Genomic DNA, 57671 nt, shown 5'->3' with positions numbered 1-57671 from the left:
GTGATCTTCAGCCGATAAAGCGCGCCATGATGTTCGATGCCGATCTCGTGCTCACCCTGGAACAGCGTGTTGCTGGAGAGCGTTCGCACCGCCATTGGGATCCGATCAAACCGGGTGGAGGCATCATCGGAGCGGCGGGTGCGATAACGAAAATCGTTCGGATTGTGCGTGTTCATCTGGGATCGATCCCTTTCCTGTGCCGGGCATCTGGCTAGGCGTTGCGCTATTGCCGATTCATTTCTTGACTCGAATAATCATGTTTACTAGTCAGTGCAATACCGGAGTAATCGAGTCAACATTTAAACCCCGGCCATGATCAAAAATGCGAGCCAGCCCCAAGCCAGCCAGCGCGCAACCTGGAATTTGGAGTTGGGGCATGGGATTGATGAATTGGGAATGGCGCGGCCGGGCCGCGACCAACGGCGGAGCGGCTTTGTTGGCGAGCGTGGCGGCGATCGCCCTGTCCGCGCCATCAGCGCACGGGCAACAGGCGGCGCAGCCGGCGGCGGGACAGCAGGCTGATCAGTCGAAAAAGATTGACGAAGAAAAGGCCGCACCGGCAGGTGCGACGCTCCTCGACAAAGTTCTGGTCATCAGCCGCACCGGTGAGACCGCGATCGAATCGCTGGCCTCGGCCAGCCATGTCGGCCAGGAGCAGCTTGATCGCCGCATGGCGACGACGCCGAACGAGATGCTGCTCGGCATTCCGGGTGTCGCCGCTCAGGCCGACGCCAGGCGCGTGAGCACCAGCATCAACATTCGCGGCCTGCAGGATTTTGGCCGTATCGCGGTGATCGTCGACGGGGCACGTCAGGATTTCCAGCGTTCCGACCATGGCACGCAATCGACCTTCTATATCGATCCCGAGCTGGTCAAATCCGTCGATGTGATCCGCGGTCCCGTCGCCAACACCTATGGCTCGGGCGCCATCGGTGGCGTCGTTTTCTTCGATACCAAGGACGCCGAGGATTTTCTCAGACCCGAGGAGACATGGGCAGGCTCCGTCACCGGACGCTATGAGAGCAATGGCAAGGGCTGGACCACCAGCGCCACCGGCGCTTATCGCTTCAATGAGAACTGGGACGCATTGGCCAACATCGTCTACCGCAACTATGATGACTACAGGCATGGTGGCGGCGACGCCGTTAAGGGCACCGGCTTCGACGTGCTGAGCGGCCTGCTCAAGACCACCATCCGGCCGACCGACAACAGCGAGCTGAAGCTCGGCTGGGTGGGCTCAAGCGATGGCTGGAACGAAACCAGTGGCGGCGTCCCGGTCAACGATGTCGACCTGAAGTCGAACACCTTCACGGCCCGCTACAACATCACGGATGAAGACAAGAGCTGGCTCGACCTCCATATCAACACGTCGTACAATAAAACCAATCTCGATCTGACCAGCCTTGTCCCGCAGAACCGCTTCGATCCGGCGACCGGCCTCCCCATTGTCTTGCCGGCAGGGTCGCAATCGACTTTCGACGTCGGCACAACGGGCATCGATATCTGGAACACATCGCGCTTCGAAACCGGCGGGATCGCGCACGAACTGACCTATGGCGGCGACTGGGTCGGCGACAACGTCAAGACCGGTGGCGCGGCTGGCGGCGACAGCTTCTACACGCCGTCGGGCAAGCGCAACGTCTCTGGCGCCTACGTCCAGGACAAGCTCACCTGGGACTGGCTCGAAGTCATCGCCGGCCTCCGCTACGACAGCTACAGCCTGAAGGACGATACCCACGAAACGTCGGGCGACCGGGTTTCTCCGCGCGTGACCGTCGGTGTTTCACCCTTCGAGACCGCCGGCCTCGCGGGTCTCCAGATCTACGGCACCTATGCGGAAGGCTACCGCTCACCGTCGATCACGGAGACATTGATCAGCGGCAATCATCCCGCGGGAGTGAGCTTTCCGTTCCTGCCCAACCCCAATCTGCACCCTGAGACCGGCAAGACGACCGAGTTCGGCGTCAACTACAAGCAGAACGACATTGTTGAGGCCGGCGACGCGCTTCGACTCAAGGCGGCCTATTTCAACAACAATGTCGACGACTTCATCGATGGCGTGACGCTGTCGCCGTTCGCTCCCGGCAGCGGCTGCCCGTTCGGCCCCGGCATCCCGATCTGCTTCCAGTATCAGAACTTCGCCAAGGCCAAGATCGACGGCTTCGAACTGGAAGGCGTCTATGACGCGGCCTGGGGCTATGCCGGCCTCTCCGCATCGTTCATCGATGGTCGTACCATATCCTACAAGGGCGCCGAGGCCGATCTTGCCACGATCCCGTCCTCGCAGGCGACAGCCCAGCTTGGGCTGCGCTTCCTCGAGGACAAGCTCACCTTCGGCGGCGAAGTGCAGTACAACGGCAAGCCGAAGGGCAATTTGGTGGCCAAGGATTACACGCTGGTCAACGCCTTCGCCAGCTATCAGGCGACCGACGCTTTGAAGGTCGATTTCCGTGCCGACAATCTGTTCGATGTCAAATACGCCAACCCGCTGAACGGCAGCACCACGGTCGCGGTCTACGAGCCGGGCATCACGCTGAAGCTGGCCGCGACGATGCGGTTCGGAGGCTGACGACCATGACGACGACATCCCTTCGTCTGCTGACCTCGACGCTGGCGATGTCGCTTGCGACGGTTCCGGCGTGGGCCGAAGGGTCCGCGCCGGGGCCTGTCCTCACCTTGGAGCTCAACGCCGCTCAACCTTCCGACAAGGGCTGCCGGCTGACCTTCCTGATCAACAACAATCTCGGCGCCGACCTCTCCAAGGCGGCGTTCGAGATCGCCCTGTTCAACGAAGCCGGCGTCGTCGACCGGCTGACCGTGCTCGACTTCAAGGACCTGCCGTCCGGCAAGACCAAGGTGACGCGCTTTGATCTGGCCGGCGCGGATTGCGCCAAGGTCAGCCGTGTGCTGATCAACAGCACGACCGAATGCGCGGGCGCCGGTGTCGAGCCCGCCGCCTGTATGCGCAAGCTGAAGACCGACACCAAAACCAGTATCGCTTTCGGCGTCTAAGGCATTGGGACTGCATCCCTTGTTCGGGCAAGACACCGTGGTCCGGCCGCTGGCCAGCACCGGCATCCCGCCATTTGGGGCAAGCGATCTTGATTTGACTTTTGCCCGTTGGTCGCTGCAATTTCCGGCCCGCCACATGCAGGAAATCAGTCCCCTCCCCGACGCTGGCAGCGAACTGGCGATAGCGCCGGCCGAGCGGCTTGCATCCGCACGGCCAGCCCGTAACGGCAAATGGCCGGCAGCCATTATCGCGTCCTGCCTGCTCCATGGCGCAGCGGCGGCATTTTTTCTGATGTCGCCGTCCGGCATCTTCAATTCGAGGGATGCGGAGCAATCGGAAGGCAGCGATCACACAGGCGACAAGGTGGCCGGCAGCGCGCTGGACAAGGACCCGGCGGCAATGAACGTCACGCTGGTGCCGAACCCGCAACCGGCCAGGCCCGAACCGGCAAAGGCTGTCAAACCGGTGCCGCCGTCAAAACCTCCGCAGCCGCCCAAAGAAGTTGACCAAACCCCCAAACCCACCCAGGATGCAGCCAAGCCGCAGCCTTTGCCGGAACCTGTCAGGCAGCCGGTGGCAACGCCGGACATACTGGCAACGGCGACCCCTCGCCCGGATAACAGCGTGGCTGCCAGGACCGAAACGCCGGCACAGCCAAGCGTCCAGGCCGAAAGCACCCAAATGCCTGTCGCCGTTCCAGACCAGCCACCGATCCCGAGCGCCCGGCCAACTGCGGCAGCCGCCTCTGCGACAGCGACGGATGAGAGAAGCGGCACGGCCGATGGCCTGGACCGGCTGGCGCAGACCGCCAGCAAGGGCAAGAGACAGAAAGAGGCAGGCAGCGCCACGGAAGACAGCTACCGGGGCGACGTCTTCAGAAAGCTCGGCAGCGTCAATCGCACGCTCCCGCCTTCGCTGCAACTGACCGCACGGAACAATGCGGTTGTCGCATTCGTCATAGGCAGGAAGGGCAACATAGATGAGTTGCGCATCCTGGAGAGCTCGGGGTCGGCGGCTTTCGATCAGGCCGCGCTCGGCATCGTGCGCAAGGCCGCTCCCTTCCCCCCAATTCCGGCACGAACTGAAAGCCCAGGTTTGGAGTTCGAGGTTGGAATCGGCCCATTTTGAATGGCACGGAACTGCGACGACTATCGCCCATCCGCATGAAAGGACCCCCGTGTACATCGCCATGAACCGCTTCAAGGTGCGGAACGGATCGGAGGCCGATTTCGAGGCCGTGTGGAAGAACCGCGATTCCAGCCTCGCCGAAATGAAGGGATTCCGGGAATTCCGTCTGCTGCGCGGCGCGCTCAACGAGACCGAGGGCTACACGCTTTTTGCGTCGCACACGGTGTGGGCCAGCCAGGACGATTTTGTCGCCTGGACCAGATCGGAGAATTTTCGTGCCGCCCACAGGAATGTCGGCACGACCAAAGTCCATTATCTCGGCCACCCGCAATTCGAGGGCTTTTCCGTCGTCGAAGGCGCCTGACGACGCCAATGCCCGGGAGGCAGCGCCGGCTCAGGCCGCCGCGAGCAGGCTTGCATTGCCGCCCGCCGCCGTCGTGTCCACGCAGACGGCCCGCTCATGCGCATACGCCGCCGGATAGAGCACCTCGCTGACCAGCGGAACGATCGGCCCGCTGCGCTCGGCAATGACCTTGCGCACGATGCGCGCCGCTTCCGGCGTACCGGAGAACGCGACGACATCGACGCGCAGCGAACGTGCCTCGACCGGATCGGGCCGGCCATCGATCGCCGCCAGAGGCAGGCCCTTCCCAGTCAACGCGGAAAGTGCCGCGGGAGCTCCCGGCGCCACGGCCAGCACCGCATTGCCGGCGGCGAGCGCCTGGATCGTCTGGGCGAGCAGCGTATCGCCATCTGGACCGAGACACAGCACCCGCCCGCGCGGCGACAGCGACAGCGTGTTGGCCTCGCCGGTCGGCCCGGGCAGATCGACCTGGCCGAAATCGATAGCAGCGGCAGCCCCGATGGCTGCAGCGCCCTTGCCGCGCAGATGCTTGCGCAGGATGGCGATCCGGTCCGGCCGGGTCGACCAGCCGCCAAGCGTCGGATCCGGCAGATTGTCGGCGAGCTCGGTCGCCGTCACCTTGTGACCATCCTGAACATGAGTGCCGGCCTCTGCCGCCTTGCGGAAGCGCCTGAGATAGTGCGGCCCGCCGGCCTTCGGTCCCGTGCCGGATAGCCCCTCGCCGCCAAAAGGCTGTGATCCAACCACGGCGCCGATCTGGTTGCGGTTGACATAGATGTTGCCGGCATGGATGCCGTCGACGAAATGCTGCGCGCGGCCCTCGATGCGGGTGTGGAGGCCGAAGGTCAGGCCATAGCCCTTGCGGTTGATGGCGGCGATCACGGCGTCGATCCCGTCGGCGTCGAAAGTGGCGACGTGCAGCACCGGCCCGAACACCTCGCGCTCCATCTCCTCGATGCCCTTGACCCGGAAGACATGCGGCGCGACGAAGCGGCCGTCCTTCGGGACTTCGAGCTTGGCGATCAGCCGGCCCTCGAGGCCCTTCTTGATGCAATAGTCGCGGATCGAGGCCTGCGCCTCGTCATCGATGACCGGACCTACATCGGTCGAGATCAGCCAGGGATCGCCGACATTGAGCGCTTCCATGGCGCCCTTCAGCATCTCCAGCATCTTCTTCTCGACGTCCTTCTGGACATAGAGCACGCGCAGCGCCGAACAGCGCTGGCCCGCGCTCTGGAAGGCCGAGGCCAGGATATCGCGCACCGCCTGTTCGGGCAGCGCGGTTGAATCGACGATCATGGCGTTGAGGCCGCCGGTCTCGGCGATCAGCATGGCGTCCGGCGCCGCGGTCTCGGCCAGCTGCTTTTCGATCAGCTTGGCGACTTCGGTCGACCCGGTGAAGCAGACACCGGCAATGCGCGGGTCGGCGGTCAGCGGCCCGCCGACCGACGGGCCGTCGCCTGGCAGAAGCTGGATGACGTCTTCCGGCACGCCGGCCTCGCGCAGCAATTCGACGGCGCGGAAGGCGATCAGCGGCGTCTGCTCGGCGGGCTTCGCGATCACCGAATTGCCGGTGACGAGTGCCGCCGCGATCTGGCCGGTGAAGATGGCGAGCGGGAAATTCCACGGTGAAATGCAGACGATGGCGCCCCGCGCCTCGGTGCCCGCTTCGGCATTTGCCGCCTCGGCGGCGTAATAGCGCAAGAAGTCGACCGCCTCGCGCACCTCCGCCACGCCGTCCGCCAGCGACTTGCCGGCCTCGCGGGTGGCCAGCGCGAAGAATTCGACCGCATTGGCCTCATAGAGATCGGCGGCGCGACTGAGGATGGCGGCGCGCTCAGCGACGGGACGCTTGGCCCAGGCCGGCTGCGCTTCCACCGCGATGCGCACGGCGGTCGAGACCTGCTTGGCGGTGGCCTCATGAACCGTGCCGACCACCTCGTCAGGCTTCGCCGGATTGACGATCGGGCGCTGCTTGCCGTAACCGGCGGCGCGCGTGATCGGCTTGGCGTGCCAGCGGTCCGGCCCGGCAAAGGCCGCCCTGGCCTTGTCGATTGCCGCCAGCGTCACCGTGTCGGTGATGTCGAATCCCTTCGAATTGCGGCGGCCGGCACCGAATATCTGGGAAGGCCGGACAATCGCCGGATTGGCGGCCGGCCCCTGGTGCTCGATCGTCTCGAGCGGATCGCGGGCAATGTCCTCCGGCTCGACATCCTCATCGGTCAGCTGGTGCACGAAGGAGGAATTGGCGCCGTTTTCCAGCAGCCGGCGCACCAGATAGGCCAGCAGGTCGGAATGCGCGCCGACCGGCGCATAGATGCGGCAGCGCGTGCCTTCGGCCTTGCGCACCGTCTCGTGCAGCGCCTCGCCCATGCCATGCAGGCGCTGGAACTCGAATGAATCGCGATCTCCCGCCATGGACAGGATGGCGGCGACGGTGTGGGCGTTGTGCGTGGCGAACTGCGGATAGATGCGGTCGGTCATGCCAAGCAGTTTTTTCGCACAGGCGATGTAGGAGACATCGGTGTTGGCCTTGCGGGTGAAGACGGGATAGCCCGACAGTCCAAGCGTCTGCGCCCGCTTGATCTCGGTGTCCCAGTAGGCGCCCTTGACCAGCCGCACCATGATGGTGCGGTCGTATTTCTTCGCCAGCGCGTAAAGCCAGTCGATGGCAAACGCGGCGCGCGGCCCATAGGCCTGAACGACGACACCGAAACCGTTCCAGCCGGCGAGTTCCGGCTCGGCCAGCACCCGCTCGATCACGTCGAGCGACAGATCGAGACGGTCGGCCTCCTCGGCGTCGATATTGAGGCCCATGCGCGAATGCCGCGCGGCCAGTGCAAGCGACAGCAGGCGCTCGGCCATGACCGGCAGCATCTCTTCCTTCTGCGCCACCTCATAGCGTGGATGCAGCGCCGAAAGCTTGACCGAGATGCCGTGGTTCTGGCGGATATCAGGTCCGTTGGAGCCGGAATCGAGCGAGGAAATGGCGTCGGCATAGGCCTTGTGGTAGCGCAAGGCGTCGGCTTCGGTGCGGGCAGCCTCGCCCAGCATGTCGAAGGAATAGAGATATCCCTTCTGGATCATCGGCCTGCCGCGCTTGACGGCTTCCGCGATGGTGCGGCCGAGCACGAACTGCTCGCCCATCTCGCGCATGGCGGCGGCGACCGCCTTGCGGATAACCGGCTCGCCCAATCGCCGCACCATCGAACGCAACGTGCCTTCGATGCCGCCCTCGCCCTCGTCGAGGACACGGCCAGTCAGCATCAGCGCCCAGGTCGAAGCATTGACGAAGATCGAGCTCGAACCGCCGGAATGCGCCGACCAATCGTGCGGCGCAATCTTGTCGGCGATGAGATCGTCCATCGTCTCGGCATCGGGTACGCGCAGCAGCGCCTCGGCCAGGCACATCAGCGCCACGCCTTCCTTGGTGGAGAGGCCATAGGCGGAGAGGAAGACCTCCATGAGCCGTGGATCCGACGAGCCGCGCACCGCCCGCACCAGGTCGGCGGCGCGGGCCGAAATCGCCCGGCGGTCCTCGGCCGAGAGCCCCGTCGCCTCCGCCAGACGCTTCAGCGCCTCGTCTTCATCGGGCAGGTAGTTGGCGCGGATCTGCTGGCGGATAGCGTCGAGCGGCATGGCGGTCCTATGAGCAAGCACAACGGAGCGGCCCGGCGATCACCGGACCGAATGGCGCAAGCTAGCACAGGCGTGAATTTTCGTCGGTCCGAAGAAATCGACATTATAGCCCATTTGGTCTATCATGGCGCTATGAATTCATCAAACGGACTATGCTTTTGACGACAGAAGACCAATTGGACCGGATCGACAGGAACATCCTGTCGGCGCTGGCGAGCAACGGCCGGCTTTCCATGTCCGAACTGGCGGCAAAGGTCGGTCTTTCCAAGACACCCGTGCAGGCGCGGGTGAAGCGGCTGGAAAAGGACGGCTATATCAGGGGCTACCAGGCGATCATCGACCGGGAGCGCATGGGCGAAGGCCATGTCGCCTTCGTCCAGGTGAAATTGTCGGACACCCGCTCCGCCGCGCTGGACGCTTTCAACCGCGCCGTCCAGGGCGTGCCGGAGATCGAGCAGTGCCACATGATGGCGTCGAGCTTCGACTATCTGCTGAAGGTTCGCACCAGGGACATTGCCGCCTATCGCCGCGTGCTCGGTGAACGCATCTCGGCCCTGCCCCATGTCGCGCAGACCTCGACCTTCGTGGCAATGGAGACGGTGAAGGACCGATGACCATGATCCCGAAAAGTGGACGCCGGTTTTCGGACGAGATCATGGTCAAACAAGAAAACAGAGCCTATTCCGAAAGCGTCTTCAGGAATGCCACCAGCGCCGCGCGCTCGCGACCAGAAAGCTGCAGCGGATGGATTTCGGATACGCCTTCGACGCTCGGTGCAGCCTTGGCGTAGTGCGCAACCACCTCATCGAGTGACGAAAACTGACCGGCGTGCATATAGGGCGGGCGTGTTGCCGCGCCGCGCAGCGACGGTGTCTTATAGGCGCGCATCAGTTCCGGCGCGTCCTTGACCATGAAGCGCAACTCGCCGCAGGCGCTGACGTCGCCATCCCGATACGCGCCGAAGCAGTTGAACGGGTCAGCCTCCGCCTGCGCCACCGCGTCGATGCGCCCGCGGTCCGGCGGCAGGCCCGCAACGGGCGGCACGCCCGTGTTGTGAAAGCCGTTATCGGTGAAGCGCGGGCCGTTGTGACAGGTCACGCAATTGGCCTTGCCGATGAATAGTTTCAGCCCAAGGATCTCCTCCCTGGAAAAGGCCGCGTCGTCTTTCGGCTCGGCGCCGGTGACGAGGTCCAGCGCGAAGCGGTCGAAGCGCGCCTGTGCCGGTTCGATCGAGCGTTCGAAGGCCGCGATCGCCTTGCCTATGTTGGCATAGACGCGGTTGACGGCGTCGCGCTGCGCGTCGCTCATCGCGTTCCAGGCAGCCTTCTCGGCATCAGTTCCAAGCGGGCTGGCATTGAGCGGAATGCCGGAGAAATCGGGCAGCGGCCCGAAGATGCGCTCATAACGTTCGCCGAAGCGCGCCTTGATGTAGTGCGCATAGGCGGCGCGGTTTCCCGCCTGCTCCAGGGGATTTTCCAGCGGCGTCAACGCTTGCGCCCACAGGCTGTCGCGACGGCCGTCCCAGAAGAACCAAGGGTCGCGCGCCACGCCGGCCAGCGGCATTGTGCGGCGGTTGGTGCGGCCGACGCCCACCGCCTGCGGCAGGTCGTCCTGGAACTGCCGGTCGATCTTGTGGCAGGTCGAGCAGGACACCGCGCCGTCGCGGCTCATCCCGACATCGAAGAACAGCGTCGAGCCAAGTGCGGCGGCGGCCGGCACGTCGGCAAAACGGTTGGTGGTGTCGGGCTTCAGAAGCGGCAGCGTGTTCAACGCCAGAGAGGCGATGGTCTTCTTCTCGGCGTCGGAGAAATCCGGTTTGCCGCAACCGGCGAGGATGGCCGCCACCGTTAACGCCAAGAAGCAGAGAAGGCGCTTCATCGGTCGCTCACAGCACCACGTTGAACAGCACCGTGTCGGATCCGGCGGTGGCCGAGATGGCGAAGTGCAGCTGCCACCAGCCGCTCATCGTGAATTTCACACCCTCGATGCGATAGCGCCCGTCGCCGAGATAGTCGGTCGCCTGCGGGCTGGTCGGAAGGCCGTGATTGTGCTGCGGCATTCCCCCGGAGATCGTGATCGCGGCCCCCTCCACCGGAGCACCGGCCTTTGTCTTCAAGGTCAGCAGCCAGGATTGCAGTTCGCCCTGCCGCACGACGCCCCGCTCCGGCGCGAAGCTGGCCACGAACAGCCCGTTGTCGGTGTTCTTCGTCCGCGAGACGTCCGGGGCGATGGGCCGCGCCGATTGCGGTGCGGTCAGATAGACGACCGCGAGAACGCCGACCAGCAGGGCAGCCAGACCAAGACCTGCCAAGAGATAACGCCATAACGATGCCAAACCGGTTCCTCTTCTGCGGACAACGTTCTGCCGGACGGATCGCATCCCGCCAGCCTGTGGGAAAACGCTGTGGCGGAAAAAAGCCTGCTTGCCAAGCATGGCGCTGTCGCCGGCAAAAAGCTACAGCACCAAGATCACTGGAGGATTGCAGATGGCGGGAAACGGCGTCGCCTCGATCGGCGAATGCATGCTCGAACTGTCGGGGCAGACCGGCCCCAACTGGCGCATGGGTTTCGCCGGCGACACGTTCAACACGCTATGGGCGCTGCATGCGTTGAGTGAGGACCGGCCGGCAACCTATGTCTCGGCCTTCGGCGACGATCCCTTCTCGCAGGGCCAGATCGGCTTCTTCGCCGAAAACGGCATCGGCATCGGCTCCAGCCCGGTGATACCGGGCGCGCGCCCCGGCCTCTATGCGATCACGCTAGCCGGCGCGGAGCGCTCCTTCACCTACTGGCGCGGCGACGCCGCCGCCCGGGAGCTCGCCTCGGACCCCGAGGCACTGTCGAAAAATCTGGAAAATCAGGCGCTTGTCTACTTCAGCGGAATCACTTTGGCAATTCTGGACGAGGCCGCGCGCAAAACGCTGCTGTCGGCCGTAGCAAAGGCACGGGCGGCTGGCTCGCTGATCGCCTTCGATCCCAATTACCGGCCACGCCTGTGGCGCAACCGCCAGGACGCGCAGGCGGCGATCGTCGAAGCGCTTGATGTCACCGACATCGCGCTGCCGACCTTCCCCGACGAGCAGATGCTGTTTGATGATGCGACGCCACGGGCAACCGCCGAACGGCTCGGGCGACAGGTCGGCGAGGTCGTCGTCAAGAATGGCGAGCAGCCGGCGTTGATTGCCGAAAACACAATGTTGCAGAACGTGCCCGCGATCCATGTCGCAGCCCCCACGGACACGACCGGCGCTGGCGATTCTTTCAATGGCGGCTATCTCGCGGCTCGCCTTGCCGGTTATGAACCGCAAGAAGCCGCTCGCCGGGCCCATCGCGTCGCCGCCGCCGTGGTGCAGGTCCGCGGCGCACTGGCACCGTTCGAGACGCTACGGGCGGCGTTCGCCGGCTGAGGTCCGGCCTGATTCTCAGAGACTTAAGGCAGGCGGAAACGGTATTCCGTCACATGATGGTAGATCGCCCCGGGCCACAGCGTCGCCTGCGGGAAATACGGCCGGTTCGGTGCATCAGGCCATATCTGCGGCTCCAGGCAGAAGCCGCAGAAAGGCTTGTAGCCGCGCCCCTCCAGCCCGGTGCGCGGCGTCACGTACTGACCAGTGTAGAGCTGAATACCGGGCTCCGTGGTCCAGACCTCCATCTCGACACCTGAACTCGCCCCTTGCGTCCATGACGCCTGCTTCAGCGGCCCGCGCGTCGAGGCGAGGCAGAAATTCCGGTCGTAGGGAAGCTGCTCGCCCTCGGTTTCCATGCGCAGCGGCCGTGCCTGACGGAAATCATAGGGCGTGCCGTCGACCGGCTTGACCACGCCGGTCGGGATCATGTCGCCATCAACAGGCAGATAGGCACCGGCATTCAGCATCATCCGGTGGTCGAGAATGTCGCTGGCACCACCATCATCCAAGTTGAAATAGGAGTGCTGGGTGAGATTGCACAGCGTCGGCTCCTCGCAGGTCGCCGTCAGTTCGACGCTGAGCGTGCCGGGAATCTTCAGCCGGTAGGTGCAGGTGACGTCGAGCGCGCCGGGAAAACCCATTGCACCATCCGGATCATGCAGTGTCAGCGTGACGAAGTCTCTGCCATGCAGCGCAACCGCCCATGACCGATGCGAATAGCCTTGCGAGCCACCATGCAGCGTATGCTTGCCGAGGAAGTTGCGTTCCGTCTGGTAGCGGTTGCCGCCGATTGTGAAGCGGCCATCGCCGATGCGATTGGCATAGCGGCCGACCACCGCGCCGAAGAAGGCGGCATCGGTCTCATAGGCTTCCAGATTGCCGTAGCCGAGCACCAGCGGTGCATCGTGTCCGGTCAGGCGCAAATCCTGGACGATGGCGCCAAATCCGATGATATTGGCGGTGAGGCCGCCGCCCCTGATCGTGAAGCGGCGCACCGGCTCGCCTGCCTGCGTCGTGCCGAAAACCTCGCCGTCCTTCATCGCCATGCCCGCAAACGCCAGTTGATCCAGAGGAGTTCGGCTGGTCTTCCATGAGGGATGGGAAGGCTATTAGCCTTCCCATCCCGGAAGTGGTCTATCAGAGTCCAAGGCCGCCGATGCAGACATACTTGGTATCGAGGTAATCCTCGATGCCCTGGTGTCCGCCTTCCTTGCCGAGGCCCGATTCCTTGACGCCGCCGAACGGCGCCTCCGGCGTGGTGATGAGACCTTCGTTGACGCCGACCATGCCGTATTTCAGGCCTTCCATGACCCGGAAAGCGCGGCCGAGATCGCCGGTGTAGAAATAGCAGGCAAGACCGAACTCGGTGTCGTTGGCGAGCGCGACCGCCTCTTCCTCGGTCTCGAATTTGAACACCGGTGCGATCGGTCCAAAAATCTCTTCCTTCATGAAGCGCATCTTGGGCGTGGCGTCGGCGATCACCGTCGGCTGGAAGAACGAACCGCCAAGCGCATGGCGCTTGCCGCCGGCAACGACCTTGCCGCCCTTGGAGGTGGCGTCGGCGATGAATTCCTCGACCTTCTCGACCGCCTTCTCGTCGATCAGCGGTCCCTGCTGCACGCCCTCTTCGAGGCCGGAACCGACCTTCAATCCGTTGCTGGCCGTGGCCAGCTTCTCGACGAACTTGTCGTAAATACCCGCCTGGACCAGGAAGCGGTTGGTGCAGACGCAGGTCTGGCCGGAGTTGCGGTACTTGGCAGTGATGGCACCGGTGACGGCACGGTCGATGTCGGCATCGTCGAAGACGATGAACGGCGCGTTGCCGCCAAGCTCCATCGACACCTTCTTGACCGTGGTCGACGACTTCTGGATGAGGATCTTGCCGACCTCTGTCGATCCGGTGAAGGTGATCTTCTTGACCAGCGGATTGGCGCAGATTTCATCGCCGATCTCGCCGGCGGAGCCGGTCAGGATGTTGACGACGCCCTTGGGGAAGCCGACTTCCTCGACGAGCGCGCCCCAGGCGAGACCCGAATATGGCGTCTGCGAGGCTGGCTTGACGACGGCGGTGCAGCCGGCGGCCAGGGCCGGGCCGAGCTTGCGGGCCAGCATCGAGGACGGGAAATTCCACGGCGTGATGGCGGCGATGACGCCGACCGGTTCCTTCGTCACCAGGATGCGGCGGTCCGCCCATGGCGACGGCACGATGTCGCCGTAGGCGCGGCGGCCTTCTTCGGCAAACCACAGGATGTAGGCAGCGGCCGAACCGATCTCGCCCTTCGATTCGAACAGCGACTTGCCCTGCTCGATGGTCAAGAGCTCGGCCAGCACGTCCTGATTGTCCATCATCGCGTCATGCAGCTTGCGCAGCAGCTTGGAACGCTCGAGCGCGGTCGTCTTGCGCCAGGTCTTGAAAGCCTCGTCGGCGGCTTCGATGGCGCGGCGGGTCTCGGCCTTGCCCGACTTCGGCACCGTGCCGATCTTGAGGCCGGTGGCGGGGTTGGTGACGTCGATCGTCTGGCCGCTGTCGGCCGCCACCCATTCGCCGTTGATGAGATTGGCCTGCCGCATGAAATGGCTGGTTTTCTGAAGCATGGTCTATCCTCCGTTCGGCGCGCTGAGGGGCCGGTCTGTGAATTCTGCGTGAAGCGTGCGCCATGATCCGAAAGAGCCGGCACGCCGGAGCCACTGCTCTTTACCTAGGGCAAGCCCCGCAAGCAATCGCAAGATGGCATATAGGGGTTGGGCCAGCCCATAACGAGAGCAATCCTGCTTCGCTCAAGGGCATATCGACATACCTACCCGAAGACATGCAAAACAATCGTCAGCCAGAAGGCCGTGGTAACGGCGGCAAAAGCGGTGGCGATTGTCATCTGGTTCGATGCCAGCGCCTGGCCGGTGTTGAACTGCACGGCGATAAGATAGGAATTGATGCCGGACGGCAGTGCCGCCACCACGACGGCCACCTTGGCCGTCAAGGGCGGCAGGCCGAGCAGCCAGACGAAGCCCAGAACCAGCGCCGGCATCAGGAACAGTTTCAGCGCCGAAAGCGCCAGTGCCGGCCGCACATTGCCCGATATGCCGAAGCGGCGCAGGCTGAGCCCCATGGCAAACAGCGCCACCGGCCCGGCGGTGTTTGCCAAGGCCTCGACCAGCCGCATCACGAGGGCTGGCAGCGGAACGCCGCCGAGCCGCCATGCCAGCCCCAGGAGAATGCCGATGATCAGCGGGTTGATGAACAGCCGTTTCAGGAAACTGTGCAGTATCCGCAGCGGATGCACATGTTCGCCACTGCCGCGGCCGAATATCTCGAACAGCACGATCGACGCCATCATCATGATCGGCAGGTGCACGGAAACCAGCAACGACAGCACTTCGAAGCCGTTCGGGCCGAATATGCCGAGGATGAAGGGAGCGCCGAGCAGCACGATGTTGGAAAAGGCGGACGAGACGCCTCCGACGACGCCGGCGCGGGCATCCCGTCCGAATATCCGCGTGATGACGACATGGCCGGCGGTCCAGGTGATCGCCGCCGCCGTGAAGTAGGCACCCCACAGCGGCCAGGGCGCCACGCCGTGGAAATCCGCCTTCACCATGGTCTGGAAGAGAAGCAGCGGCATCGCCACCGAAACCGCGAAATCGGATATGCCTTCGCCACTTGACGGTCTGAGATAGCCTGTGAACCCGGCGAGATAGCCGAGCGCGACCAGGCTGAAGACGAAGAGGACGGTTTCTGTGAGCGGAGACATTTTTCAGGGATAGGCGAGCCATGCCCGGGGCGCAATCGCGGCAATATCCACAGTAGCCGCCCCAGCGATGACCACCGGAATATCTGAAAGTCGGCGAACTCTTCTGGAAACGCAACGTATGGTTTGTCATCCTGCGAATCGTCGGAGGCCGATGCCGGGCTCCTGGAAGGTGACGATGATCCGATTGGCCTTGGCGTTGTTCCTGCTTGTTGTGCCTGTGGCGGCCCACGCAACGGATGCCGGGTGGGCGCTGCTGCGTGACGGCGGACATGTGGTTCTGCTGCGCCACGCCATGGTCACCGGCACCAGTGACCCCGCCAATTTCGACATCGACAACTGCGGCACCCAGGTCAACCTGTCGGCGCGCGGCAAGCAGCAGGCGAGCAGGATAGGCGCCCTGTTCGCCGCCCGCGCGGCGCCCGTCGAGCGCGTGCTCTCCAGCCGCTACTGCCGCTGCCTCGACACAGCGCGCATCGCCTTCGAGGCCGAGCCGAAGCTGTTCGCGCCGCTCGACCTCTTGAAGGGCGACGATGCGCAGAAGGCCGCGCAGATCGCCGGCATCCTGAAGGAAATCCGCGCCTATTCCGGCTCCGACAATCTGGTCATGGTTACCCACCTGGAAAACATCGTCGCGCTCACCGGCATCTCGCCGCGCGAGGGCGAGGCCGTGGTGGTCGAGCCGCAGGGCGACGGTCTGCGCGTGCTCGGCCGCGTCACTTTCTGAGGACCGGCCCGAGGACCGGCAAGACGGCGGCGGTTTGCCATCACCGGCAGCTGCCGGAACGTCAACCGGCGGAACTGCCGCTTGACCGGCGGGCCTTCTTGCCTTTCTTGGGCATGCTTCCCATCCGTGCCCGGCTCATCAGGCCTTTTCCTGCCGGGAAAAACCGATTAGACAGCGCCCAAACAAGCTGCGGACAGATTCCGCCCGCAAAGAAGGAAAAGCCCTTGTCCACCACGTTCGACAAAGTCGCCAAGATCATTGCCGACACCAGCGAGATCGATATCGACACCATCACGCCCGAAAGCCACACGATCGACGATCTCGGTATCGACAGCCTCGACTTCCTCGACATCGTCTTCGCCATCGACAAGGAATTCGGCATCAAGGTGCCGCTGGAAAAGTGGACCCAGGAAGTCAATGACGGCAAGGCTTCCACCGACGATTACTTCGTCATGAAGAACCTGTGCGCCAAGATCGACGCGCTGGTTGCCGCCAAGACCGCCTGACGTCAGTTGAGCGCGCGACCTTGACGCGCTCCGCCGCCTGACCCACAAAGCCGCTCATGAGCAGCCCCCGCGACGTCGTCATCACTGGAATCGGCCTTGTCTCCTCATTGGGAGAAGGCCCGGAAGCCCATTGGCAGAAGCTCGCGCAACCAGGCCTGCAGCCGATGCTCGAAGCGGCGCGCTTTGCGCCCTACACCATCCATCCGCTGCCGGAGATCGACTGGAACCTCCAGATCGCCAAGCGCGGCGACCAGCGGCAGATGGAAACCTGGCAGCGGCTCGGCACCTATGCCGCCGGGCTTGCGCTCGACGATGCCGGCATCAAGGGCAATGATGACCTCTGCGCCACCATGGACATGGTTGTCGCCGCTGGCGGCGGCGAGCGCGACGAGGCGGTCGATGCCGCCATTCTTGCCGCCTCGGAAAGCCGCAATGACCGCGACGTGCTGCTCAATGAGAAGCTGACTACCGAATTGCGGCCTACCCTGTTCCTGGCCCAGCTTTCCAACCTGCTCGCAGGCAACATCTCCATCGTCCACAAGGTGACCGGCTCGTCCAGAACCTTCATGGGCGAGGAAGGCGCCGGCGTCGCCGCCGTCGAGACGGCCGCCGCGCGCATCCGCTCCGGCCAGTCGACACACATCCTGGTCGGCGGTGCTTTCCAGACCGAGCATTCCGACATGTTGCTCGGCTACGAATTGGCCGGCTACCTGCATCGCGGCCCGTGGAAGCCTGTCTGGCGAAGGCAAGGGGCCGATGGCGGCGGCGTGGTGTCTGGCTCCGGCGGTGCCTTCCTGGTGCTGGAGCAGCGCGAACACGCGATGAGCCGGGGGCGCAAGATCTATGCCGAGCTGGGACCGGTCGTTTCCGGCCGCGCCAGGCGGTCGCGCGGAGAGCTCGCCGCCGAGATCAACGCACTGCTCGCCCAGGCGGCGCTGCCGAACGGCGAGTTGCTCGCCATGTCGGGGGCGTCCGGCGCGCATGCGGCAACCACCGCCGAGAAAGCCGCGCTCGATGCCAATCCGGCAATCGCCGCGCGCGGCTTCTCAACGCTGACCGGGCACATGAAGGAAGCGCAGTTTCCGTTCGCCGTCGCGCTGGCCGCATTGGCCGTCGACCGCAAGGCCGCCTACCCCGTCTTTGATGCCGCCACCGAGAAGCCGTTTCAAGGCATTCCCGGAACCGTCCTTGCAACGGCGATCGGCTATCACCAATTCGAGGGCATGGCGCTGGTCAACGCTGCGTAAGGCGGCATTCTTTCGGCGATGCTGTAATGATAAAAGGTTGAGGGCTTCTGCATGGCCAATCTCAGAGATCACATGGGCAGGCCGATCGTCGCCGTCACCGGCATCGGCGTGGTGACCTCCCTTGGCGTCGGCAAGGCCGATAATTGGGCTGCGCTGACGTCGGGCAAGTCGGGTATCCACCCGATCACCCGCTTTCCGATCGACCACCTCAACACTCGAATCTCCGGCATGGTCGATTTCCTGCCGTCGAGTTCGAAGGGCGCCAGCCCCCTCACCTACGAATTGGCCGAGACCGCCGCGCAGGAAGCCGTGGGCGAAGCTGGCCTGAATTCCGGCGATTTCGGCGGGCCGCTGTTCCTCGCCTCGCCGCCGGTCGAGCTCGACTGGCACGAACGCTTCTCGCTCTACAATTCCGACAAGGACGACGCCGGCGCCGAAAGGCTGCTGCGGGTGGCGCGCGGCCTGAAGGAACTCGACATTTTCGAGACCACCCAGTTCGGCTCGATCGCCGACCGGCTCGCCGACCGGTTCGGCACGCGCGGGCTGCCGATCACGCTGTCGACCGCTTGCGCCTCCGGCGCCACCGCCATCCAGCTCGGGGTCGAGGCGATCCGCCGCGGCGAATGCGACCGGGCGCTGTCGATCGGCGCCGACGGTTCGGCGACCGCCGAGGCGTTGATCCGCTTTTCGCTACTGTCGGCGCTGTCGACCCACAACGACATTCCGGAAAAAGCCTCCAAGCCGTTTTCCAAGGACCGCGACGGCTTCGTGCTGGCCGAGGGCTCCGGAGCGCTCGTGCTGGAATCGCTTGAAGCAGCGCTCGCCCGCGGAGCCGCCGTTCTCGGCATCCTGCGCGGCTGCGGCGAAAAGGCGGACGATTTCCACCGCACCCGCTCGAAGCCGGACGGCTCGCCGGCGATCGCGGCGGTCCGCGCCGCCCTCGCCGACGCCGGCCTGGGCGAAGACGAGATCGACTACGTCAACGCCCACGGCACCTCGACGCCGGAAAACGATAAGATGGAGCATCTGTCGTTGTCGACCGTGTTTGGCGAGCGGATCGGCTCGATGCCGATCTCGTCGAACAAGTCGATGATCGGCCACACGCTGTCGGCCGCCGGTGCGGTCGAGGCGGCGTTCTCGCTGATGACGATGCGCGAAGGCGTCATTCCGCCGACCATCAATTACGACAATCCCGACCCCGCGATCGTGCTCGACGTGGTACCGAACAAGAAGCGCAATGCCGAGGTTCGCAGCGTTCTGTCGAACTCCTTCGGCTTCGGCGGCCAGAACACTTGCCTTGTCATGGCGCGGGAACCGGTCTAAGCGACCTTTTTCAGTCCCACTGAACCGACAGGCCCAATGCGCGCATTGCAACTTATCGAGGACCGCCGTCTTGAAACGGTGGACCTGCCGCCTCCCCCGCCCCCCGCACTCGGAGAAGTCACGCTGCGCATCAAGGCGGTGGCGCTGAACCATATCGACGTCTGGGGCTGGCGCGGCATGGCCTTCGCCAAGCGCAAATTGCCGCTGGTCGTCGGCGCGGAAGCCTCGGGCGAGGTCGAGGCGGTCGGCCCCGGCGTCTCCAGCCTGCTGCCCGGACAATTGGTGTCGATCTACGGCGCCCGCACCTGCGGCCTTTGCCGTGCGTGCCGCGAAGGCCGCGACAATCTGTGCGAACATGTTTCCGGTGTCCACGGCTTCCACCTCGACGGCTTCGCGCAGGAGAAGATCAACCTGCCGGCACGCCTGTTGGTCCCAGCGCCGCCTGGCGTGAGCGACATCGGCGCCGCGGTGGCTCCCGTCACCTTTGGCACGGTCGAGCACATGCTGTTCGACAATGCGAAACTTCAGCCCGGCGAGACCATCCTCATCCATGCCGGCGGCTCCGGCATCGGCTCCGCCGCGATCCAGCTGGCCAAACGCATGGGCTGCACGATCATCACCACGGTCGGGTCGAACGACAAGATCGAAAAGGCCAAGGCGCTTGGCGCCGACCATGTCATCAACTACCGCGACGACCGTTTCGAAGGCGTCGTGCGCAAGCTGACGAAGAAGAAGGGCATCGACGTGGTGTTCGAACATGTCGGCGCCGATACCTTTGCCGGCTCGATGCTGTGCCTGAAGCGCGGCGGCCGCCTGGTCACCTGCGGCTCGACGTCCGGCGTGTCGACGCAGATCAACCTGATGCAGCTGTTCCAGCAGCAGCTGAAACTTCTGGGATCGTTCGGCTGCCGCATGGAGAACATGGCCAACGCCATGCAGAAGATGGCGACCGGACAGGTCGCGCCGGTCATCGATACCGAGGTCGGCTTCGACGATATCGATGCGGCGCTGAAGCGCATGGAAGGCCGCGACGTCTTCGGCAAGATCATCCTGCGCGTCGCCTAGGTCCTGATCTCCGTGCTCAAGAAGCTTCGCCGCGACCTGAAGTTCCGCTATGGCCGGCAGCTGCGCCAGGTGAATTACTGGCTGGTTGCACGCGCCGCGATGATCATCATGTCGATGCTGCGCCTGCTGCCGGTCGACAGCGCGCTGAATTTCGCCGACCGCGTCGCACGCCTCATTGGTCCAAGGGTTGGGCGTCACCAGGTCGCCATCGACAATTTGCGCAAGGCCTATCCGGAAAAGAGCGAGGGCGAAATCCAGGCCATCGCTTCCGATATGTGGGGCAACATGGCCCGGCTTGCCGCCGAATACATTTTCCTTGACGCCCTGTTCGACTATGATCCGGCCGCCAGCAAGCCCGGCCGCATCGAGGTCAGGGGCATTGAGCACTTCATCGAGATCGCGGCCGAAAAGCAGCCGCATATCGTCTTCACCGGCCATCTCGGCAATTTCGAGCTGCTGCCGGTGGCCGCAGCCACCTTCGGCATGAACATCACGGCGCTGTTTCGCCCGCCCAACAACCCCTACCTCGCCGACTATATCCTTTCGACGCGCCGCTCGACCATGGGATCGCTGCTGCCGTCGATGGCCGGTGCCTCGTTTGCCTTGGCCGGGGTGCTGGAAAACGGCGGCAACATTGGCGTTCTCGTCGACCAGAAATTCTCCAATGGCCTGGAGACGACCTTCTTCGGCCGTCCCTGTCAGAGCAATCGCGTGCTCGGCACCCTTGCCCGCCACTACGATTGCGATGTCTATCCGGCGCGCTGCGTCAGGCTGCCCGGCAACCGCTTCCGGCTCGAAATCGAGGACAAGCTGGTCTTGCCGCGCACGGCTGACGGCAGCGTCGACGTCCACGCCACCACCCAGATGCTGAACGACGTGGTCGAGCGCTGGGTGCGCGAGGACCCCGGCCAGTGGATGTGGTTCCACAAACGGTGGGAGATCAGCAACTGGCGGCGCAAACGGCGGCCCAAGCCGGCTCCCGTCTCAACCGCTTGAGCCTGCCGCCGGCGAGAACGCAGGTTCTACGCCGGACGACGAAGCCGATTTGGACGACATTAGTTGCTGACGACAATGCGTGTGTTGCCGAGGCCCACTTCCCGCACCATCGCATAGAAGGTCGCGGCATTGGCCGTGTGCAGCCGCACGCAGCCATGCGAAGCCGGACGGCCGAGTTGCCTGACGGCGCCCGTTCCATGGATGGCGTAGCCACCGCGGAAGAACACGGAATAAGGCATCGGCGACATGTCGTATTTTCGCGAATACCACATCCGCGCGGTCCGCTGCGGCCGGTAAGTGCCGCGCGGCGTGAAATAGCCCGGACGGGCGGTGGATACGGCCCACCGGTAAACCGCCGAGCCATACCGGACGGTCATTGTCTGCGACGACACGTCGATATTCGCCACCAGCATGGCCGCCTGACTTGCGATCGATGTACCAAACAGCGCGGTTGCCAGCATCGCTGCCACAAGAAAGAACTTTTTCATGCGATCAAACCCCTTTGATTGCCCCTTGCCTGCCCGCCATCACGTTGTTTTCACTTTTTTAATGGCGGTGAACAGATAGCACGTACTCCTTGACCAATTCGCCAATCCAAAGCAGCGAATTTGAACGATTTCCCGCAATAGTTGCCGCAACGCCACGCCGCACGGCTTGATCGAGGGGCTTGCAAAACCACGGGGATCGCTGCTCAACTCACGGCATGAACGAGCGACTCCTCAAGGCAATCGACATCAGGCGCGACGAGATGGTGGCGCTGACCGGCGACCTGATCCGTTTTCCGACCATCAATCCACCGGGCGAAGCCTACCGGCCTTGCGCCGAATATATCGGCGCGCGGCTGAAGAAGCGCGGCTTCGAAACCGAGTTCATCCGCGCCGAAGGCACGCCTGGCGACACCGATCGCTACCCGCGCGTCAATGTCGTGGCCCGTTTCGACGGAAGATCACCCGGCGCCTGCGTCCACTTCAATTCGCATATCGACGTGGTCGAGGCCGGCGATGGCTGGACCGTCGATCCCTTTGCCGGCATCGTCAGGGACGGCAAGGTCTACGGCCGCGGCGCCTGCGACATGAAGGGCGGCCTGGCCGCCTCCATCATCGCCGTCGAAGCCTTCATGGAAGTCTTCCCCGATTTTCCCGGCGCCATCGAAATATCGGGCACGGTCGACGAGGAGTCCGGCGGTTTCGGCGGCGTCGCCCATCTGGCCAGGCTCGGTTATTTCTCGAAACCCAGGGTCGACCACGTCATCATCCCCGAGCCGTTGAACAAGGATCGCATCTGCCTTGGCCATCGCGGCGTCTGGTGGGCGGAGATCGAGACCAAGGGTGAGATCGCCCACGGCTCGATGCCCTTCCTCGGCGACAATGCGGTACGCCATATGGGCGCCGTGCTGCGGGCCTTCGAGGACGAACTGTTCCCGGCACTCGACCGCAAGATGACGCGCATGCCCGTGGTGCCCGAAGGCGCCAGGCGCTCGACCATGAACATCAATTCCATCCATGGCGGCCAGACCGAGGACTTCCGGCCCGGCCTGCCCTCGCCCAACGTGCCCGATTCTTGCCGGCTGACCATCGACCGCCGCTTCCTGATCGAGGAGGATCTCGCCACGGTCAAGGGCGAAGTGACAGATATTCTCGACCGGCTGAAGCGCGAACGCAAAAAGTTCGATTACGAGATCCGCGACCTGATGGAAGTGTTGCCGCTGATGACCGAGCGCGACGCGCCGGTGGTCAAGGCGGTGGCGCAAGGCATTCATGCGATCTTCGACCGCGAGCCCGATTACGTCATCTCGCCCGGCACCTACGACCAGAAGCACGTTGCGCGGATCGGCCACATCCACGACTGCATCGCCTATGGGCCGGGCATTCTCGACCTGGCACACCGGCCGGACGAGTGGGTCGGCATATCGGACATGGTGGAATCGGCCAAGGTAATGGCGATCGGCCTCAACGTGCTGCTGCGCGGCACGGCTGCATGACCAGCCCGCGGCGCAAAAACATTTCACTTCGCGTGACGCGACAGCACGAAACGCAATTTACTCCCGCGCGAAATCACGCTTCTATCCGCCGGCTTGAGCATCTGAGCACATGGGGAGTTCAGCGATGAAACTGTGGAAGACCCTTCTGGCCACTGCCGTGCTGGCGTTCGCAACCGCCACGTCGGCGTTTGCCGCCCGGACCGATCTGGTCATCGGCATTCCGCTTGAGCCCCCGCATCTCGATCCCACGGCAGGAGCGGCCGCGGCCATCAGGGAGGTCACATACGCCAACGTCTTCGAGGGCCTTACCCGCATCGGCCCGAACAGCGAAGTTCTGCCGGATCTGGCCGAGAGCTGGACCGTTTCAGACGACGGCAAGGTCTATATTTTCAAGCTGCATACCGGCGTGAAATTCCACGACGGCACCGATTTCAGTGCCGATGACGTGAAGTTTTCGCTCGACCGTGCCCGCGCGGAAAACTCCATCAACGCGCAGAAGCAGCTCTTTGCAGCCATCGACAAGGTCGAAGTGGTCGATCCCGCCACCGTGAAGGTCACGCTCGCCCACCCGCAGGGCTCGTTCCTCTACAATATGGGCTGGGGCGACGCGGTGATCGTTTCGCCGAAATCCGCCGACACCAACAAGGAAAAGCCGATCGGCACCGGCCCCTTCAAGTTCGAGAGCTGGGCCAAGGGTTCATCGATCACCCTGGTGAAATCGGACCATTACTGGGGCGCCCCTGTTTTCCTCGAAAAGGCCGAATTCCGCATCGTTCCCGATGCCGCCGCCGCGGTGCCGGCGTTGCTTTCCGGCGACATACAGGCTTTCCCCTTCTTCGATCCCGACAGCGTTTCTCAGGTCAAGGATGATCCGCGCTTCAAAATCGTGGTCGGCGCGACCGAAGGCGAGACCATCCTGTCGATCAACAACAAGAAGCCACCCTTCGACAAGCTGCAGGTGAGGCAGGCGATCTCCTACGCGCTTGACCGCAAGGCGATCATCGACGGCGCCTCGGCCGGGCTCGGCCTGCCGATCGGCTCGCATATGTCGCCGGCCAACAAATATTATGTCGACCTCACCGGTCTCTATCCGCACAATGTCAACAAGGCCAAGGAACTCTTGAAGGAGGCCGGGCTGGAGAACGGCTTCAAGGCCACATTGAAACTGCCGCCACCCTCCTATGCGCGGCTCGGCGGCGAGATCATCGCTTCGGAACTTCGCGAGGTCGGTATCAATCTCGAGATCATTCCGGTCGAATGGGCGCAGTGGCTGGATCAGGTATTCACCAAGAAAGACTACGACCTGACCATCGTCTCCCATACCGAGCCGAACGACATCGGTATCTATTCGCGCAAGGACTACTACTTCAATTACGACAACCCGACCTTCAACAAGATCATCGCCGATCTGGATCTGACCTCGGACGAGGCCAAGCGCAAGGAACTGTATGCCGAAGCGCAAAAGATCCTTGCCGACGATGCCGTAGTCGGCTTCCTCTACGAACTGCCCAAGGTCGGGGTCTGGGACGCCAAGCTGCAAGGGTGGTGGGAAAACGCGCCGATCCCTGCGAACGACCTGACAAAGGTGAAGTGGAGCGAGTGAGGCTCTCACAACGGTTCGTCATCCTAAGGCGGAGCAGATAGCGCAGCGAACTGCGTAGACCCTAGGATCCATTCCGTGACTTATGAGCGATGCTGCGACGCAGAACCTGGGGGAACGTGAGTTGGAGACAGAAAGAGGCAACGCTGGTTTTGGACCGCCGCGCTCTTCGACTTCTGTCACGGCATGGATCCTGGGGTCTTCGCGACGTCGCTTCGCTCCTGCTTCGCCCCAGGATGACGAAGTTGCGGTTCCCCACCTCCCATGACCGCCTACCTTCTCAAGCGCCTCGCAATAGCCATCGCCACGCTGGTGCTGGCTTCCATCGTGGTGTTCGCCGTGCTGGAAGTCCTCCCCGGCGATCCGGCGCGGCTGATGCTGGGCATGAACGCCAGCGCCGACCAGGTGGAGCTGTTGCGCAACCAGATGGGTCTCGACGCACCGCTTGCCTGGCGTTACCTGCACTGGGCCAGCGGTCTGCTCAGCCTCGATTTCGGCCGCTCCTACACCTATTCGGTGCCGGTTATCGATCTCGTGCGTGAACGGCTTGCCGTATCACTGCCGCTGGCGCTGATCGCGCTGGCGCTCTCCACCATCATCGCCATTCCGATCGGGCTGTTTTCCGCCAGCCGGCGTGGACGGGTCGGCGACATGGTGGCGATGGGCGCGGCGCAGCTTGGCGTGGCCGTGCCCAATTTCTGGTTCGCACTGATGCTGATCTATGTCTTCGCCGTCTGGCTGCACCTGGTCCCGGCCGGCGGTTTTCCAGGCTGGGCCGCCGGCGCCTGGCCGGCGCTGAAATCGCTGCTGTTACCGGCGGTGGCGCTTGCTTTGCCGCAGGCCGCCATCCTGGCGCGTGTCACCCGCTCGGCGCTGATCGAGGTGCTGAACGAGGACTATATCCGCACCGCCCGCGCCAAGGGCCTGCCCTACCGCGCCGTGTTGTGGCGGCACGCGCTGCGTAACGCCATGATCCCGGTGCTGACCATCCTTGGCCTGCAATTCGCCTTCCTGCTCGCCGGCACCATCATCATCGAGAATGTTTTCTACCTGCCCGGCCTCGGCCGGCTGGTGTTCCAGGCGATCACCCAGCGCGACCTGATCGTCGTCGAAAGCGTGGTCATGTTGCTGGTCGCCGCCGTCATTGCGGTCAACCTCGTCGTCGACCTTTCCTATGCGGTGGTCGATCCCCGCCTGAGGACCCGGCAATGACGCTGCACATCGAAATCCCCGAGGATACTTTCAGCGGCATCCTGGCCAAGGCATTCAGGAACACCGCTTTCATTACCGGTTTCATCATCACCGCGCTGATCCTGGCGATGGCCATCGTCTCCTATGTCTGGACGCCGTACGATGTGACGAAGCTGGTCATAGCGGACAAGACCCAAGGCTCCTCGCTGGCGCACTGGTTCGGCACCGACCATTTCGGCCGCGACATCCTGTCGATGATCATGGTCGGGGCGCGCAATTCGATTGCCGTGGCGCTGGTCGCGGTCGGCATCGGCATGGGTGTCGGCGTGCCGCTCGGCGCCTTTGCCGCGGCCCGCGGCGGCCTCGTCGACGAAGCGCTGATGCGCGTCAACGATCTCGTCTTCGCCTTCCCCGCGCTGCTGTCGGCCATCATGATCACCGCCATCTTCGGGCCGGGCGCCATCAACGCCATCATTGCCATCGGCATCTTCAACATTCCGGTGTTTGCCCGCGTCGCCCGCGCTGGCGCACTGGCGATCTGGCCGCGCGAATTCATCCTTGCCGCGCGCGCCGCCGGCAAGAGCAGCACGCAGATCACTGTCGAACATGTCCTGCCAAACATCGCCACGCTGCTCCTGGTGCAAGGCACTATCCAGTTCGCGCTGGGCATCCTGGCCGAAGCTGGGCTTTCCTATCTCGGCCTCGGCGCGCAGCCGCCAATGCCGAGTTGGGGCCGCATGCTGTTCGATGCGCAGACGCGCATGGTGGTGGCGCCATGGATGGCGATCTTTCCCGGCATGGCGATCGTCATCACCGTGCTTGGCCTGAATTTTCTGGGCGACGGCATCGCCGACATCCTCGACCCCAAATCGCGGCGGCAGCGATGAGCCTGCTTGAGATCGACAATCTGTCGCTGACCATCGGCGATACGCAAATCCTGAAGGACATGGAGCTTTCCGTCTCGCCTGGCGAGGTCATGGGACTGGTCGGCGAATCCGGCTCCGGCAAATCGATGACAGCGCTGACCGTGATGCGGCTTCTGCCGCACGCCGCACGCGCCAGCGGGCGCGTCACATTCGACGGCGTCGATGTCCTTGCGGCGACCGAGGACCAGATGTGCGCGCTGCGCGGTGACGACATCGGCATGGTCTTTCAGGAGCCGATGACTGCCCTCAATCCGGTCAAGACCATCGGCGAACAGGTGGCCGAAGGCATACGCTGGCACACCAAAGCGACGCGCGCCGAGGCCGAGGAGCGGGCGCGAAAGATGCTGGACCGTGTCGGCCTTCCCTCGGCGAAATTCCCGCTGTCGCGCTATCCGCACGAACTCTCCGGCGGCCAGCGCCAGCGCGTTGTCATCGCCATCGCCTGCGCGCTGAAACCGAAGCTGCTGATCGCCGACGAGCCGACGACGGCGCTCGATGTCGTGCTGCAGGCGCAGATCCTCGATCTCCTGCGCGACCTCGTCGCGGAGAGCCGCATGGGTCTGCTGCTGATCTCGCACGACCTCGCCGTGGTGACCGAGATGGCGGATCGCATCACCATCCTTCGCCGCGGCGAGGTGATGGAGGCCGGCGACACCGCGCGCACGCTGTCGGAACAGCTTCATTCCTATACGCGCCAGTTGGCGCAAGCCTCGATGCATGTACCGGCACGCGCCAGGCCACGCAGCGCCGGGCCGGGCCAACCCTTGCTTCAGGTTGAAGCCGTGACCCGCGACTATCCCGGCCGGCGCACTTCGCTGTTCCGGCGCGCGCCTGATATCCGTGCCGTCGACGATGTCTCCCTGTCGATGGCGCCCGGCCAGTCGGTGGCGCTGGTCGGCCGCTCCGGCTGCGGCAAGTCGACACTCGCGCGCATGATCCTGGCGCTGGACCGGCCGAGTTCGGGCACGATCCGGTTTCGCGGCGACACCATCACCGGCAAGAGCGAAGCCGAGCTGAAACCGGCAAGGCGCGACATGCAGGTTGTCTTCCAGGATCCCTATGGTTCCTTCGACCCGCGCCAGAAGGTCGAAAGACTCGTCGCCGAACCCTTGCATGTGCTGGACAGGAAACCGACGCGCGCCGAGCGCCGTGAAATGGTGGCCCATGCGCTGCACGAGGTCGGCCTTGGCCAGCAGGACATTGACAAGTATCCGCACGAGTTTTCCGGCGGCCAGCGCCAGCGCCTGTCGATCGCCCGCGCCATCATCACTCGCCCCAAGCTGGTCGTCGCCGACGAACCGGTCTCCGCGCTCGATGTGTCGATCCGTGCCCAGATCCTGGATCTGTTCGCCGAGCTCAACCAGAAGCTTGGCATCGCCTACCTCTTCATCACCCATGATCTGACCGTCGCTCGCGCCATCACCGACGAGGTGCTGGTCATGCATGAGGGCAAGATCATCGAGCGCGGCAAGACGAGCGAGGTTCTGGATCGTCCGCAGTCCGAGGCCGCCAAGTCACTGGTTGCGGCGGCTCCGGATTTGCATCGGGCAATCGCCAGGAGAATGCAGGAACAGGGGTGAGCGGACCGCGGCGAAGCAGCGGGGACCCGGCCGAACAGCGTTCAAGCTTGGCTCTGGCCTTACTCTTCCGGCTTCACCACATCGACCGGGCTGATGTCGAGCAGGTCGAGCGTGCGGCGCAGCAGGCGCACCTCGGTCTCGGCCAGTTGCGAATCCGCCTTGGCGATCTCGGCCATGTGGCGGGCCAATTGCTTGCGGCGTTCGATGTCGAGATCGCGAAACAGCGCGATCGCCTGCGAGCCGTTGGTCTCGTAGCCGAACTCATTGAGATATTCGATGACGGCGTCGATGCTGGTCTCAGGAATGCCGAAGGCTTCCTTGCAGATGCGCCGGAAAGCAACCATCTCGCTCTCGCTGACCGTGCCGTCGGCCAGGATCATGCGAAACAACATCAGGAGTTCCGCCGAAAGTACCGGATCGTCCGCGACCTTGCGCACGCCAGGATCGCCGTCGAAGATCGAACGTATCTGGTTCAGCAATGCGAAGGCCATGGGGCGTCTCTTTCCGATTCTCTCCACTAGAGTTAGCGCGGAATCGGCCTTGCGCAAACGGGGTGGTCGTGGTCGAAGGCCTGATATCTCAGCGAAGTGACGCTTCCTCATCTCAATGATCGACCTCAGCCTGCAGACCGTCGCCATACTCGCTTTCGCCGCTTTTGCCGCGGGCTTTGTCGATTCGATTGCCGGCGGCGGCGGGCTGATCACCATTCCGGCGCTGCTGCTTGCCGGCTTCTCACCGGTCGAGGCGCTCGGAACCAACAAGCTGCAAGGCATGTTCGGCTCAGGGTCGGCGACGATCCACTATGCCTCCAAGGGCCATGTCGACCTGCGCCGGCAATTGCCATCGGCCCTGCTGGCGCTTGCCGGGAGTGCCGTCGGCGCCTTGCTGGCCACGATCGTTCCCGGCGATCTGTTGCGCGCCCTGCTGCCCCTGGTGCTGATCGCCATTGCGCTCTACTTCGCGCTCAAACCCAACATGAACGACGTCGACCGGGCCGAGCGCCTGTCGCCCTTCCTGTTCGGACTGACCCTTGTGCCGGCAATCGGCTTTTATGACGGCCTGTTCGGGCCGGGCGCCGGTTCCTTCTATATGCTGGCCTTTGTCGCCCTTGCCGGCTACGGCGTGCTCAAGGCGACGGCGCATACCAAGCTGCTCAACTTCGCCTCCAACATCGGCGGCTTCATCGTCTTCGCCGCCGTCGGCGTCATCTCCTGGAAGATCGGCCTGATGATGGGCGTTGCCCAGTTCCTGGGCGCCCGCCTCGGCGCCAGCCTCGCCATGCGCATCGGCGCCAGATTGATCAAGCCGCTGCTGGTGATCGTGTGTGTGGCACTGGCGGCGAAACTGCTGGCCGACCCGGCCAACCCGCTGCGTGTCATGATCGGCGTTTGATAGACAGCCACTGTTCGAATAATATTGGATTGGCCGAGCGGAAGGATGGCCAATGCCGATCGAGATGCAGCGCCGAACGGAACAGGACCGCTCCATATCTGGACGCTTCGAGATGCGCCGACGTCTTCCCGATCCCGCGCTTGAGGGCGTTGTCACCGACATTTGCGGCTACCGCGAAACCGCTGCCGGCCATTTTTGCAATGTCGAATACGCCTCGCTGACCGTGCCGCTGGTCATCAGCTTCGCAGAGCCCTTCGCCATCGGCCTTGGCAAGGCGCCTGACGACAATGACCGGTTCGCCAGCTTCGCCGCCGGCCTCTTCGCCGGACCTGTGATGATCGAATCCTTCGGCGCCGCCTGCTGCGTCCAGATCAATTTCACGCCGCTTGGCGCGCGCCGCTTCTTTCGCCTGCCGATGAGCGAGCTGACCGACAGCATGGTCGTGCTCGACGACGTGCTGGGCACCGAGGGCATGGCGCTGCGCGAGCGCATAGGCAACGCGCCGGACTGGACGGCGCGTTTCGATATCGCGGAAGCCTTCGTCACCGCCCGTCTTGCGAGCGCCACCGAAACGCCGCCGGAGATCGCATGGGCCTATGACCGCATCGTCACATCGGGCGGACGGACACGGATTGCGTCGCTCGCCGAAGGACTCGGCTGGAGCCGCAAACATCTGGCTGGCAGCTTTTCCAACGCCATCGGCATCGGCCCCAAGACGCTGTCGCGCATCGTGCGCTTCAACCGCGCGCTCGGCCTGTCGAAACAGGAGGCCAGCGGCTGGGCCGATATTGCCGCCGATTGCGGCTATGCCGACCAGGCGCATCTGGTGCGCGAATTCCGTGACCTTGCCGGCGAGACGCCGACGGCACTTTCGGCCAGGTAACATTTCTTCAAGACGCTGGAAGGGCCTTCGCCCACAGTGGCATCGACCAATCCAACCGAAGGAGATCGATATGACCGACAGCACCGAACCACCCCGCCTCTACCCCGCCCTGCGCTACAGAAATGCGGCGAAAATGATCGACTGGCTGTGCGAGGCCTTCGGTTTCAGCGTCCGAGCCCGCTATGGCGAAGGCGATGTCGTGCACCATGCGGAACTGGTGTTCGGCTCGTCCATGATCATGCTGGGCACCGTGCGCGACGACGATTACGGCAAGATGGTCGGGGAGCCAGGTTCCGGCGGCGGCAAGTCGATCTATATCGCCGTCGACGATGCCGATGCCGCCTACACCAGGGCAAAGAGAGCCGGCGCCACGATCATCCAGGAACTGACCGACCGCGACTATGGCAGTCGCGAATTCATCTGCCGCGACCCCGAAGGCAATGTCTGGTCCTTCGGCACCTATTGGCCGAAGGCCGGCGAGAAAAAGGCCTGAGCAAACCTAAGGCGTGCTGAGATTCAGGTCAGGCCGAGCCGAAAATGACGGGTTCCGAGAACCGGAGCGAAGCTACTTGAAGTACGTGAGCACCGGAAGCGCAGGAAACCGGCGTTTGCAGGCCGGCATCACCTGAATATCGGCGCGCCTCAGCGCGCCAGGGCGAAAATCGCATCGCAGTCGAGATGGGTCTCCAACTCGGCCGCGACCTCGTCCAGCGCCCGCTCGACCTCGGCCCGGTAGTCGATGCCGCCACCCTTGATGCCCAGGCTTTCGAGAAATTTTCCTCGAAAGCCGTCGGCGCCGAACAGGCCGTGCATATAGGTGCCGATCACTTTGCCATTGGCCGAGATCGCACCATCCTCGACGCCATTGATGATCGCCGACGGCCGCGCTGTGTCCGGGCCGGTGGTGCGGCCGAGATGGATTTCGTAACCCTCGAGCGGCAGGTCGAACGGGACGGATCGCGCGCTGACATTGCGCACGGTCTTCTCCGGCTCCATCACCGTTTCGATGTCGAGCAGGCCGAGCCCCTCGGCCTCGGTGACGCGGCCTTCGATACCATCGGGATCGCGCACCATACGGCCAAGCATCTGAAAACCGCCGCAAATGCCTACGATATGGCCGCCCCGCTTGCGGTGCGCCAACAAATCGCGATCCCAGCCATTCTCGCGGAATTTCAGAAGATCGCCGATCGTCGACTTGGAACCGGGAATAACCACCAGTCCCGCGTCCTGTGGCAGCGGCTTCCCAGGCGGCACGAACACCACTTCGACCTGCGGTTCGGCCTTGAGCGGATCAAGATCGTCGAAATTGGCGATGCGGCCAAGCATCGGCACCGCCACCTTCAGCGCGCGCGCCTCGCCGGACGCAAGCCGCTCGAGCACCACTGAATCCTCAGAGGGCAGCCTTGCCGCCGCCTTCAGCCACGGCACCACGCCAAAACAGCGCCATCCGGTGAATTTCTCGATCGCCTTCAGACCATCGTCGAACAGCGATACATCGCCTCGGAATTTGTTGATGAGGTAACCCACGATCATGCGTCGGTCCTCTTCCGGCAGGATCAGATGGGTACCGGCAACCGAGGCGATGACACCGCCGCGGTCGATATCGCCGACCAGCACAACCGGCACATTAGCACGCGTGGCAAAGCCCATATTGGCGATGTCGCGGCTCCTCAGATTGATTTCGGCCGGCGAGCCGGCACCCTCGACGATGACAAGGTCCGCGTCCTCGCCGACCTTCGCCCAGGAATCGAGCACCGCGTCCATCAGTCGGCCCTTCAGCGCCTGGTAGTCGCGCGCCTTCGCCTCGCCGAACACCTTGCCCTGCACGATGATTTGCGCGCCGACATCGGTCTGAGGCTTGAGCAGCACCGGGTTCATATGGACGGACGGCGCGACGCCGCAAGCGATTGCTTGCAGCCATTGCGCACGGCCGATCTCGCCGCCGCCATGCCTGTTGTCGCCGGGAATGTCGGCGACCGCGGCGTTGTTCGACATGTTCTGCGGTTTGAACGGCCGCACCTTCAGGCCGCGTTTTTTTGCGGCGCGGCAGAGGCCGGCAACCAGCACCGTCTTACCGACATCCGAACCCGTGCCTTGCAGCATGATCGCCCTGGCCATCAGTTCCGGCCCTGCGTCGCGGTTCCGGTGATCGTGGATTTCTGCGCCAGCGGCCCGCCGCGCCAGAGGTAGAGCGCCAGCAGCGGCTCCTTGCCCGTCCGCATGGCGTGGTTGACGTTGGAAGCGTGGTGGACGACTTCGCCGGCTTCCCGCTTGCGAAAGCCGCCCTCGCCCATGCGCCACTCTGTGCCACCGGTCAGCGGAATATAAATCTCCTCGGCGACATGATGGTGGTCGGGGTAGACGATATCGGGTCCGAGGATCAGCAGGCCGGCGGCCACTTCGTCATTGGCGAAATGGCCACGCGTACCGAACATTTCCAGCCAGCCGTAATTGTCGATGAAGGCCTTGCCGAAATCAGCCTCCGTGTAGGTCTGCCCCCAATGCAAATCGTTGCGCTGCCGCGCCAGCAATTGCACCAATGGCTTCGCATCCGGCGGCCTCAGTTCGGCGGCGCGATCGAGATGGCGCAGACAGCCGAGCGTATGCGGCTCCAGTGCGCGGGCCGGCATGTCCCAGCCAATGCGCGCCACGGCGTCTCGCACCAGGGCATCGTTCACCGAAGCGAGATAGGCGCGGAACTGTTCGAGCAGTTCGCCGAATTTTGTCGTCACATCTGGCTCCGAACATGCATTGATGCACAGCCGCTCCGCGATCGGTTGGGTTGCGCGGCGGCATCATTGGTCTAGATTGGTGCGCGCGCAAAGCCAAAAACGACAGGCCAGCGGGCTAGCTGGCCAGCATATAGGGAGCACGCCATGGACGCCGCGGTCGATGCGAGCACCAGCCAATTCGAACTCAACGAGGAACAGCGCGCCATCCAGGAGATGGCGCAGGCCTTCGCGGCCGATCGCGTCGCGCCGAACGCGCTCGACTGGGACCGCAGGAAACATTTCCCCGCCGACGTAATCCGCGAAACCGGGCCGCTCGGCCTCGGCGGCATCTATATAAGGGATGATGTCGGCGGCTCCGCGCTCGGCCGACTCGATGCCGTGCTGATCTTCGAGGCGCTATCGCACGCCGACCCGGCCTTTTCGTCCTTCATCTCGATCCACAACATGGTGGCCTCGATGATCGACCGCTTCGGCAATGAAGAGCAGCGCCAGCGCTTCCTGCCCAAGCTGACCTCGATGGAATGGCTGGCGAGCTACTGCCTGACCGAGCCGGGCTCGGGATCGGATGCGGCTGCCCTGAAGACACGCGCGGTGAAGAGCGGCGGCGACTACATCCTCAACGGCGCCAAGCAATTCATCTCCGGCGCCGGCGACAGCGACCTTTATGCCGTCATGGTGCGCACCGGTGCCGACGGGCCGAAAGGCATTTCCACCGTCATCGTGCCGAAAGACGCGCCCGGCCTCTCCTTCGGCGCCAACGAGCACAAGATGGGCTGGCACATGCAGTCGACGCGCCAGGTCATCTTCGAGGATTGCAAGGTGCCGGCCGAAAACCTTCTGTCGGGTGAAGGCGCCGGCTTCGGCATCGCCATGGCCGGCCTCGACGGCGGCCGGCTGAACATCGCCGCCTGTTCGCTGGGCGGCGCGCAGTCGGCGCTCGACAAGGCGCTGTCCTACACGGCCGAGCGCAAGGCCTTCGGCTCGAAAATCAATCAGTTCCAGGCTTTGCAGTTCAAGCTGGCCGACATGGAGACAGAACTGCAGGCCGCGCGCATCTTCCTCTATGCCGCCGCCTCCAAACTCGACCGCAAGGCGCCGGATGCCGGCAAATGGTCCGCGATGGCCAAGCGCTTCGTCACCGACACCGGCTTCAACGTCGCCAACGACGCGCTGCAGCTGCTTGGCGGCTACGGCTACCTGCATGACTACGGCATCGAGAAGCTGGTGCGTGACCTGCGCGTCCACCAGATCCTCGAAGGCACCAACGAGATCATGCGCGTCATCATCGCGCGCGCCCTGATTGGCCGCTGACGACAGCAACTGCGGGAGAGAGACAATGACGACGATCGCCTTCATCGGCCTCGGCAATATGGGCAATCCAATGGCCGCCAATCTGGTCAAGGCCGGACATACGGTGCATGGCTTCGACCTGGTTCCGGAGAACCTGACCGTCGCGAGGGAGCACGGCGTCGTCGTCATGGCCAACGCGCCGGCCGCAGTGAAGGACGCCGACGTGGTCATCACGATGCTGCCGGCCGGCAAGCACGTGCTGTCGGTCCATGAAGACATCGCGCCGAAGGCCAGGAAAGGCGCGCTGTTCATCGACTCCTCGACGATCGACGTCGATTCGGCACGCAAGGCGCATGCCATCGCGGCGAAACACGGCCTGCTGTCGATCGACGCCCCTGTTTCCGGCGGCACCGGCGGCGCCACGGCCGGCACGCTGACCTTCATGGCCGGGGGCTCCGACGATGCATTCGCCACGGCCGAACCAATCCTCAAGCCAATGGCCGGCCGCATCGTCCATTGCGGCGGCGACGGCGCCGGCCAGGCGGCGAAGATCTGCAACAACATGATCCTCGGCATTTCGATGATCGGCGTCGCCGAGGCCTTCGTGCTGGCGGAGAAACTGGGCCTGTCGCATCAGGCGTTGTTCGACGTTGCCTCGACATCTTCAGGCCAGTGCTGGTCGCTGACCACCTATTGCCCGGTGCCCGGCCCGGTGCCCACCTCGCCCGCCAACAAGGATTACAAACCGGGCTTTGCCGCCGCCCTTATGCTGAAAGACCTGAAACTGTCGCAGGAAGCAGCACTTGGCGCGGGCGCGGTGACGCCACTTGGTGCTGAAGCGGCACAACTCTATGCCCTGTTCAACGCCCAGGGGCATGGCGGCGCCGATTTCTCCGGTATAATTAATTTTCTGCGCGGCACCCCTGCGTAACTAACGGATTTGATGGGCTTTTTCCTGATCCATCCGGCGGGACGGCCGTAAATTTAGATTTGCTTAAGCTCTCGATAACTCCGCGGTAACGATGTCCCTATAAAACGAATTGCGAGGCGGACATATCGCATCCGCCCGGCGCTCCGGATCAGGTCTCGCGTACCGGAGCCCGTAGGTTTCGCCAAGTGTTGAGTAGCGAAACGCCATGCGTATCTGGCAAAGCCGCGTTCCCGACGGAGCGCGGTTTTTGCATTTCCGCCGCGCCTGATCCGGGCTGGAGCCTATATTCCGATCGCGGCGTTCGGGATCGGCACGTGATCTTCATTGGTCAACACGATCGGCGCATCGAAACCGTCCACCCTGATCACGAGCAGGCGCATGCTCCATATGCCTGCATTGCGAACCAGGTGGGAGAACACTGTCCCCTTGCCCTTGGCGCCGTGAACGGGAATGCTGAACTGGGCATCGCCCGCCCCATTCGCATTGACGTTGAGATGGCCGCCGACCCAGAAATTGTCGGTCACATCGTCACCAATGGCGGCCTTCACACGGCCGTCGGCGCGAATGGCATCCATGGTCATGTGATAGGCACCATTACCTTTGAGCATAAACGGGACGCTGCCGACCATCGTCGCGCAGCCGCCTATACTGACCACCCAGACGGCAAGGCCGGCGATTGCCCAGTTGCGCTGCGTCCTGCGGAATTGTTCCGCATCGCGCCAGGTCCTGTTCTGCCAGGCCCAGCGGCTGCCGCGTGCCCCAAGCACGAAGATCATGATGAGGTTGACGACCGGGATCAGCGCCAGCAGAGCGATGAAAGTGTTGTTGCCGATGCCCCAGATCCAGTTGAGGAAGAAGGCGCCCCAATTCCAGCGATCGAGCTTGGCCGGGATTTCGGCTGGCTGATTGAGCGGTTGTGCTGCCATGCTGTCTCCCGTCGGTGCGTGTGCCGACCGGTTTTAAAGCAACTCCAGGAAAAGTGTGAAACGGTTTTCCGCCCGGAATCGTGCCAACGCAAAAATCAAGGTCCGCCGCCCCGTTTCAAGCCTTTGACGAAAGCCGGCGAAAATTCGCCTTCACCGCCCGGCTGGCCGGCTTCAGCGCGGCGCTGATCGACCGTTCAGCCGCGACGCCGTTGAGCAGCGACGGTGTGTGGCCGGAAAGAACCTCCGGCCAGAAACGGGACGCCGACTGCAGAAAAGACATTTGCGCCGCAACCGCGCCCTCGGCCATTGCGACGGTCTTCTCGGTGACCGCCCTTGCCGTCTCCGCGCTCCAGGGCTCGCCGCTCCGGGCCTCCATGGCCATCAGTGGCAAGCGCATCATCGCCACCATCGGCGCCAGCATCAGGCCCGCGCCGATGCTGTTCGCTTCCTGCACGCGTCGACGTCTGGTCTTTCTCATGGAAGCCCCCTTTGCGGCCGGATCGACCGCCGCTCACACTACGCGCCAAAAGTGAGATCGTTCCCTGGCCAGGATGGTATCTTCTCGATACCGGGCGTCTCCTTGGAGAAACGCCCGGTCGAGCCTCGCTCTTACCGCTTGCGCAGATCCGCCTGTGCCAAATCCAGCGCTTTGCCGATACGTTCGCAGGCCATGTCGATGGTATCGCGGGTCCAGATCAGCGGCGGCGACAGGATCATCGTGTCGCCGGTGGCGCGCAGCATCATGCCGTTGGCGATCGCATGGTCGCGCACCGTCACCGCGGCACTTCCCGACGGCAGGAACCTTTCCTTGGTTGCCTTGTCCTGGACGATTTCGATCGCGCCCATCAGTCCGATCGAGCGCACTTCGCCAACCAGATCATGCCCGGCAATACGCTCTTGCAGAGCCTTGGCGAAATAGGGCCCGGTGTCGTTCCTGACGCGGTCGACAAGGCCTTCCCGTTCGATGATCTCCAGGTTCTTCAACGCCACGGCGCAGGCCACGGGGTGACCCGAATAGGTGTAGCCGTGATTGAACTCGCCACCCTTCTCGACCAGCGTCGAGGCAATGCGATCGCCGACCAAGAGTGCCGACAGCGGCTGGTAGCCCGAGGTCAACGCCTTTGCCGTGGTGATGGTGTCGGGCTCGATGCCGAAGGTCTGCGCGGCAAACCACTCGCCCGTGCGGCCGTAGCCGGTGATGACCTCGTCCAGCATCAACAGCACATCGTATTTGCGGCATATGCGCTGCACTTCGGGCCAGTAACTGGCCGGCGGGATCTTGACGCCGCCCGCGCCCATCACCGGCTCGCCGATGAATGCCGCGACCTTGTCGGCGCCGGCCTCGATGATCGCATCCTCGACCGATTTGGCCGCGCGCAGGCCGAAATCATGATCGCTCTCGCCCGGCAGCGCCAGTTCGTAGGCATAGGGCATCATCACATGGACGATGTTGGGCACGGCCCCGTTGAGCTGCTTGTGCATGGCATCCATGCCGCCGAGCGAGGTGCCGGCGATGGTCGAGCCGTGATAGGCCATCTTGCGCGAGATGACGCGGTTCTTCTCCGGCTTGCCCTCCAGCGCCCAGTAATGGCGCACAAGACGCAACGCGGTGTCGTTGGCCTCCGAACCGGATGACCCATAGAACACCTGGTTGACATTGCGTGGCGCGATTTCGGCCAGCTTCTTCGACAACAGCACCGGCGTCGGCGTCGAGCATTTGAAAAAGGAATTGTAGTAAGGCAATTCCTTCATCTGGGCATAGGCGGCCTCGGCCAGTTCGTCGCGGCCATAGCCGATGTTGACGCACCACAGGCCGGCCATGCCGTCGAGCAGTTCCGCCCCTTCGGAATCGTAGATGAACGGGCCGTTGGCGTGGGTGATGACGCGCGAGCCGGCATCGCGCAATTCTTTGTGGTCGGTGAAGGGATGCAGGTGATGCGCGGCGTCGATCTGCTGAAGCTGCTTCAGCGAATAATTTTGATAGGTCATGTCTGGATCTTTCCTCTGGATTCAATCCGGCTGGCGCCGGGGCGAATGCATCAGAGGCTGGCAGGCGGCGAATAGCCGATGCGGGCGCACAGCCGCAAAAGCTCGGCACGCAGCGTGCGCGGTGACGGTGTCACCGCGACCCTGAATGCGCGAGCCCCAACTGCGCTGACCGATATCCTGACGAGAGCCATGGACCGGCACCTTAGAGCAAACGCTGGTCGACGTGAACCACCCTTCGCTTGGCCCATGAGGGAATGTGTCTAAGCCGTGCCGCTCAGCGCCCTCTGCAGGAACACGTATTTCATCGCCGTCTGCGCGGCTTGTGGCCGGCGGTCACCGCGCCCGCCGTGGCCGCCCTCGGTCTCCTCGAAGAACAGCGCCTTTGCATGACCGGCTTCTTGCATCCGCGCCGCCATTTTGCGCGCATGGCCGGGATGGACGCGATCATCGGCGGTCGAGGTGGTCAAGAGCACCGGCGGATAAGCGGCATCCGCCGTCACATGCTGGTAGGGCGAATAGGCGGAAAGCCATTTCGCGTCTTCCGGCTTCGACGGATCGCCATATTCGGCCATCCACGAAGCACCCGGCGGCAATTCGGTGTAGCGCAGCATGTCGAGTAGCGGCACCTCGACGATGACCGCGCCGAAAAGCTCGGGATGCTGCGTCAGGGAAACGCCGGTCAGCAGGCCGCCATTCGAGCCCCCCTGGATGCCGAGCGAGGCAGCCGTGGCGATGCCGCGCCTGACGACATCCTCAGCCACAGCGGCAAAGTCATCGAAGCCGTTCTGGCGCTTGCCTTTCAGCGCCGCCTGATGCCAGGCCGGCCCGAACTCGCCGCCGCCACGAATGCAGGCCTGCACATAGGCATTGCCCTTCTCCAGCCACAGCCTGCCGCGCACGCCGGCATAGCCGGGCAGCAGCGGCACTTCGAAGCCGCCATAGCCATAGAGCAGCGTCGGCACCGGGCCCTTCTGGTCGCGACGCCTAACGACGAAGTATGGGATCATCGTACCATCCTTCGAGCGCGCCTCGAACTGCTCCGAGATCAGCGGCGAGGCATCGAAACGCGCCGGCTGCGACTTCACCGTCGCAAGCGTCTTGCCATCGTCATCGGACCAGATGATCGAACTCGGCGTCAGGAAATCGGTGAAGGAGAAGGACACGCTGGAGCCGAAATGCTCGGCATGGCTGATGCCGACGGTGCCGTTTTCAGGCAGTGGGACGGGCTTCAGCGACCAAGCGCTGTCCTTGCGCTGGCAGACGAGCACCTTACCCCGCACATTGTCCATCAGGCTGATGAACAGCCGGTCCTGCGTTCTGGCGAGCCCGGCAATCGACACGCGATGTGCCGGCGCCAACAAGGTTTCGATGGCGCCAAAACCGCCGGTTTCGATCCAATGCGCGAAGTCGAGCGAATAGAGCCCGTCGGGCTGGCACACCGTGCTGTCCGGCGCCGTCCAGGGCGTGCGCACTCCGAACACCAGCTGATCCTTGAAAAGTGCGGTGTCGGTGACGTCGTCTGGCAGCGGAATGCGCCTGTTTTCGCCTGATGGGAGATGCAGGAAACTGTGCGATGCGAAGAAATTGAGCGTCCGCGCCAAAAAAAGATGACGCTTGTCGCCGTCGAACTCGACGCCGGCGCCAACCGCGAGATCCTCGGTCTTTCCCTCGAAGATCGGCGTCGCGTCTTCAAGTTTCGTGCCGCGCTTCCAGAGTTTGACCACGCGCGGATAACCGGATTCGGTCTTGTCCGCGTCCTCGAAGGCCGCCGAGACGATGACCGTGTCCTTGTCCAGCCAGCCGAAACCCGACTTAGAGGCCGGTGCGTGAAACCCACCTTCGATAAACGATTTGGTATCGATGTCGAATTCGCGCATCTCGCTGGCGTCGCCGCCATCCGGCGACATCGAGAGCAGGCAGCGGCTGAAGTCAGGATAGAGCCGGCTGGCGCCGCTGAACACCCACTTTATCCCCTCCTTCGCCGCGAGCTGGTCGAAGTCGATGATTGTCTCCCACTCAGGCTTGTCGGTCTTGTAGGAAGCGACCGTCGTGCGGCGCCACAGGCCGAGCGCATTGGTCTTGTCCTGCCAGAAATTATAGACATGGCCGGCGATGGCCGCACCGACAGCGATGTTGTCCTCGGCCGTCATCAGGTCGAGCGCCGTCTGGAACGACGCCTGATAGGATGGATCGCCCTGCAGTTCGCCAACCGTGATCTCGTTCTGGCGGTGCACCCAGTCAAGCGACTGCTTGCTCGTCCTGTCCTCCAGCCAGAGGAAGGGGTCTTCATGAGCGAATTCTGGCTTGGCGATGGGCTTGGTCATGGAATCTCCGATTGCTTCGGCATGCAACATCGACATGCCATGTCCGATATTCAATAGCTGCCGCATATCGGAAGAGGATTCAGGCCTTCCCAGGACCGATGACAGTGGCGAGCGCCAGTGCAAGGCAAAGCAAGCCAAGCGTGATCGGCAGGCCTGTGGCGCCGAGCACATCCATGGCGCTTCCCGCCACCGGCGGCACGGAAATGCCGCCAACGCCCCACATCAGCGAGAATGCGGCATTGCCGGCCACCAGTGTCGAGCCGCTAAAGCGCTCGCCGAGTTCGATGATCGACATGGTGTAGATGCCATAGGAAACAGCGCCCCAGATGAAGATCGTCGGCCATATCAGCGGCGTCTCGATGAGAAGCGGCAACAGCATGCATCCGAGCGTCGTGACAACGGTGCAGAAGAGCCGCACGAGCCGTGCGGTCAGCCTCTCCGCCAGCAGGCCAAGTGGCACCTGCATGGCGATGTTGCCGGCAATCATCACCGACAGCAGCGCCGACATGCGGGTTTCGGCGATGCCATAATGCGTGCCATAGACCGGCAGCAGCGCCAGGGACGCCTGCTCGAAGCCCGCCGCGACGATCACCGCAAACAAGAGCAGCCAGGCCAGCGGCACGAAGCCGAGGACCGAAACCTGGTGACCGGCTTCGTCCACCTTCGGCAGGCGCGGCAGCACCGAAGCCAGGCAGATGCCGCACAGCATGAAGGCGCAAATGCCGACGAGGAATGGCGGCCAGCCTTCCGTGCCGACGGCAAGCAGGCAGAGCGGGCCAGCGGCGAAGCCGGCCGAAATGATCGTCGAATAGACGCCCATGATGCGGCCGCGCCGCGCCGGCGGCGCCAATGCGATCACCCAGATTTCGCTCAGCACGTAGAGCGGGTTGGTCACCACGCCAATCAGGAAGCGCAGCAGAAACCAGAGATAGACATTCTGCGTCCAGCCGATCAGCGCCAGCACGACAGCCGAAAGTGCAGCACAAATGAGCGCCGTGCGCCCCGCCCCGAACCGCCGCGCCAGCCCTGGTATCAAAGGCGATGACAGGATGAAGCCAATCGGCGTCATGGCAGCCGACAGGCCGATCATCGCCGGCGAGACACCCTGCCGCTGCAGGATGAAGCTCAGCAGCGGATAGGACAGCCCTTGCGCGAGGGCGAACACGGAGACGGTCGCGATCACGCCGGTGATGGCGGCCCACTGCAGGGCTTCCTCGCCCTTGTCCGAACCCGCCACCATCAAGCCTTGCCGCTCTGGCGCGCGGACGAGCGATAGAGCGCGAAGATCACCAGCAAGGCGTCAAGGCCCGCGATCACCACGGGCAGGCCCAGCGGGCCGATGCCCTGCATCAGCAGGCCGGCGCCGGGCGGGCCGACAATGCCGCCGACGCCCCACAGCAAGGCGAAAGCCGCATTGCCGGTGACGAGCAGCGTGCCCTTGAAGCGGCTGCCGAGCTCGACCAGCGCCATCGTGTAGACGCCGTAGCCGACCGCGCCCATCACCAGCAGCACCATCCAGATCAGCGGCGTCATGATCAGCAGCGGCAGCAGGGCCGCGCAAATTGCGGTCGCCATGGCACAGGCCAGGATCATGGGGCGGCCGCCGAAGCGTTCGGCGAGCAGGCCAAGCGGGATCTGCAGCAGGATGTTGCCCAGGGACAGCGCCATCACCAGCGCGGCGAGCACGGCTTCCGGCAGGCCATAGCCGGCGCCGAAGACCGGAACCAGCGCATAAGTGCTTTGCTGGACGGCGGCCGACACCAGCACCGCCAGCAGCAGCGCCGGCGCCAGCCGGGCAAAACCGACAAAGCTGCCGGCCGGTTGCCCGTCGTCCTCGAAACCGGTGAGCCTTGAAGAGACAAGGCGCAGGATGACAGCGCAAAGCACGAAGCCGCCAATGCCGACGCTGAAGGGAGCCCAGCCTTCCGTCCCAACCATGGTCAGGGTGAAGGGACCCGCCGCGTAGCCGGCGCCCATCAGCGTGTTGAACACGCCCATCACGCGACCGCGCCGCGAGGGCGGCGCCAGCGACAGCGCCCACACCTCACCGAGAATGTAGAGCGGATTGATGACCACGCCGATCAGAAAGCGGATGACGTACCAGGCCACCCAGTTCTGCAGATAACCGATGCCCAGGAAGCACATCGCTCCGATCAGCGAGCAGCCGACCGCCAGCGTGCGCGCACCGACCAGCCGTACAGCCGCCGGCACGAACGACGCCGACAGGATCAGACCGAACGGCATCATCGCCGCCGACAGGCCGATCAATCCCGGCGACATGCCTTGCTTCTGCATCAGGAGCGTGAACAGCGGCGAGCTCAACCCCTGCGCGGCGCCGAACATGGCGAGTGCCGCGGTGACGCCGGCCAGCGCTGCCCACTGCGTTCCCGCTTCGCCTTCGCTCGAGCCGGTTGCGACCATTCCGTCAATCCATGTGAAGTGCCGGCTGACCTCCCGGCCGGCAAGGTCATTAGCTACTGGTTCGATCGGAGGAAAGAAAGGGCCGGCAAGCCAAATCCGCTTGCGCCAATGGATCCGCCCGCTCTGCCGCGATGGCGGACCGGAATGAACGGCAAGTACCCAGCGCTACGGAAAATAGCGGGCGATCGCGCCCTTCTTGCCGTCGGCGTAAGGCTTCAGCCACTGGTCGTCGGTGGAAAGCCCGTCATCGTCCGAAGGCCCCTTGCCGATCGTCCTGCGCCAGGCGCGGAACTTGTAATGGTCGAACACGTCGAGCATGTGCACCGCGTATGCGGCCGCGAAGGTCTTGTCGCCTTCGACGATCACAAGGTTCTCGTCATTTTCGTAAGAGGCCTTGTAACCGAGATTGTGGCTGCCAGTGATGACCGTGGCGTTCTCCTCCATCGGATCGATGATGACGATCTTGTCGTGAACGATCGCATGGCCGACGGTCAGCACCTCAGCCTGGAAGTCGCGGGCGATGGTGGCGCCGGTCAGGTTCGCCGCCCGCACGATGGAGACGTTCGGCGCCTCCCAGACTTTTTCCGGATAGACGAAGGGCGCCTTGCCGTCCTTGTTCGACTTATGGGTGACCGGATCCTTGGTCGGCGCGACATAGTTGGGCATGGCGGTTTCGTCGCTTATCGCGCCCTGCACGATCAGCTTCGGATCGGCCTTCGCCGCCGCGACGGCCTGGTCGACGATCGAGTTTTCGCCGAGCAGCGAGGGATTGAACACAAGAAACAGCACCGCCCGCTTCGCCGCCCTGATGCGAGCGAAGACATCCTCGAGATCCACCGGCCGCACCGAGATGTCCTTCTTGTTGCGGTCGGGATCGTTCGGCGAAAACCAGATCGTCATGCCATCCAGCGCCGTCGTGGCGCCGTTCAGCGGGTTTGCCACGTGGTTTTCCTTGCGAAACGGCACGCCTTGTGTCTGCGCCACGCGGCCGGCAGCGCTTTCCGAGGCCGGCGGCGGAAAGACGTCGGCCTTCATGCGATCCCAGTAGGCGTCGAAGATTTCGGCCATTGCAGGATCGTCGCGGATGAAGGCGTTGTTGGACTGCCCGCAAATGCCCGTCGACGTCCAGTTGGTGCTGCCGGTCATCACCGCTTGCGGCTTCCCCTGGGCGTTGCGGTAGACGGCAAACTTGTTGTGGCCGATATGGTTGTTGTTGAAGAGGCGATCCGTCACCACGACGCCCGCGTCGTGCAGGCGCTTCCTGTAGGGCGCGTTGCCGGCGTCCCAGGCCTTGGTCTGGTCGTCCTTCCCCGAATTGGAGAGAATGACCTCGACGACGTCCTTGGCGGCGATGATGGCGTCGCACAGCTCGTCGTCGCCAAGCTCGTAAAGCGCAAGCCGGACGGTGCCGCCGTCCGTCTTGGCCCGTTTCAGCAGACTGGTCAGCACGTCGGGCACATCGCCATGCAGATAGGCGCGTATCTTGCTGGTCGGATCCTGCAGCACCGCCCTGATCTTGTCGCGCTGCCCGACCTTGATGCCGGCTTCCGCCAGTGCATGCGACATCCATTGCGTCGACAGCACGCCATTGGTGAAGGCCACACGCGCCTTGCCGAACATCTGCCCCAGGAAGATCGGCGGGCTGACGGCGCCCTGGCCAAGGTAACCCAGCGGCCGCGCCGGCCCGGTGTAAGCGGGCTTGCCGTCGACGACCTGCTCGGGTCGCACCGGCACTGGATCGAGACCGGGCTTCATGTCGCCTACCGGGCGCACCCGATAGGCAATCAATTCACCGTCCGGTCTGACGTCGATGCTGTCGCGGCGCCGCCGCACGGTGAGATCGCGCCAGAACGTCTTCTGCACCGGCCAGACGCCGGTATCCTGGGGAATCCAGTCCTTGTTGCTCTGGCCCTTGAAGGGCACCCAGGACGCCAGGCAACGCTCTTCGCCTGTGTCGGGATAGAGGCGCACGATCTCGAAACCCAGGCAGTCCGGGATCATCCCGTCTATGTCCCAGGAAAGGAATGCGACTTCATTGTTTGTCGCGGCACGCACTTTGACGACATCAGGCATTGACTGTCCCTCCAAGGACGTTCAGCCAGCAAGTATATCAAAAGTAAAAGACGGTACTGTAACGCGCGCCCCGTCGGCATCCATTCGCTCGGCCGCGCTCAGCACTTGCTGGCGCGTCACGGTGACAAGGCGAGGTCCCCGCCATGCAACTGCCGTTCCGGCATGTCGCTTCCCTCGCTCTAGTGGTCGCCGCCTCCGCAATGGCCGGACAGCCGCCGGTCCATTATGCCGCCCACTTTCGCATCCTACGAGGCTCCTCATGACCGCCGCCCTTCAACCCGCCGAACCGGCTCCGGCAACCGATCGCGCCCGTCGGGGCGGCCGCGCCGGAAAGCGCGCCGGTGGCTCGGCCGCGTTCGAGCAGCCGGCCTTCCGCCAGCTGAAAAACCCGTTGCAGCCGACCAGGCTGGTATCAGAGGACGAGCTGGAATCGATCCATCTCGCCTCCTTGCGCGTGCTCAGGGAAATCGGCGTCGACGTGCTGCACGACGAAGCCCGCCGCATCATGAAGGCGCATGGCGCCGACGTGCGCGAAGGCAGCGAGCGGGTTCGCTTCGACAGCGACATGATCCTCGAGCTTGTTTCGCACTGCCCGTCCGAATTCACCATCCATGCCCGCAATCCCGCGCACAATGTGCGCTTCGGCGGCGACAATCTGATCATCTCGATGATGGCGTCGGCGCCCAACTGCTCCGACATCGATCGCGGCCGCCGGCCCGGCAACCAGGCGGACTACCGCAACTTCCTGCGTCTGGCGCAGATGCACAACATCCTCAACTGCACCGGTGGCTATCCGGTCGAGCCGATCGATATCCATCCATCGGTTCGCCATCTGGAATGCGTCCGCGACCTCGCCACGCTCACCGACAAGGTGTTCCACATCTATTCGCTGGGCAAGGAGCGCAATGTCGACGGCATCGAGATCACCCGCATCGCGCGCGGCATCAGCCGGGAGCAGCTGATGGCGGAGCCTTCGGTCTTCACCATCATCAACACCAATTCGCCGCTCAAGCTCGACGTGCCGATGATGGAAGGCATCATCCAGATGTCGAGCATGGGCCAGGTCGTCATCGTCACGCCGTTCACCCTGTCGGGCGCCATGGCCCCGGTCACCATCGCCGGCGCGCTGGTGCAGCAGAATGCCGAGGCGCTGTCCGGCATCGCCTTTGCGCAGATGGTCAAGAAGGGCGCACCGGTCGGCTATGGCGGCTTCACCTCCAATGTCGACATGAAATCCGGCGCGCCGGCCTTCGGCACGCCGGAATACATGAAGGCGCAGCTCGTCGGTGGCCAGCTTGCCCGCCGTTACAAGATCCCCTACCGCACCTCCAACACCTGCGCCGCCAACACGGTCGATGCACAGGCGGCCTATGAGAGCGTGTTCTCCCTGTGGGGCGCGGTGCAAGGCGGCGGCAATCTGATGATGCACGCGGCCGGCTGGCTGGAAGGCGGCCTGCGGTGCTCCTACGAGAAGACCATTCTGGATATCGACCTGCTGCAAATGGTGGCCGAATTCCTGACCCCACTCGACCTTTCCGACGAAGCGCTCGGCTTCGACGCCATCCAGTCGGTTGGCCCCGGCGGCCACTTCTTTGGCACCCAGCACACGCAGGACCGCTACAAGACCGCCTTCTATTCGCCGATCCTGTCGGACTGGCGCAATTTCGAGACCTGGGCGGAAGCCGGATCGCCGACAGCGATGGAAAAAGCCAACAAGGTGTGGAAGGAACGTCTGGCCTCTTACGACGAGCCCTACATGGATCCAGCCATCCGCGAGGAGCTCAACGCCTTTGTCGCGAAGCGCACGGCCGAAGGCGGCGCGCCTACGGACTTCTGACCAATGTTGTTGATGAACGGTCGACCCCCACTCCGTCGAGCTTCGCTCGCCACCTCTCCCCCGATCGACGGGGTAGAGGAAGGGCGCGAAGCGATTCCAGCTGGCATCTTTCCTCTCCCTCCGGAAGGGGGAGAGGTGGCGCTACAAAGCGGCGACGGACTGGGGGAAGCCATCCTTGCCGCGCTTGACGGCAAGCTGACCGGAAACATCGTCGCATTTGACTTGCGCTTTGTTTTCACGCCCCGCTCTCACGATTAAATCTCTTTAAGAACGGACCCATCTTCATGAAATCCCATGTAAAAGCGGTTGTTATTGGCGGCGGCGTCGTCGGCTGCTCGGTTCTCTATCATCTGGCCAAGGCCGGCTGGACCGACATCATGCTGATCGAGCGTTCGGAGCTCACCTCCGGCTCGTCCTGGCACGCGGCGGGCGGCTTCCATACGCTGAACGGCGATCCCAACGTCGCCAAGCTGCAGGCCTATACGGTCCAGCTCTACAAGGAGATCGAGGAAATATCCGGCCAGTCCTGCTCGCTGCACCTGACCGGCGGCGTGATGATGGCCGATACGCCCGAGCGCATGGATTTCCTGCGTCTCGCCCACGCCAAGGGCCGCTATCTCGGCATGGACACCGAACTGATCACCCCCTCCGAAGCCAAGGCGATGTTCCCACTGATGGACGAGACGAATTTCGTCGGCGCCATGTGGGATCCGGTCGAAGGCCATCTCGATCCCTCGGGCACCACCATCGCGTACTCCAAGGCGGCCAAGAAACTCGGCGCCGAGATCGTGCTGCGCAACCGCGTCGTGGACCTGACTCAGCAGCCGGACGGCACCTGGAACGTCGTCACCGAACAGGGCACGGTCCATGCCGAGCATGTCGTCAACTGCGGCGGCCTGTGGGCGCGCGAGATCGGGCGCATGGTCGGCGTCGAACTGCCGGTGCTGGCGATGGAGCACATGTACCTGCTCACCGAACCGATGCCGGAGGTCGAGGAGTTCAACAAGTCGACCGGCCGCGAGATGATCGGCGTGCTCGACTTCAAGGGCGAGATCTACACCCGCCAGGAGCGCAACGGCATCCTGCTCGGCACCTATGAGAAGGCCTGCAAGCCGTGGTCGCCGGTCAACACGCCGTGGGATTTCGGCCATGAACTGCTGCCGCCGGACCTCGACCGCATCGCGCCGTCGCTGGAAATCGGCTTCAAGCATTTCCCCGGCATCGAGAAGGCCGGTATCAAGCAGATCATCAACGGCCCCTTCACCTTCGCGCTCGACGGCAACCCGCTGGTCGGCCCGGTCCAGGGTCTCACCAACTTCTGGTGCGCCTGCGCCGTCATGGCCGGCTTCAGCCAGGGTGGCGGCGTCGGCCTCGCTCTGTCGAACTGGATGGTGCATGGCGACCCGGGCTTCGACGTCTGGGGCATGGATGTCGCCCGCTTCGGCGAATGGGCAGGCCTGCGCTACACCAACGCCAAGGTGCGCGAAAACTATTCGCGCCGCTTCTCCATCCGCTTCCCCAACGAGGAACTGCCGGCCGCGCGCCCGGCGCAGACGACGCCACTCTACGACACCATGCTCGCCAACAACGCGGTCATGGGCGACTCCTGGGGTCTGGAAACCCCGCTCTGGTTCGCGCCCAAGGGCAAGGAGCCGAAGGACATCGTCTCCTTCCACCGCTCGAACGACTTTGGGCCGATCGGCGAGGAAGTGCGGGCCACGCGCGAGAAGGTCGGCGTCACCGAGATTGCCAACTTCGCCAAGTATGAGGTTTCAGGTCCGGGCGCCGAGGACTTCCTCAACCGGCTGATGACCAACCGGATGCCAAAGATCGGCCGCATCGTGCTGACGCCGATGATCAACGAGTTCGGCAAGCTGATCGGCGACTTCACCATCGCCAAGGCCGGCGAAGACCGCTTTATGATCTGGGGCTCGTCGGCCGCGCAGAAATACCATATGCGCTGGTTCGAGAAGCACCTGCCCAAGGATGGCCCAAGGGGGTCGGCGGTGCGCATCCACCGCTTCGACCAGACGCTGGTAGGCCTGTCGATCGCCGGCCCGAAATCCCGCGACCTCCTGCAGAAGCTGGTCGATGTCGACATCTCGACCGAAGCCTTCCGCTTCATGGATTTCCGCGAAATGGCCGTCGGCGGCGCGCCCTGCATGGTCAACCGCATCACCTACACCGGCGACCTCGGCTACGAAATCTGGATGGCGCCGGCCTACCAGCGTCTTGTCTATCGTCAGATCAAGGAAGCAGGTGAAGAGTTCGGCCTGGTCGATTTCGGCATGCGCGCTTTGCTGTCGATGCGCCTGGAAAAGAACTTCCCGACTTGGTTCCGCGAGCTGCGCCCGATCTACGGCCCGTTCGAAGGCTCGATGGACCGCTTCATCAAGCTCGAAAAGAACGACTTCATCGGCCGCGAGGCAGCCGCCAAGGAACAGGCGGAAGGGCCAAAGCTGCGCCGCGTCTCTTTCATCGTCGACGCTGCCGACGCCGACGTGATGGGCGACGAGCCGATCTGGGCCAAGGTCAGCAAGGACTATGGCACGGTGGAAAAGCCGCATGGCTATGGCGCGCCGCGCTTCGACGACCAGGGCAAGGAAGTGCGTGGTTCCCAGGCCGCTGAAGGCGCGTCCGCCGTGCGCGGCATCGTTGACGGCGACTGGCGCGTGGTCGGCTGGGTGACGTCGGGCGGCTACGCGCATTACGTCCAGAAGTCGATGGCGCAGGGCTATGTGCCGGCAGCCCTCGCCGAGGATGAAAGCGCCGGATTGTTCGAGATCGAGATCCTCGGCCATCGCCGTCCGGCCCGTATCAATGTCGAGGCGCCGTTCGACCCGAGCGGCGAGAAGATGCGGACCTGAGGGTTCAGCGATGGACAGCGCGGCGCCAAAGGGAAGCTTCGGCCGCCATCGCAAGATCATGCCGTTCGAGCCGGGCTCGATCGAGGCGCTGCGCGAAGCCTCCCGTGAGAAGGCGGCTTCACTCAACCAGCACGTGCTGGGCTATGGCGCCCAGGCTGAAGCGGAATGGGCGGCGGCAGGCGTTGCCGCCCCCGATCTGCCGGCGATGCGCCAATACCGGCTGGAGCGCATCCGCACCGAACTGAAGCGCCGGGACTATGCCGGTGCGCTGCTCTACGACCCCGTCAACATCCGCTACGCGACCGACTCGACCAACATGCAGCTGTGGGTCGCGCACAACCCGACGCGGCATTGTTTCGTCGCCACCGACGGACCGGTTGTGCTGTTCGACTATTTTTCCTGCGAGCACCTGTCCGACCATTCCGGCGTCGTCGACGAGGTACGGCCGGCGGTGTCATGGATGTATCTCTACAGCGGCGACCTGACCGAGCAGAAGGTCCGCCGCTGGGCCGCCGGCATCGCCGATCTGGTGAAGGAGCATGGCGGCGGCAACAGCCGCATCGCGGTCGACCACATCAACCCGGAAGGCGTCGAGGAACTGGCGCGCCTCGGTGTTTCCATCGGCAATGGCGAAGCGGTGATGGAGAATGCCCGGCTGATCAAATCGCCGGATGAGGTTCTTGCCATGCGCCGGGCCATCGTCGCCTGCGAGGCGGCGATGGGTGAGATGGAGCAGGCGCTGAAGCCCGGCATCTCCGAAAACGAATTGTGGGCGGAACTGCATCGCGGCAACATCGCGCGCGGCGGCGAATGGATCGAGACGCGGCTGCTGGTGTCGGGCCCGCGCACCAATCCGTGGTTCCAGGAATGCTCGTCGCGCAAGATTGAATCAGGCGATCTTGTCGCCTTCGACACCGACCTGATCGGCCCCTACGGCTTCTGCGCCGACCTGTCGCGCACATGGCTTTGCGGAGATACTAAGCCGACCAATGAACAGCGCGATCTGTTCCGCATCTCCGCCGACCAGATCGAGCACAACACCGAACTGATGCAGCCGGGCATCTCGTTCCGCGACCTCGTCGAACGCTCGGTGGTGCCGCCGGGCGACTGTTTTCCGACCCGTTACGGCGTGCTCTACCACGGCGTCGGTCTCGCCGATGAATACCCGACCTTGCCGCATGCCGGCGACTGGACATCGGACACGCCTGACGGGGTGCTGGAACCAGGCATGGTTTTGTGCGTGGAAAGCTATATCGGCCGGCTCGGCGGGCGCGAGGGCGTCAAGATCGAGGAGCAGATCCTGATCACTGAAAGCGGCAACCAGCAGCTTTCAACCTACCCGCTGGATGCGAGGCTGCTCGGCTAGCCCGGCAAGAGCGTCGCGCATGGCCCGGACCGTGTTTTCCGGCGTCGTCCTGGCTGTAATGAAGGGCAGACCTTTGCGTCGTGCCGTCCAGCCGACGGTCACGACCTTGCCAGCAACCGGCTCGAAACGCTGCGCCAGCGCCCAGCTTTCACAATCGATCGCGGCGACATCCGCCCTGCCTTCGGCAACAGCGATGACAGAATCGCGATGGCCGCCGCTTTCGGTGCGCGATGAAAATATATCGAGACTTTGGCCGGCCGCCAGCAGGTCGCGCGTCAGCGCAACGATGCCCGACATCGAATCCAGGCTGTTGAAGGTGAAGCGCTTGCCGCGGATGAGATCGAGCGGCAGCAAGGCCTTCCCGTCCGCGGGTGACCGCACCTCCGGGCCCTCGCCTGCCCGCATCACCAGCGCGCTCGAATAAAGCTCGCCCTGCCCGCCCTCATAGGCGTCGTAACTCGGCTGGCCGACCACCTGCACATGGCTCGACAGCCCAAGCTCCATCGGCCCCCAGCACGTCTGCGCGAACAGTAGCGCCGGGTGCAGCCATATCTCGTGGAAATCGAGTTCGTCCGCCGGCAATGTCGCCGGGTCCGGTGCGATCAAAGCGCCCTGGGGATCGCGTATGCCGTCCGGAACCGGCGGCAGATCGCCATTGCGCCGCACGATGGTTTTCGGCGCACCGATCCCTTTTTGCCGGAAGGCATCACGCAACCGAGCCCATTGGGCATCGACCTCGCCGCGCGCTTCAGGCCAGTCATACATCGGCAACGCCGCAATCAATTCGCTCATGCCGGCACTCAATCACCATGTCTGGAGAAAGGATCGCAGAAACACGGCGCCCAATCAGAATTGGGCGACACGGATCCCGGGCTGTCCAGGGACTATTCCTTGGGCGGCTCGGCGGGCACCGGCGCGGTGCCGAGCCCATTGATGTTGCGCGCGCGGATACGCGGCTTGAAGGCCCGGCCGTGCTCAGGCGCGCGCCGCAGAACCGGATGCACGATCGGCTCCTTCGCCTTGAAGGCATAGGATTTGATCAGCGCGAAATAGTTCGGATAGGCATAGCCGTTGTTCATCCGCAGCCAGTCCTCGCGGCGATCGCGAAACAGTTTCGGCAACCGATACCAGGCAACGGTCGGGCTCTTGTGATGCACGAAGTGCAGATTGTTGTTGAGGAACAGGAACGACAGCGGCGAGCGCTCGACGATCACCGTGCGGCCTTCGGGATGCTCCGACCACTGATGCTCGGCATAGGTGCGGATCGAGATCAGCGACTGGCCAAGCCACACCGGCACCAGCACATAAAGCCAGAGCGGTATGCCGAAACCGAACTGGACAACCGGCAGCACGATGGCAAGGCCGATGACATGCAGCAGCCAGGCCTTGCGGATCGCCTTGTCGCCGGCGATCACATGCTTGGCGTCATCGATGAAGAAGCCGATGCACGACAGCCACGGCCCAAGCACGAGGCGACCGGCCATGGTGTTGTTGACCTTGAGCAGGAATTTCATCAGCGGCGGCATGTCTTCATGCATCCAGAGCGCCTTGTAGTAGCTCTCGGGATCATCCAGCGGATCGGTCAGCCGCTCGTCGGCATGGTGGCGCAGGTGAATGGTCTTGAAGCGCCGGAACGGCCAGGCAAGGCCGATCGGCAGAAAGACAAAGGCCTCGTTGACCAAGGCATGGCGGGTCGGATGACCATGCAGGACCTCATGCATGATCGAGGACTGCAGTGCCAGCGTGACAGCCATAACGATGAGGGCCAGGATGGGATAGGATGGCCAGAGGAAGAGACCGGCGGCGAACCATGTGCCATAGCAGAAGAAAGCGAGGACCACGGTCGGCCATTCGATGGCCGGTTTGCTGCTTCGACGGATGCTCTTGCCTGGTATGCTCATGCTATCGACCACTGTCCCTCAGTCGCCGGAACTCCAACCGGTTCCTGACAGCATTGTGTCAGGAGACGTGATTCCACTCAACGCGACAAAGTATACAAAATGTTGCGTCTGCGCATTTTCGGCCGCATATGTTGTACTTTGTAAACACCCATAGGGATTCATTTACGCCTGAAGTCCCCCATAAGGCTTCTCGGCGCAAATTTTTCCTTCCGAAGCAAGGAGCGAAAGGATGGATAAACGCGACTTGTCGACGACCTTTCGGGAACGCCTGAAGCTGCTCCTGACACGGTCGGACCTTAACCAGTCGGCGTTCGCGACAGCCGTCGGCATCGATCGATCGGCTCTGTCGCAGCTCATGTCGGGCGCCTCGACACGCCTGCCGAGGGCCGAAACGCTGCTCAACATAGCAGCCGAATTCAAGGTCTCCCTGGACTGGCTGCTTGGCCTTAGCCAGGACGAAGGCGTCACCGGTGAAATCCGCGAAAGCCTCGAGATCGAGGAAGCGCCGGACGGTTTCGACCGCACGCTGCTCGCCAAATGGTTCGCTGAAGCCGCGGGCACCAAGATCCGCTATGTGCCGGCCGGCATTCCCGATCTCCTGCGAACCCAAGCGCTCGTCGATTACGAGGCCAATATCACCAACAGGAGCCGTCTGGCACAGGCCAGCGAGACCCGATATCGCATAGAATACAACCGGCGCCCGGAAACCGACATGGAAGTCTGCATGCCGCGTCACACGCTGGAGATCTTCGCACGGGGTCTCGGCGTGTGGGACCGTTTTCCGGCGGCCGACCGTCAGCAGCAGCTTACCCATATGGCGACGCTGCTCGACGACCTCTACCCGACCTTTCGCCTGTTTCTTTATGACGGCCGCATGCGCTATTCGATCCCGCTAACCATCTTCGGCCCCTATCGCGCCGCCATCTATGTCGGCGACATGTATGTGGTGCTGAACGCCACTCAGCCGGTCCAGGCACTGACCCGGCATTTCGACAATCTGATCCGTGCCGCCGACATCAACCCGCATGAGGCCGCCGCCTTCGCGCGCAATCTGGCTGGCATGCCGTTCGCATCAGGCTCTGTCTGAGCGGCATGAGGAACGGCACCCGCCCGAGCGATGGTCCGGTTGCTATTTCATTGACTGGACATAAAGACTTCTTTATATCCTTATTCGAATTCGAAACATGAAAGCCAATCCGATGACGACCACCAATCCGATCGATGCGCTGCTGGCTGAAAAGGGCGTGCTGCTGGCCGATGGCGCCACGGGCACCAATTTGTTCGCCATGGGGCTGGAGGCTGGCGAGGCGCCGGAACTGCTGAACGAGACGGCGCCCGACACCATCACCAGCCTGCACCAGAATTTCGTAGATGCCGGCGCCGACATCATCCTCACCAATTCCTTCGGCGGCACCCGCCACCGGCTGAAGCTGCACCATGCGCAGGACCGCGTGCACGCGCTTAACAAGCGCGCCGCCGAAATCGCGCGCGCTGTCGCCGACAAGGCCGGCCGCAAGGTGATTGTCGCGGGCTCGATCGGCCCGACCGGCGAATTGCTGGTGCCGCTTGGCGCCATGACCTATGACGAGGCGGTCGACGCCTTCGCCGAGCAGATCGAAGGTCTTAAGGAAGGTGGCGCCGAAGTCGCCTGGATCGAGACCATGTCTGCGCCAGACGAGATTCGCGCCGCGGCGCAAGCCGCCATCCGCGTCGGCCTGCCCTACACCTATACCGGCTCCTTCGATACGGCGGGCCGCACCATGATGGGCCTGCTGCCGAAAGACATCCATGGCGTCGTCGATGGCTTGGCGCAAGCGCCGCTCGGCGTTGGCGCCAATTGCGGCGTCGGCGCCTCCGATATCCTGGCGTCGCTGCTCGACATGACCGATGCGAAGCCAGAGGCGACGGTGATCGTCAAGGGCAATTGCGGCATTCCCGAATTCCGCGGCACCGAAATCCACTATTCCGGCACGCCGGACCTGATGGCCGACTATGTGCGCCTCGCCGTCGACGCCGGGGCAAAGATTGTCGGTGGCTGCTGCGGCACCTCGTTCCAGCATCTTGCCGCCATGCGCAAGGCGCTCGACGCCCACACCAAGGCGGATCGCCCGACGGTTGAGAAGATCGTCGAGCGTATCGGCCCGATGCGCAACAAGGTGGCGACGGAGAACACCGCCGAGACCAGCGAAGCCCGCCGCGAGCGGCGTCGCGGCCGGGCCTGATATCTGCTCGGGCCTGGTATCTCTTCGGGGCCACTGTCTCTTGGGATTATTCGCTGTTGTCGGCGTAGCTCGACTGCGCCGACTTGAAGTCGACGAGGTTGTCGCCGCGCATCGTCATCAGCGCACCCGACGTGCCGGGGTCGGTGATCTGCTCCAGCATGGCATGAAAGCGATCATTGGTCAGCGCCGACATAGCGGTATGGCGCGCCTGCGCGACATTATCGCTGATGCGCCTGGATTCGGGCGACGGGGCCGATGAAACCGCCGAAGCGTCCCGCGCCGGCGGTATTGAACTGATGAACGTGCTGATCTGCAATTCCGGCTCCCTCAAGCCCGTGGATATGACGGGCTTAGCAAGGAGGGGTTGCGATCCGGTACCGGAAATGCCGCGCAATTTAACAACCTGGAACATTCCGCGAAAAAAGGCCGGCAAGGGAAATGTCCCTCGCCGGCCTGCCTTCACCCGCCCGTGGGTCGGTTTCCGCTGTCAGAACGAACCCATCTGAAAGAAGCCGGCCGCATCGCCACTACCGTTTACCGCCCAGTGCCGAGGCAAGGCGCACAAGCGAGAGGAACTCGGACCTGTACCCAAACGGGTCGGCGCCCCGGGCGGCAGTGGCGATCTCCATGATCTTGTCGTAACCGAACTTCGCGGTCGCATCCTCGTCGCGCAACTTCTGGCCGAAGGCCGCGACCGCGACCGAGAAGCGCTGGTCGGTGCTCGCCTGGTCGAAGGACGACACCTCGTTGGCCGAGGTCACCGGCGTGGTGATCAGCTTCGAGACGTCCTCATTCGGCAGCTTGTAGCGAATCTTGACGAAGGCATATTCGTCCGCGTTCGCGACACCGCCATTGTTGACCGTGGCCTGGCCGTAACGCAGCGGATCGATCTGCTCGCCACCGCTACCCTTGGGCGTGATCTCGTAGATCGCGGTGACCGAATGGCCCGAGCCGATATCGCCGGCGTCGACGCGGTCATTGTTGAAATCCTCGCGGTTGAGCGCCCGGGTCTCGTAGCCGATCAGACGGTATTCCGAGACTTTGTTGGGGTTGAACTCGACCTGGATCTTTACGTCCTTGGCAATGGGGAACAGCGTCGAGGAGGCATCCTCGACCAACACCTTTTCGGCTTCGGCCAAAGTGTCGATATAGGCGGCGGTGCCGTTGCCGTTCTGCGCGATGGTCTGCATCATCCGGTCGTTCAGATTGTCGCGGCCAAAGCCGAACACCGACAGGAAGACACCGGTCTTGCGTTCCTGTTCGATCAGGCGCTTGAGGTCGTCGTCGTCGCTCTGGCCGACATTGAAGTCGCCATCCGTGGCCAGCATCACCCGGTTGACGCCATCCTTGACGAAGGATTTTTGCGCCAGTCTGTAGGCTTCCTTGATACCCGCCTCCCCGGCCGTGCTGCCGCCGGGCGTCAGCTTGTCGATGGCAGTGAGTATCTTGTCCTTTTCCGATGCCTTGGTCGGCTCCAGGACGGTGCCCGCATCACCGGCATAAGTAACGATGGAAATCGTGTCGTCGGCCTTGAGCTTGCCGACCAGCAGGCGGAATGCCGACTTGAGCAGCGGCAGCTTGTCCGGTTCGTCCATCGAGCCCGAGACGTCGATCAGGAACACCAGATTGGCCTTTGGCTGCTCGGTCGGCTTGATGTCGAACCCCTTGATGGCGACATGCATCAGCTTGGTGTGCGCGTTCCACGGCGTCGGCATGACGCTGACGGTCGAATTGAACGGCGTCGACGCCGAGTCCGGACCCTTCCAGTCATAGGGGAAGTAGTTGATCATCTCCTCGACACGGACCGTGTCGGCCCGCGGCAGGGACCCTTCCTTCAGCGAACGGCGCACGAAGGAATAGGAGGCGGTGTCGACGTCGATCGAAAAGGTCGAGACCGGATCCTGCACGGTTTCGTGCACCGGGTTGGTCTTGAAGTCCTCGACGCGGTTGCGGTTTTCCTCTTGCGGCGCGATCTGGTCGGCCGGGTTGGCCGCCGGTTGCTGCACCATCAGTTTGGACTCGCCAGCCTGCATGCGGGCAACCCGCGAGGCGCTGGGTGCGCCAGCGGTGTTGTTCAG

Annotated in this window: 51 protein-coding genes (2 of these 51 only partly in view); 28 read left to right on the top strand and 23 right to left on the bottom strand. The window is 63.6% G+C overall.

Annotation, left to right across the window (positions count from 1 at the left end; genetic code table 11):
• On the bottom strand, positions 1-176 hold the 5' portion of the coding sequence (gene hemP / locus FJ958_RS06960) for a hemin uptake protein HemP (protein WP_140740983.1). It extends 31 nt beyond the left edge of the window; only the first 176 of its 207 coding nucleotides appear in the window; it begins with the start codon at positions 174-176; the stop codon falls past the left edge of the window.
• Between the two features lie 200 nt (positions 177-376).
• On the opposite strand from hemP, the gene FJ958_RS06955 reads away from it, so the two are divergent.
• Genes FJ958_RS06955 through FJ958_RS06940 form a run of 4 tightly spaced genes read left to right on the top strand, consistent with a single transcriptional unit; the run spans position 377 to position 4505 of the window.
• Complete coding sequence (locus FJ958_RS06955) at positions 377-2569, top strand: TonB-dependent hemoglobin/transferrin/lactoferrin family receptor (protein WP_140740981.1); 2193 nt, start codon at positions 377-379, stop codon at positions 2567-2569.
• Between the two features lie 5 nt (positions 2570-2574).
• Complete coding sequence (locus FJ958_RS06950) at positions 2575-3012, top strand: hypothetical protein (RefSeq protein WP_140740979.1); 438 nt, start codon at positions 2575-2577, stop codon at positions 3010-3012.
• Positions 3013-3031: 19 nt separating this feature from the next.
• Complete coding sequence (locus FJ958_RS06945; protein ID WP_348642195.1) at positions 3032-4141, top strand: TonB family protein; 1110 nt, start codon at positions 3032-3034, stop codon at positions 4139-4141.
• 49 nt (positions 4142-4190) lie between these two features.
• The gene (locus FJ958_RS06940; protein WP_140740977.1) at positions 4191-4505 is read left to right on the top strand and encodes an antibiotic biosynthesis monooxygenase; all 315 of its coding nucleotides are present in this window, start codon (positions 4191-4193) and stop codon (positions 4503-4505) included.
• 30 nt (positions 4506-4535) lie between these two features.
• Here FJ958_RS06940 and putA read toward each other — a convergent pair whose 3' ends face one another.
• Entirely contained in the window at positions 4536-8144 is a 3609-nt protein-coding gene (putA, locus tag FJ958_RS06935) for a bifunctional proline dehydrogenase/L-glutamate gamma-semialdehyde dehydrogenase PutA (RefSeq protein WP_140740975.1), read from the bottom strand.
• Between the two features lie 152 nt (positions 8145-8296).
• On the opposite strand from putA, the gene FJ958_RS06930 reads away from it, so the two are divergent.
• A complete protein-coding gene (locus tag FJ958_RS06930; RefSeq protein ID WP_140740973.1) occupies positions 8297-8758 on the top strand; it encodes an Lrp/AsnC ligand binding domain-containing protein in 462 nt (153 codons plus the stop codon).
• A 64-nt stretch (positions 8759-8822) separates the two neighbouring features.
• Here FJ958_RS06930 and FJ958_RS06925 read toward each other — a convergent pair whose 3' ends face one another.
• Both FJ958_RS06925 and FJ958_RS06920 read right to left on the bottom strand, forming a co-directional pair.
• Entirely contained in the window at positions 8823-10022 is a 1200-nt protein-coding gene (locus tag FJ958_RS06925) for a cytochrome-c peroxidase (protein WP_140740971.1), read from the bottom strand.
• A gap of 7 nt (positions 10023-10029) precedes the next feature.
• On the bottom strand, positions 10030-10479 hold the full coding sequence (locus FJ958_RS06920; RefSeq protein ID WP_140741274.1) for a FixH family protein: 450 nt from the start codon (positions 10477-10479) through the stop codon (positions 10030-10032).
• Positions 10480-10630: 151 nt separating this feature from the next.
• Here FJ958_RS06920 and FJ958_RS06915 point away from each other — a divergent pair, with 151 nt between their 5' ends.
• Positions 10631-11551: a sugar kinase gene (locus FJ958_RS06915; RefSeq protein WP_140741272.1), complete on the top strand. Its 921-nt coding sequence runs from the start codon at positions 10631-10633 to the stop codon at positions 11549-11551.
• 23 nt (positions 11552-11574) lie between these two features.
• Here the strand turns inward: FJ958_RS06915 and FJ958_RS06910 are convergent, their stop codons facing one another.
• The 3 genes from FJ958_RS06910 to FJ958_RS06900 form a co-directional block, all read right to left on the bottom strand.
• Positions 11575-12597, bottom strand: a complete 1023-nt coding sequence (locus tag FJ958_RS06910; protein WP_140740969.1) for an aldose epimerase family protein — start codon at positions 12595-12597, stop codon at positions 11575-11577.
• Positions 12598-12688: 91 nt separating this feature from the next.
• Positions 12689-14146, bottom strand: a complete 1458-nt coding sequence (locus FJ958_RS06905) for an NAD-dependent succinate-semialdehyde dehydrogenase (RefSeq protein ID WP_140740967.1) — start codon at positions 14144-14146, stop codon at positions 12689-12691.
• Positions 14147-14349: 203 nt separating this feature from the next.
• A complete protein-coding gene (locus FJ958_RS06900; RefSeq protein WP_140740965.1) occupies positions 14350-15300 on the bottom strand; it encodes an AEC family transporter in 951 nt (316 codons plus the stop codon).
• Between the two features lie 175 nt (positions 15301-15475).
• On the opposite strand from FJ958_RS06900, the gene FJ958_RS06895 reads away from it, so the two are divergent.
• The 6 genes from FJ958_RS06895 to FJ958_RS06870 all read left to right on the top strand — a co-directional run bounded on the left by FJ958_RS06895 (position 15476) and on the right by FJ958_RS06870 (position 21161).
• Positions 15476-16024 carry a histidine phosphatase family protein gene (locus tag FJ958_RS06895; protein WP_140740964.1) on the top strand — a complete coding sequence of 183 codons (549 nt, stop codon included), beginning with the start codon at positions 15476-15478 and terminating at the stop codon, positions 16022-16024.
• Positions 16025-16248: 224 nt separating this feature from the next.
• Positions 16249-16530: an acyl carrier protein gene (locus FJ958_RS06890; protein ID WP_010909964.1), complete on the top strand. Its 282-nt coding sequence runs from the start codon at positions 16249-16251 to the stop codon at positions 16528-16530.
• 56 nt (positions 16531-16586) lie between these two features.
• Positions 16587-17777 (top strand): beta-ketoacyl-ACP synthase, encoded by a 1191-nt coding sequence (locus FJ958_RS06885; RefSeq protein WP_140740962.1) that lies wholly within the window; start codon positions 16587-16589, stop codon positions 17775-17777.
• 51 nt (positions 17778-17828) lie between these two features.
• Positions 17829-19100: a beta-ketoacyl-ACP synthase gene (locus FJ958_RS06880; RefSeq protein WP_140740960.1), complete on the top strand. Its 1272-nt coding sequence runs from the start codon at positions 17829-17831 to the stop codon at positions 19098-19100.
• Between the two features lie 36 nt (positions 19101-19136).
• Positions 19137-20165: a zinc-binding dehydrogenase gene (locus FJ958_RS06875; RefSeq protein ID WP_140740958.1), complete on the top strand. Its 1029-nt coding sequence runs from the start codon at positions 19137-19139 to the stop codon at positions 20163-20165.
• Positions 20166-20177: 12 nt separating this feature from the next.
• Positions 20178-21161 (top strand): lipid A biosynthesis lauroyl acyltransferase, encoded by a 984-nt coding sequence (locus FJ958_RS06870; protein WP_181176311.1) that lies wholly within the window; start codon positions 20178-20180, stop codon positions 21159-21161.
• A 59-nt stretch (positions 21162-21220) separates the two neighbouring features.
• Here FJ958_RS06870 and FJ958_RS06865 read toward each other — a convergent pair whose 3' ends face one another.
• The gene (locus FJ958_RS06865) at positions 21221-21649 is read right to left on the bottom strand and encodes a L,D-transpeptidase (protein WP_140740954.1); all 429 of its coding nucleotides are present in this window, start codon (positions 21647-21649) and stop codon (positions 21221-21223) included.
• Positions 21650-21864: 215 nt separating this feature from the next.
• On the opposite strand from FJ958_RS06865, the gene FJ958_RS06860 reads away from it, so the two are divergent.
• The 5 genes from FJ958_RS06860 to FJ958_RS06840 all read left to right on the top strand — a co-directional run bounded on the left by FJ958_RS06860 (position 21865) and on the right by FJ958_RS06840 (position 28439).
• Positions 21865-23142, top strand: a complete 1278-nt coding sequence (locus FJ958_RS06860; protein ID WP_140740953.1) for an acetylornithine deacetylase/succinyl-diaminopimelate desuccinylase family protein — start codon at positions 21865-21867, stop codon at positions 23140-23142.
• 124 nt (positions 23143-23266) lie between these two features.
• Positions 23267-24745, top strand: a complete 1479-nt coding sequence (locus tag FJ958_RS06855) for an ABC transporter substrate-binding protein (protein WP_140740951.1) — start codon at positions 23267-23269, stop codon at positions 24743-24745.
• A gap of 261 nt (positions 24746-25006) precedes the next feature.
• On the top strand, positions 25007-25954 hold the full coding sequence (locus FJ958_RS06850) for an ABC transporter permease (protein WP_140740949.1): 948 nt from the start codon (positions 25007-25009) through the stop codon (positions 25952-25954).
• Positions 25951-26820: an ABC transporter permease gene (locus FJ958_RS06845; protein ID WP_140740947.1), complete on the top strand. Its 870-nt coding sequence runs from the start codon at positions 25951-25953 to the stop codon at positions 26818-26820. Before FJ958_RS06850 ends, FJ958_RS06845 begins: the two co-directional genes overlap by 4 nt.
• On the top strand, positions 26817-28439 hold the full coding sequence (locus tag FJ958_RS06840; RefSeq protein WP_140740945.1) for a dipeptide ABC transporter ATP-binding protein: 1623 nt from the start codon (positions 26817-26819) through the stop codon (positions 28437-28439). The genes FJ958_RS06845 and FJ958_RS06840 overlap by 4 nt, the downstream gene beginning before the upstream one ends.
• A gap of 59 nt (positions 28440-28498) precedes the next feature.
• Here the strand turns inward: FJ958_RS06840 and FJ958_RS06835 are convergent, their stop codons facing one another.
• Entirely contained in the window at positions 28499-28930 is a 432-nt protein-coding gene (locus FJ958_RS06835; RefSeq protein WP_140740943.1) for a TerB family tellurite resistance protein, read from the bottom strand.
• A 115-nt stretch (positions 28931-29045) separates the two neighbouring features.
• Here FJ958_RS06835 and FJ958_RS06830 point away from each other — a divergent pair, with 115 nt between their 5' ends.
• The 3 genes from FJ958_RS06830 (at position 29046) to FJ958_RS06820 (ending at position 31207) form a co-directional block, all read left to right on the top strand.
• Complete coding sequence (locus FJ958_RS06830) at positions 29046-29831, top strand: TSUP family transporter (protein ID WP_140740941.1); 786 nt, start codon at positions 29046-29048, stop codon at positions 29829-29831.
• 52 nt (positions 29832-29883) lie between these two features.
• Entirely contained in the window at positions 29884-30714 is an 831-nt protein-coding gene (locus FJ958_RS06825; RefSeq protein ID WP_140740940.1) for an AraC family transcriptional regulator, read from the top strand.
• Between the two features lie 70 nt (positions 30715-30784).
• Positions 30785-31207, top strand: coding sequence for a VOC family protein (locus FJ958_RS06820; protein WP_140740938.1), 423 nt, complete (start codon positions 30785-30787; stop codon positions 31205-31207).
• A gap of 149 nt (positions 31208-31356) precedes the next feature.
• On the opposite strand, the gene FJ958_RS06815 is transcribed toward FJ958_RS06820, so the two are convergent.
• Positions 31357-32832 (bottom strand): cobyric acid synthase, encoded by a 1476-nt coding sequence (locus FJ958_RS06815; protein WP_140740936.1) that lies wholly within the window; start codon positions 32830-32832, stop codon positions 31357-31359.
• Positions 32832-33446: a dimethylsulfonioproprionate lyase family protein gene (locus FJ958_RS06810; RefSeq protein ID WP_140740934.1), complete on the bottom strand. Its 615-nt coding sequence runs from the start codon at positions 33444-33446 to the stop codon at positions 32832-32834. Before FJ958_RS06810 ends, FJ958_RS06815 begins: the two co-directional genes overlap by 1 nt.
• Positions 33447-33590: 144 nt before the next feature.
• Here FJ958_RS06810 and FJ958_RS06805 point away from each other — a divergent pair, with 144 nt between their 5' ends.
• Entirely contained in the window at positions 33591-34757 is a 1167-nt protein-coding gene (locus FJ958_RS06805) for an isobutyryl-CoA dehydrogenase (protein ID WP_140740932.1), read from the top strand.
• Between the two features lie 25 nt (positions 34758-34782).
• Entirely contained in the window at positions 34783-35667 is an 885-nt protein-coding gene (gene mmsB / locus FJ958_RS06800) for a 3-hydroxyisobutyrate dehydrogenase (RefSeq protein WP_140740930.1), read from the top strand.
• 281 nt (positions 35668-35948) lie between these two features.
• Here mmsB and FJ958_RS06795 read toward each other — a convergent pair whose 3' ends face one another.
• From FJ958_RS06795 to FJ958_RS06760, 8 genes are all read right to left on the bottom strand, one after another.
• On the bottom strand, positions 35949-36593 hold the full coding sequence (locus FJ958_RS06795) for a cytochrome c oxidase assembly factor Coa1 family protein (protein WP_140740928.1): 645 nt from the start codon (positions 36591-36593) through the stop codon (positions 35949-35951).
• Between the two features lie 115 nt (positions 36594-36708).
• A complete protein-coding gene (locus FJ958_RS06790; RefSeq protein WP_140740927.1) occupies positions 36709-37071 on the bottom strand; it encodes a hypothetical protein in 363 nt (120 codons plus the stop codon).
• A 131-nt stretch (positions 37072-37202) separates the two neighbouring features.
• Positions 37203-38582, bottom strand: a complete 1380-nt coding sequence (locus FJ958_RS06785; protein ID WP_140740925.1) for an aspartate aminotransferase family protein — start codon at positions 38580-38582, stop codon at positions 37203-37205.
• A gap of 50 nt (positions 38583-38632) precedes the next feature.
• On the bottom strand, positions 38633-38773 hold the full coding sequence (locus tag FJ958_RS06780) for a capsid protein (protein ID WP_140740923.1): 141 nt from the start codon (positions 38771-38773) through the stop codon (positions 38633-38635).
• A gap of 69 nt (positions 38774-38842) precedes the next feature.
• Positions 38843-40906, bottom strand: coding sequence for a prolyl oligopeptidase family protein (locus tag FJ958_RS06775; RefSeq protein ID WP_140740921.1), 2064 nt, complete (start codon positions 40904-40906; stop codon positions 38843-38845).
• Between the two features lie 79 nt (positions 40907-40985).
• Positions 40986-42146 (bottom strand): MFS transporter, encoded by a 1161-nt coding sequence (locus FJ958_RS06770; RefSeq protein ID WP_181176310.1) that lies wholly within the window; start codon positions 42144-42146, stop codon positions 40986-40988.
• On the bottom strand, positions 42146-43327 hold the full coding sequence (locus FJ958_RS06765; RefSeq protein ID WP_140740917.1) for an MFS transporter: 1182 nt from the start codon (positions 43325-43327) through the stop codon (positions 42146-42148). Before FJ958_RS06765 ends, FJ958_RS06770 begins: the two co-directional genes overlap by 1 nt.
• Before the next feature lie 165 nt (positions 43328-43492).
• Complete coding sequence (locus tag FJ958_RS06760; protein ID WP_140740916.1) at positions 43493-45400, bottom strand: phospholipase D-like domain-containing protein; 1908 nt, start codon at positions 45398-45400, stop codon at positions 43493-43495.
• 259 nt (positions 45401-45659) lie between these two features.
• Here FJ958_RS06760 and FJ958_RS06755 point away from each other — a divergent pair, with 259 nt between their 5' ends.
• The 3 genes from FJ958_RS06755 to FJ958_RS06740 all read left to right on the top strand — a co-directional run bounded on the left by FJ958_RS06755 (position 45660) and on the right by FJ958_RS06740 (position 51470).
• On the top strand, positions 45660-47237 hold the full coding sequence (locus FJ958_RS06755) for a trimethylamine methyltransferase family protein (RefSeq protein ID WP_140740914.1): 1578 nt from the start codon (positions 45660-45662) through the stop codon (positions 47235-47237).
• 284 nt (positions 47238-47521) lie between these two features.
• Entirely contained in the window at positions 47522-50104 is a 2583-nt protein-coding gene (locus tag FJ958_RS06745) for an FAD-dependent oxidoreductase (RefSeq protein WP_140740911.1), read from the top strand.
• Between the two features lie 10 nt (positions 50105-50114).
• Positions 50115-51470, top strand: coding sequence for a Xaa-Pro peptidase family protein (locus FJ958_RS06740; RefSeq protein ID WP_140740909.1), 1356 nt, complete (start codon positions 50115-50117; stop codon positions 51468-51470).
• Here the strand turns inward: FJ958_RS06740 and FJ958_RS06735 are convergent.
• Together FJ958_RS06735 and FJ958_RS06730 are read right to left on the bottom strand one after the other, a co-directional pair.
• Positions 51435-52262, bottom strand: a complete 828-nt coding sequence (locus tag FJ958_RS06735) for a PhnD/SsuA/transferrin family substrate-binding protein (RefSeq protein ID WP_140740907.1) — start codon at positions 52260-52262, stop codon at positions 51435-51437. The two genes, FJ958_RS06740 and FJ958_RS06735, sit on opposite strands and share 36 nt — an antisense overlap.
• A 92-nt stretch (positions 52263-52354) precedes the next feature.
• The gene (locus FJ958_RS06730) at positions 52355-53371 is read right to left on the bottom strand and encodes a fatty acid desaturase (RefSeq protein ID WP_181176309.1); all 1017 of its coding nucleotides are present in this window, start codon (positions 53369-53371) and stop codon (positions 52355-52357) included.
• A 229-nt stretch (positions 53372-53600) separates the two neighbouring features.
• On the opposite strand from FJ958_RS06730, the gene FJ958_RS06725 reads away from it, so the two are divergent.
• Both FJ958_RS06725 and bmt read left to right on the top strand, forming a co-directional pair.
• Positions 53601-54458: a helix-turn-helix transcriptional regulator gene (locus tag FJ958_RS06725; protein ID WP_140740905.1), complete on the top strand. Its 858-nt coding sequence runs from the start codon at positions 53601-53603 to the stop codon at positions 54456-54458.
• Between the two features lie 112 nt (positions 54459-54570).
• Positions 54571-55593 (top strand): betaine--homocysteine S-methyltransferase, encoded by a 1023-nt coding sequence (gene bmt / locus FJ958_RS06720; RefSeq protein ID WP_181176323.1) that lies wholly within the window; start codon positions 54571-54573, stop codon positions 55591-55593.
• Between the two features lie 46 nt (positions 55594-55639).
• Here bmt and FJ958_RS31940 read toward each other — a convergent pair whose 3' ends face one another.
• Positions 55640-55786: a hypothetical protein gene (locus tag FJ958_RS31940; RefSeq protein WP_140740901.1), complete on the bottom strand. Its 147-nt coding sequence runs from the start codon at positions 55784-55786 to the stop codon at positions 55640-55642.
• Here FJ958_RS31940 and FJ958_RS31935 point away from each other — a divergent pair.
• Positions 55770-56099, top strand: coding sequence for a hypothetical protein (locus FJ958_RS31935; protein WP_140740899.1), 330 nt, complete (start codon positions 55770-55772; stop codon positions 56097-56099). The two genes, FJ958_RS31940 and FJ958_RS31935, sit on opposite strands and share 17 nt — an antisense overlap.
• Before the next feature lie 21 nt (positions 56100-56120).
• On the opposite strand, the gene FJ958_RS06705 is transcribed toward FJ958_RS31935, so the two are convergent.
• Positions 56121-57671, bottom strand: partial view of a VWA domain-containing protein gene (locus FJ958_RS06705; protein WP_140740897.1) — the 3' portion only. It continues 567 nt past the right edge of the window; the window shows 1551 of its 2118 coding nt (coding positions 568-2118); the start codon falls outside the window, past its right edge; it ends in the stop codon at positions 56121-56123.

The sequence above is a fragment of the Mesorhizobium sp. B2-3-5 genome (genome assembly GCF_006442395.1).
GTDB lineage: Bacteria > Pseudomonadota > Alphaproteobacteria > Rhizobiales > Rhizobiaceae > Mesorhizobium.
The sequence above is the reverse complement of the archived record's forward strand: the minus strand, read 5'-3'. Positions and strand labels throughout refer to the sequence as shown.

Coding starts and splice junctions, on each gene's coding strand:
- FJ958_RS06955 (WP_140740981.1), top strand. CDS start 377: ATGGGATTGATGAATTGGGAATGGCGCGGCCGGGCCGCGACCAACGGC.
- FJ958_RS06950 (WP_140740979.1), top strand. CDS start 2,575: ATGACGACGACATCCCTTCGTCTGCTGACCTCGACGCTGGCGATGTCG.
- putA (WP_140740975.1), bottom strand. CDS start 8,144: ATGCCGCTCGACGCTATCCGCCAGCAGATCCGCGCCAACTACCTGCCC.
- FJ958_RS06930 (WP_140740973.1), top strand. CDS start 8,297: ATGCTTTTGACGACAGAAGACCAATTGGACCGGATCGACAGGAACATC.
- FJ958_RS06925 (WP_140740971.1), bottom strand. CDS start 10,022: ATGAAGCGCCTTCTCTGCTTCTTGGCGTTAACGGTGGCGGCCATCCTC.
- FJ958_RS06915 (WP_140741272.1), top strand. CDS start 10,631: ATGGCGGGAAACGGCGTCGCCTCGATCGGCGAATGCATGCTCGAACTG.
- FJ958_RS06910 (WP_140740969.1), bottom strand. CDS start 12,597: ATGGCGATGAAGGACGGCGAGGTTTTCGGCACGACGCAGGCAGGCGAG.
- FJ958_RS06905 (WP_140740967.1), bottom strand. CDS start 14,146: ATGCTTCAGAAAACCAGCCATTTCATGCGGCAGGCCAATCTCATCAAC.
- FJ958_RS06900 (WP_140740965.1), bottom strand. CDS start 15,300: ATGTCTCCGCTCACAGAAACCGTCCTCTTCGTCTTCAGCCTGGTCGCG.
- FJ958_RS06895 (WP_140740964.1), top strand. CDS start 15,476: ATGATCCGATTGGCCTTGGCGTTGTTCCTGCTTGTTGTGCCTGTGGCG.
- FJ958_RS06885 (WP_140740962.1), top strand. CDS start 16,587: ATGAGCAGCCCCCGCGACGTCGTCATCACTGGAATCGGCCTTGTCTCC.
- FJ958_RS06880 (WP_140740960.1), top strand. CDS start 17,829: ATGGCCAATCTCAGAGATCACATGGGCAGGCCGATCGTCGCCGTCACC.
- FJ958_RS06875 (WP_140740958.1), top strand. CDS start 19,137: ATGCGCGCATTGCAACTTATCGAGGACCGCCGTCTTGAAACGGTGGAC.
- FJ958_RS06865 (WP_140740954.1), bottom strand. CDS start 21,649: ATGAAAAAGTTCTTTCTTGTGGCAGCGATGCTGGCAACCGCGCTGTTT.
- FJ958_RS06860 (WP_140740953.1), top strand. CDS start 21,865: ATGAACGAGCGACTCCTCAAGGCAATCGACATCAGGCGCGACGAGATG.
- FJ958_RS06855 (WP_140740951.1), top strand. CDS start 23,267: ATGAAACTGTGGAAGACCCTTCTGGCCACTGCCGTGCTGGCGTTCGCA.
- FJ958_RS06850 (WP_140740949.1), top strand. CDS start 25,007: ATGACCGCCTACCTTCTCAAGCGCCTCGCAATAGCCATCGCCACGCTG.
- FJ958_RS06845 (WP_140740947.1), top strand. CDS start 25,951: ATGACGCTGCACATCGAAATCCCCGAGGATACTTTCAGCGGCATCCTG.
- FJ958_RS06840 (WP_140740945.1), top strand. CDS start 26,817: ATGAGCCTGCTTGAGATCGACAATCTGTCGCTGACCATCGGCGATACG.
- FJ958_RS06835 (WP_140740943.1), bottom strand. CDS start 28,930: ATGGCCTTCGCATTGCTGAACCAGATACGTTCGATCTTCGACGGCGAT.
- FJ958_RS06830 (WP_140740941.1), top strand. CDS start 29,046: ATGATCGACCTCAGCCTGCAGACCGTCGCCATACTCGCTTTCGCCGCT.
- FJ958_RS06825 (WP_140740940.1), top strand. CDS start 29,884: ATGCCGATCGAGATGCAGCGCCGAACGGAACAGGACCGCTCCATATCT.
- FJ958_RS06820 (WP_140740938.1), top strand. CDS start 30,785: ATGACCGACAGCACCGAACCACCCCGCCTCTACCCCGCCCTGCGCTAC.
- FJ958_RS06815 (WP_140740936.1), bottom strand. CDS start 32,832: ATGGCCAGGGCGATCATGCTGCAAGGCACGGGTTCGGATGTCGGTAAG.
- FJ958_RS06805 (WP_140740932.1), top strand. CDS start 33,591: ATGGACGCCGCGGTCGATGCGAGCACCAGCCAATTCGAACTCAACGAG.
- mmsB (WP_140740930.1), top strand. CDS start 34,783: ATGACGACGATCGCCTTCATCGGCCTCGGCAATATGGGCAATCCAATG.
- FJ958_RS06795 (WP_140740928.1), bottom strand. CDS start 36,593: ATGGCAGCACAACCGCTCAATCAGCCAGCCGAAATCCCGGCCAAGCTC.
- FJ958_RS06790 (WP_140740927.1), bottom strand. CDS start 37,071: ATGAGAAAGACCAGACGTCGACGCGTGCAGGAAGCGAACAGCATCGGC.
- FJ958_RS06785 (WP_140740925.1), bottom strand. CDS start 38,582: ATGACCTATCAAAATTATTCGCTGAAGCAGCTTCAGCAGATCGACGCC.
- FJ958_RS06780 (WP_140740923.1), bottom strand. CDS start 38,773: ATGGCTCTCGTCAGGATATCGGTCAGCGCAGTTGGGGCTCGCGCATTC.
- FJ958_RS06775 (WP_140740921.1), bottom strand. CDS start 40,906: ATGACCAAGCCCATCGCCAAGCCAGAATTCGCTCATGAAGACCCCTTC.
- FJ958_RS06770 (WP_181176310.1), bottom strand. CDS start 42,146: ATGGTGGCGGGTTCGGACAAGGGCGAGGAAGCCCTGCAGTGGGCCGCC.
- FJ958_RS06765 (WP_140740917.1), bottom strand. CDS start 43,327: ATGGTCGCAACCGGCTCGAGCGAAGGCGAAGCGGGAACGCAGTGGGCA.
- FJ958_RS06760 (WP_140740916.1), bottom strand. CDS start 45,400: ATGCCTGATGTCGTCAAAGTGCGTGCCGCGACAAACAATGAAGTCGCA.
- FJ958_RS06755 (WP_140740914.1), top strand. CDS start 45,660: ATGACCGCCGCCCTTCAACCCGCCGAACCGGCTCCGGCAACCGATCGC.
- FJ958_RS06745 (WP_140740911.1), top strand. CDS start 47,522: ATGAAATCCCATGTAAAAGCGGTTGTTATTGGCGGCGGCGTCGTCGGC.
- FJ958_RS06740 (WP_140740909.1), top strand. CDS start 50,115: ATGGACAGCGCGGCGCCAAAGGGAAGCTTCGGCCGCCATCGCAAGATC.
- FJ958_RS06735 (WP_140740907.1), bottom strand. CDS start 52,262: ATGAGCGAATTGATTGCGGCGTTGCCGATGTATGACTGGCCTGAAGCG.
- FJ958_RS06730 (WP_181176309.1), bottom strand. CDS start 53,371: ATGAGCATACCAGGCAAGAGCATCCGTCGAAGCAGCAAACCGGCCATC.
- FJ958_RS06725 (WP_140740905.1), top strand. CDS start 53,601: ATGGATAAACGCGACTTGTCGACGACCTTTCGGGAACGCCTGAAGCTG.
- bmt (WP_181176323.1), top strand. CDS start 54,571: ATGACGACCACCAATCCGATCGATGCGCTGCTGGCTGAAAAGGGCGTG.
- FJ958_RS31940 (WP_140740901.1), bottom strand. CDS start 55,786: ATGTCGGCGCTGACCAATGATCGCTTTCATGCCATGCTGGAGCAGATC.